This window comes from Nonomuraea montanisoli, from assembly GCF_013363975.1.
Classification (GTDB): Bacteria; Actinomycetota; Actinomycetes; order Streptosporangiales; family Streptosporangiaceae; genus Nonomuraea; species Nonomuraea montanisoli.
This window is the reverse complement of the sequence record NZ_JABWGN010000016.1, coordinates 170,879-226,363: the sequence shown is the minus strand read 5'-3', so window position 1 is coordinate 226,363 and position 55,485 is coordinate 170,879. Positions and strand designations below refer to the sequence as shown.

Genomic DNA, 55,485 nt, shown 5'->3' with positions numbered 1-55,485 from the left:
AGCACGGCGAGCGGCGCAGCCCCTGGAAGTCGTTGTCGACCAGGCTCGCCAGGTCCTCGTGCTCGGCCAGGCTCGGCACCGCGACGAACACCGGCACCCCGGCCTGCCGCAGGTAGCGGCCCATGAGCACGTCGTCCGGCCAGGTGTCGCCCCGGCCGCGGGCCCACTCCACGTACCCGGCGGCCACGTCGCGGGGCAGCAGCAGCGCCGCCACCGGCGTGTACTCGCCCGCACCAGGAACCCAGCGCGCGCCGGCCAGCGCGCCGAGCCGCACCGCCGCGCCGTTGCGCGAGTTCCAGAACGCGAACAGCGCGAGCGCGGCGCGCGGCATGGCGCGGGCGGCGCGCCCGGCCCGCTCGAAGAACGTGCCCGACAGGACCATGTCGTCGTGCAGCACCACGTGATGGGTCGAGTCGCGCGGGACGCTCGACCAGGCGAGCAGCGACGTGCGGAACGCCGACGGCCGCCCGCCCGGATCCGGGTCGGTGACCACGTCCAGCCGGTCGCCGGCCAGCTTCTCGGCGGCCTCCCGGCGGCGCGGGTGCGCCATCACCGCCCCGCTCAGCCGCACGCCGGGGGAGGTCACGTGCCCAGGCGGGTGCCGACCGGCAGCTCGCCCGCCTCCAGCAGCGCCAGCGCGTCCCGCCGCTCGCCTCCCTCCCACTGCGCCTCGCGCACCACGAGCAGCCGCGACCCGCAGGCCACGAGCACGCCCGCCGTCCCGGTGGACCAGACCGGCGCGAGCACCGTGCCCGGCGGCTCGTCCGCCCCGCCCCACTCGACCAGGTCGGCGCTGTGCACGTACAGCCTGCGCCCGTCCACGGACGTGAACGCGCCCGGGTACGGCGCGGCCAGGGCCCGCACGAAGTCGTAGACGTCACCGGCGGGCCTCGCCCAGTCGATCACCCCGTCCTCGGGCCGCCGCCGCTCCCACCAGGACCCGCCGGGCGGCTGCGGCCTGGCCACGACCTGCCCCGCCAGCAGCAGCGGCACGTACGTGGCGAGCAGCTCGATGTTGATCTCGGTGACCTTGCGGTAGACCTCGGTGACGTCGTCGCGGCGGCTCACCTCGAAGTCGCGCTGGGCGATCAGCTCGCCCTCGTCGGCGCCCTCGTTCAGGAAGAACAGGCTGACCGCGCTCGACGTCAGGCCCTTGATGATCGTCCACGGCAGCGGCGCCCGCCCCCGGCCCTCCGGCAGCCGCGTCGGGTGCAGCCCGATCGCGCCCAGCGGGCAGGCCGACAGCAGCGGGTCGCGGACGAGCTGCGACCACCCGGCCACCACGAGCAGGTCGATGCCCTTGCCCGTGACCAGCTCGTGGGCCCGGCCGTCGTTGATGTCGTCGGTCTCGAGCAGCGGGATGCCGTACTTCTCCGCCGCCTCCTGGAGCGGCGCGTACCCGGACCGGTGGCTCAGCTTCGGCGGGTAGCCGATGAGCAGCGACGGGGCCGTGCCCTGCGCCGCCAGCACGTCCACGGCCGGAGCGGCGAACTCCATCCCCGTACAGAACGCGAACGTCTTCACAGGACCTCCCTCACCCGCCTGCGCGTTCATGGTCACAGGACCGTCCTCAGCACGCCGAACGCCTCCGCGCGCTCCACGCCGATCTCCGCGCCGCGCAGCGTGGCCAGCGCCGTCACCGACTCCTCGCTCCTGATGTGCGGGGCGGGCCGGTGCTGGCTCCTGTAGCCGCGCAACGCCTCCAGCTTGCGCTCCATGACCGCGCCGATGTCGCAGTACGCGGTGGACCGGGGCATCGGCTCCGACGCCCACTGGATCTTCGACATCTCGTACAGGAAGACGTGGGGCACCAGCCACTTGCCGAACTGCTGCGCGATGGGCCGCGCCGCGGCGAACCCGGCGGCGAACACCGCGAGGTGGTCCTGGTCGTAGTCGGCGAAGCTGGGCAGGAGCAGCAGGTCCGGCCGCCGCTCGTTCAGCGTCCGCTCGAACAGGTCGACCAGCTCCCTGCGGGGCAGCGTGTCGAGCCGTTCGGTCAGGTCGCGGTCGCCGTAGGCGATCTCGTAGCTGAAGCCGAGCGTGGCCCGCACGTCCTCGATCTCGTCCAGGCGCTGCCGGTACGTGGTGGCCCCGTCGAGGCCGTAGTGCCGCATCCCGTCCACCGCGAGGAACAGGACGTGCACCTCGGCCCCGGCGTCGGCCTGGGCGGCCATCAGCCCGCCGCACCCGAGCACCTCGTCGTCGGCGTGCGGCGAGATCACCAGCACGCGCTCGAAGCGTCGCACGCCGCGGTCACCGCCGTCCGAACAGATGGCTAGAGCGGTGCATTCACTGCCCTTCGGTCCTCTCGTGCGCGGTAATAGTCGGCCGTGCTCAGGATCAGCTCGTCGAGCGGCACCCGCGGCCGCCAGCCGAGGCCGGTGGCCGCCCGCAGCGCCGGGATCTTGTGGAACGACTCCGCCTCCGCGTAGTGCGGGCCGTGCACGCTCCTCCCGTCCACCCGGACGATCGGCGACGGGCTGTCCAGCAGCGCCTTGACGCGTTCGGCCAGCTCCATGATGGTGACGGCGTTGGCCGGGTTGCCGACGTTGATGACGACGTCGTCCCCCTCCAGCGCCGCGTCCATGTAGCCGAGCAGGAAGCCGGTCAGGTCGCCGGCCGCGATGAACGCGCGCACCTGGTCGCCGCCCGCGAAGACGGTGATCGGCCGCCCGGCCAGCGCCTGCTGCACGAACGTCGGCATGACGAACCCGCCGGCCCGCGACTGGCGCGCCCCGGCGACGTTGAACGGCCTGATGACGATGCCGCGCAGCCCGTGCCGCCGGCTGTTGGCCACCATCGCCTCGGCCAGGGTCTTGGCGATGGCGTACTCGATGCGGGTGTTGTAGTGGGTCGGGACGACGATGTCGTCCTTCTCGTCGAGCACGCCGCTGCGGCCGTACACCTCGGCCGAGCTGAACACGCACAGCGGCACGCCCGCACTCGCGCACGCCTCGATGACCGGGGCCGTGCTGCCGATGATGTCGTGGCCGAGCCGGCCCGACCTGGACAGGATGCTGGCGGGGCCGACGTAGGAGGCGGCGTGGATGACGCGGTCCACGCCCCGGAAATCGCCGCCGCCGGCCAGGTAGTCCTCCACGCGCCGCCGGACGACCGTGCAGCGGGGGTTCGCGTCGTAGTCCTCGCCGTCGATGACCGCGCCGGCGTCGGAGTCGATGATCCGTACGGGGTGGCCCGCCTCCAGGTAGGCGTCCACCAGATGTGAGCCGATGAAACCGAGACCGCCCGTGACGACTACTTCGCCACTTGGAGCTCCCACGGGCCTGCCTTTCCCACGAAGCCGTGACTCGAGGAAACGGTCACTCCGGGTCATGGCGCCCCGGGGCCACCTAGCGTCGGATTAAAACAGTTTTCGCCCTACTTGTCACCAGTGGCAGAAGTTTTCATCTTTTATCGTCCTGTTAGGGCACATTACGGACGTGCTCTCCGGTCGTGCGTAGGGCAGCGCTCGCGCGGAGATATCCCAGGGCATGGCGACGTCACGCGAACACACCCTCACCGGCACCCACGGCACGCTCGTGGCCCGCGAGTGGCCGCACCAGAGCCCCCGCTACCTGGCGATCCTCGTCCACGGGTACGGCGAGCACATCGGACGCTACACGTGGGTGGCCGGCACGCTCACCGGCGACGGCGCGGCGGTGTACGGGGTGGACCAGCTGGGGCACGGCAGGTCGGAGGGCGACCGGGTGCTGGTGGCGGACTTCGAGGACGTGGTGACCAACGTCCACGCCCTGCGGGAGCACGCCGTACGGGAGCATCCGGGGGTGCCGGTCGTGGTGATCGGCCACTCGATGGGCGGCATGATCGCCGCCCGCTACGCCCAGCGGCACGGCGAGGGGCTGACGGCGCTGGTGCTGTCGGGGCCGGTGCTGGGGGAGTGGGGGCCGATCGCCGAGCTGCTCGCGTACGAGGAGCCGCCGGACGTGCCCATCGACCCCTCGACGCTCAGCCGCGACCCGGCCGTGGGGGCCGCCTACGCGGCCGACCCCCTGGTCTGGCACGGGCCGTTCAGGCGGCCCACGCTGGAGGCGTTCGCCGCCACCCTGGCCACGATCACCAAGGCCGGTTCGCTCGGCGCGCTGCCCACGCTGTGGATCCACGGCGAGGACGACCGGCTGGTGCCCCTGACCGGCACGCGCATCGGGATCGAGGCGATCAGGGGAGCGGACTTCACGGAGCGGATCTATCCGGGCGCCCGGCACGAGGTCTTCAACGAGACGAACCGGGAGGAGGTCCTGGCGGACGTGACCACGTTCGTCGACCGTGTCCTGCCGGGGTGACACGTCCTGCCGGGGTGGCACGTCCCGCAGGGTGGCACGTCCCGCCGGGGTGGCACGTCCCCGCCACGCCGCCCGCCGGGTCGCACTCGGACAGGACCGGCAGCCACACGGGCCGACTGCCGGTCCTACCGGACCGGCAGTCGCACGCGCCGCCTGTGAGTCCTACCGGACCGGCAGCCAAACGCGCCCGGAACCGTGCGTCCTGGCGAGGTCGAATCTCCAGCATCCCGGCTTCGGGAACACGAATCCCGTCCCCCACTCCTCGCCCGGCCGCTTCCACGTGGACCCGCCGTGCGCCTCGGGCCCGAACGTCCGGCGGGCCCGCGTGCCGTCGGGCAACGTGGCCGTGACGGTCAGCGGCCCCTCGCCGGTCATGCGCCACACGATCTTCACCTCGCGGCCGCGCTCGAACGGCGCGGGCGCGAACAACAGCCCCCACACCTCCGCGCCCCGCCCTTCCCCGCGCACCTCCGGCAGCCCGCCGTCCGCGCGGAGCCCCGACGCCTTCGGGCATCCCCTCGCCACGGCCGGACCGGCGCTCGTCGGCACCGCCGTGCCGGCCGTGCCCGTCCTGCCCGCCGTACTCGCCGTCCCCGCCGTTCCCGTACATCCGGCGACCAGCACGAGCACCACAACCACAACCATCGATCTCATGACGCCTCCTCGCTCTCTCACGTCCCGTACACCGGAACGCGGCAGGAGGTTCCGACCGCCATTTATGATCGTAAAAGGAAATACAGGATCACACCGAGGGCAATGAGCCAGATAATTGCCCCTATCACCCCGACGACCAGGCAACCGGCCACCACGGTGCGCTTTCTTCCTCGGTCGCCCCATTCCTGGCGGCCGTCGTCCGGATCCATGGCAAGAGGCTACGTCACAAGTATTTGCCGCCGTGGCGCCGATGCCGGTGATTTTCTTTCCGGAATTCCCGGTGGCGGGACACCGAATGTCTTTCGGGAGAAAGGGGATGGGGTGGGCCGGTCCGAGGGGCGACTCGGACCGGCGTCACGAGCGTGCGCTCGCACGACCACGAGGATGCGCGGCGCGGAGCGCACCCTCACCGATCACAGGTCACTGCTCGTAGGACCCCAGGTCGTCGGTCTCGGTGACGATGTTCTCCCACCAGTACGGGCGCCAGCCGATCGCGGGATCCTTGCACACCTCGGAGGTGTAGGACCCCGACACCACCTCGTCGTTGACCGCGTACACCCAGGTGGACGACGTGCGTGAGGACGAGCTGCACTCGTTCCCGATGCCGTCGTCCCCTTGCGCGGCGGCGGCCGGGCCCGCCGCCGTCCCGACCAGCACGGCGGCGAGGATCAGCGGGCTGCCGGCGGCGATGAGGCTTCTCATGGTTCCCCCTGTTACCACGAAGCGACAGTTCATGATCACTGTACGTAGCGGGCGGGAGGGGCGCCGAGAGCGCCACGCCGATTGTCCGGCTAATGTGGCAGTGAAGCTGACCGCCCGGTTTCGGGGTCAGCGCGGTGGCGACGACCGTTCTTCGTGGGGCCGTCGCCACCGCCCCGCGCCGAAGCGCCGGCCGGCAGGGGCGTCCGGACGCCGGCGGTCATGCCCGCCGGTCGTCGGCGGCTCCTTCGGGGTGGCTCCCGCGCAACAGGGAGCGCAGTTCGGCGGTGTCGATGACGTGGGCCATCCTCGGGAAGACGCCGGTCATCAGGGTGTGGTGGGTTCCCGCGTCCGGGTCGGTGACGCAGTCGGACAGGACGTAGAGCCGGTAGTCGCGGTCGGCGGCGTCGATGACGGTGGACAGGACGACGCCGCTGGTGGTGATGCCGGCGATGACCAGCGTGGTGATTCCGCGCTCCCGCAGCCGGCGGTCGAGGTCCGTGGTGGACAGCGCGCCGTAGCGGGTCTTGCGGACGGTGATGTCGCCGGGCTCGGGGGTGAGCCGGTCGTGGAAGGCGGTGTCGGGCTCCTCGTGGTGCATCAGGTGCTGCCGGCCGATGAAGGAGAACGTCTTGTTCGCCGGCGGGATCGCCGCCCAGTCGGCTTCGGTGAAGCCGACCCGTACGTGGGCGATGGCGGCACCGTGCGCTCGCATGTCGGCGATGGCGCCGGCGACCCGGGACACCAGCGCTTCAGCCCCGGCCGGCCCGGGGATCGCGGCGAGGATCGCCCGCTGGTAGTCCATGACGAGCAGCGCGGTCGTCCGAGGGCCCAGCGTCGGGATGGTGACGGTCATGTCTCTCCTTGGGGTGATGAGGTGTCCGGCGGGGGCGACGGACGTCCGCAACGACAGCTCCTCGATCAGCGGTGCGAGGGCGGCCGCCCTCGGCGCCGCGGCCGGGCGGAAGGCGATGTCCGGGGCAGGGGGTGCGGGAACGCGATGCCGTCGAGGGCGGACGGGTCCGCCGCGAGGAGGTGACGAGCATCAGCCCCGCCAGATCACCGGCACCTGGCGCCGGCCGTGGCCGCCCGCCAACGACACCCGTACTCCTAGTGGTTGTTGTGGAGGCTCTTGCGCCGCTCATCAAACCGGTGCCCGCGTGGAGCGTCCAACAGCCGACACGCCGACAGAACACAACCAGAAGTTGTACGTTGAGCTGGAGTGGGCGCCGTCAGGACCTGCCTTGCCGTCGTCGACGACGGGAATCTCCAGAGACGGTCGCGTCCACGCCGTCGGGCGTGCATGCGACGGCGACCCGGACGTGGCGCGCGCGGAAATCTCCGTCGTCGCCGACGGGAATTTCGCCGAGGTGGCCGACCGCGCCGTCATGACCCACCAGGCCGGGTCCAAGCCGACCGCCGGGCTGGAGTCCGCCCTTGGCGCCGCCTTGCTGGTCCGGTCCCGCGCCGGAGTCGGGCTGACCCGAGACGGCGCGGTGCCGAGGACCGCTTGCCGAGAGGCCGGCTTCCCGTGGGCGTCTTCACGACGTACCGGTGGGCGTCTTCACGACGTACAGGGCGATATTGGGTGTCGCACCGGTACGGCGATGTGGGACCCTCTCAGGCGCACGTACGAAGGAGAGACTCATGGTGGTGCTGCCCGAGCCGCGAGACGCCGTCGAGGCCGTGGACGCCGAGCGGACGCGGGAGATCCTGGACGGCCCCGGCGGCCCCTGGGGGCGCGACCTTCCGTTGCACCTGACCGCGACGGCGCTCATCGTGCATCCGCCGACCCGGCGGGTGCTGCTGCGCTGGCACCCCCGTCAGCACGCCTGGATCCTCGTGGGCGGGCACGCCGACCCCGGCGAGACCGACCCGCTGGCGATCGCGCTGCGTGAGGGCACAGAGGAGACCGGGCTGGCCGACCTGGCGCCCTGGCCGGACGGGAGTCCCCTTCATCTGGTGATCGTCCCGGTGCCCGCCGCGCCGCACGAGCCGGCCCACGAGCATGCCGACCTGCGCTTCATGCTGGCCACCGACTCGCCCGACGCCGTACGGCCCGAGCGGGCGGACGCGCCGCTGCGATGGCTCACCGTCGCCGAGGCCCTGGAGCTGACGGCCGAGGCGAACGTCCGTGCGACCCTCGACCGCGCCGCCGCCCAGTTCGACGCCCAGCTCGGTACGAGGCCGCACGTGTAGCGCCGCCAAGCCTCGTGAGGTCCGGCCAAGCCCTCAAGGTTGCGCCCTCAAGGTTGCGCCCTCAAGGTTGCGCCCTCAAGGTTGCGCCCCCAAGGACGCGCTCCTGAGGACGCGGCTCCGAGCAAGCGCCGCCAAGCCTCGTGAGGCTCGGCCAAGCGCGCGCCCCCTCTCTACGACCGCCCGCCGAGGTCACGCGCCGAGGGGCCGCGGAGGCCGTGTCACGAGGCCAGGGTTTCCAGGACCTGTTCGCCGTACTTGGCCAGCTTGTTCTCCCCGACCCCGCTGACCTTGCCCAGCTCCGCCAGGGACGAGGGCGCGAGCGTGGCGATCTCGCGCAGCGTGGCGTCGTGGAAGATGACGTAGGCCGGGACGCCCTGCTCCTTGGCCGTGGCGGCGCGCCAGGCGCGCAGCCGCTCGAACAGGGGCGCCGCCTCCGCCGGCAGCTCCACCGCCTGCCGTGAGGAGCTGCCACCGCCGGACGGCCGGGAGCGCGCGGGACGCGGGGCGTCGCGGCGCAGACGGACCTCGCGCTCCCCGCGCAGCACGTCGGCGCTCGCGTCGGTGAGCACGAGCGCGCCGTGGGCCGGCTCGACCGCCAGCAGCCCCTGCGCCAGGAGCTGGCGCACCACCCCGTGCCACTCGGTGTTGCCCAGCTCGGTGCCCACGCCGAACACCGTCAGCGAGTCGTGCCCGTGCTGCAGCACCTTGGCCGTCGTCTTGCCGAGCAGGATGTCGACGATCTGCCCCACCCCGAACTTCTGCCGCCGCTCCCGGAACAGCCGCAGGACCGTGGACAGCACCTTCTGGGCCGGGACCGTGGCGTCCCAGGACTCGGGCGGCGTCTGGCAGGTGTCGCAGTTGCCGCAGGGCTTGTCGAGCTCCTGGCCGAAGTAGTCGAGCAGCAGGACGCGGCGGCAGCCGGCGGTCTCGCACAGGGCGAGCATCGCGTCGAGGTGGAGGACCTGGCGCCGCCGGTGCGCCTCGTCGCCCTCCAGGGCCAGCCGCCGGTGCTGCACGACGTCCTGCAGGCCGTAGGCCATCCAGGCGGTGGCGGGCAGGCCGTCGCGCCCGGCGCGGCCGGTCTCCTGGTAGTAGCCCTCGACCGACTTGGGCAGGTCGAGGTGGGCGACGAAGCGCACGTCGGGCTTGTCGATGCCCATGCCGAACGCGATCGTCGCCACCACGATCAGCCCGTCCTCGCGCAGGAAGCGGGACTGGTGGGCGGCGCGGGTGGCCGCGTCGAGGCCCGCGTGGTAGGGCACGGCGGGGATGCCGTTGTCGGCCAGGAACTCGGCGATCTTCTCCACCGAGGAGCGCGACAGGCAGTAGACGATGCCCGCGTCGCCGGGATGCTCGGTGCGCAGGAACTCCAGCAGCTGCCGCTTCGGCTCGCTCTTGGCCGTGATGCGGTAGTGGATGTTGGGCCGGTCGAACCCGGCCACGAAGTGCCTGGCCTGGTCGAGGCCCAGCCGGGAGGAGATCTCGGCGTGCGTGGCCGGGGTGGCGGTCGCGGTCAGCGCGATGCGCGGCACCTCCGGCCAGCGCTCGTGCAGCCCGGACAGCGCGAGATAGTCGGGCCGGAAGTCGTGGCCCCACTGCGACACGCAGTGCGCCTCGTCGATGGCGAACAGCGAGATGTCGCCCCTGGCGAGCAGGCGCAGGGTGGAGTCGACCCGCAGCCGCTCGGGCGCGAGATAGAGCAGGTCGAGCTCGCCGCCCAGGAAGGCCGCCTCGACCGCCTGCCGTTCGTCGATGCCCTGCGTCGAGTTGAGGAACCCCGCGCGCACGCCGAGCGCCCTCAGCGCGTCGACCTGGTCCTGCATGAGCGCGATCAGCGGCGAGATCACCACGCCGACGCCGGGCCGCACGAGCGCCGGGATCTGGTAGCACAGCGACTTGCCGCCACCGGTCGGCATGAGGACGAGCGCGTCGCCGCCCTTCACGACGTGCTCGATGATCTCCTGCTGGCCTTCCCGGAACGAGTCGTAGCCGAACACCCGGTGCAGGACCTCGATGGGGGTATCCATGCGGCTACCTTACGTGGTCGGGGGTGATCGCCGGCACGGATTCGCCCAGGGCGATGCGGAATTCACGGCTCTCCTGGGGGTCCAGTGTCCGCTCTGCCGGGATTGTGGTGTGTCATCCAGACGGCGAGCTGGGTGCGGTCACGCAGGCCGAGCTTGCGCAGGCAGCTGGAGATGTGGTTCTTGGCGGTGCCCTCGGTGATGTGCAGGCGGCGGGCGATCTCGCGGTTGGACGCTCCCGACGCGACGAGCGTGGCGATCTCGTACTCCCTGTCGGACAGCCCGCCGGGGATCGGCGGCTCCGGCGACGACAGGCCGCCGGGGATCGGCGGCTTCGCGGACGCCGGCTCCTCACCGGCCGCCCGCTCGCGGAGCGCGGCCACCACCCGTTCGGCCGCGACCCCCGCCAGCACGGTCTCGCCCCGGGCCGCCCGCCGGATCGTGGCCACCAGCTCGTCCGGCGGCGTGTCCTTCAGCAGATAGCCCCGGGCGCCCGCCCGCAGCCCGCCGAAGATGTAGTCGTCGTCGTCGAAGGTCGTCAGCATCACGCACGCGATCCGCGGGAACTCCGCGCGCAGCCGCGCGACGAGCTGGACGCCGTCCATACGGGGCATGCGGGCGTCCACCAGGGCGACGTGCGGCCGGTCGGCCGGCGGCATGCCGGCCAGCAGGTCGAGCGCGTCGGCGCCGTCGGCCGCCGAGCCGGCGATCTCGATGCCGGGCTCGATCTCCAGGAGCTTGCGCAGCCCCTCCCGCATGAGGATCTGGTCGTCCACCAGCAGGACCCGGACCGGCCCGGCCGTCTCCGGCCCGCGGCCGGGGACGCGCTCGTCTCTCATCGGTGCACCACTCACCCAAGATCTCATGCGGGCACCACCGCGCGCAGGGTGAAGCCCTCGCCCGGGTCGGCGGCCAGCTCCAGCGCCCCGTCGACGGCGTGCAGCCGTTCCCGCAGCCCGTTCAGCCCGAACCCGGCGACGACCGCCTCAGGATCGGCGCCCGTGCCGTCGTCGGAGACGGTCACGTCCACGCCGTCCGGCGTGCACGCCACGGCGACGCGGACGTGGCGCGCGCGGGAATGGCGCAGCGCGTTGGTCAGTCCCTCCTGGACGATCCGGTAGCAGACGAGCTCCCTGCTCTCGTCGATGTCCGGCCAGCCGCCCGTCACGGTGAAGGTCACGTCGGTGTCCGCCGAGCGGAACGACTCGGCCAGGGCGCGCAGCGCGGCGATCCCGGTCCGTCCCTCCATCCGCAGCGGTCGCAGGGCGCGCACCCATCGGCGGGTGTCGGCCAGCGCCTCCAGCGTGAGCTCCTGGGCCTGCCGCACCTCGTCCCACGCGGCGTCCGGTCGCAGCGTGCGGTAGCGCTGCGCGTTGGCCAGGCCGACGTTGACGACGGTCAGGTAGTGCCCCACCGAGTCGTGCATGTCCCGGGCCATCCGGGCACGCTCCTCCGCGACGGCCAGGTCGCGGGCGCGGTCCGCGTGGCGGCGCAGCTCGGCGTGGGCCTCGCCCAGCTCGGCCAGCAGCCGTGCGGTCTCCTCCGTCCTGCGGTTCACCTCGATCATGGCGTCGACCACCACGAGGATCACCAGGCAGACCAGGGTGACCGTCGCGCCGTTGAGCACCGCGGCCACGAACGGCTGAGCCGGGTTGAGCAGGCTCATGGCGAACTGGAAGAGGCCGGCCAGGACCGCGTACCCGACGCCTCCGCGCAGCTTGAGGACGACCAGCGCGTTGCCGACGGCGAGGCCCGCCATGAGCAGGGCCGCGGCCCCGCCGGCCAGCATGACGAGGAGGCTGACGCCGAGGAACAGCACGCTCGCGCCCTTGCGCGCCGCGGACGCGTCAGGGCTCCACGGCAGCAGCGGCCACAGGACGCAGGCCAGGGGCAGCGCGGCGGCGCCGCCGACGAAGAACGCCTCGTACAGCGGGCCCGCGTCGGCCCCGATCCGGCGGATCGCCGACAGGCCCACGGCGAACACGACCGCGGCGATGACGGCCGAGCCCCAGAAGAAGACGTGGAACGCCAGCGGAGGCCGGCCGCCGGCGAACGTCACCCAGCCGGTCATGTCCCGTAACGACCTGGCGCGCCGCATGATCGGAGCATAACCCTCGCCTCCTCGCGCCACAGCCCGCCGAAGGTCATGTCCCGGGCCCATGACTTCCGTCATGCGCGGGTTCCCGGAAGGCGTGACCCGAGGGTGTCCGGCGCCGGATGTGCCGTGCCGGAGATCCGCCTTACGGTCTGAGCCGCGGGCCCTGGCCCGGAGAGACGGACCGTACATGTCACGGGGAGGGGGGCGGGATGGACCACGGCAGCGACGACCGCCGGGAGAGCGCCGGCGCGGGGGTGCCCTGGGCGGGCGTCGTCGTCACGGTCATGAGCGTGATCGCCATGGCCGCCATCGGCTGGGCGGCGTGGGACTCACTGCCGGAGGTGGTGACGACCCGACCCGCGACCCCGGCGCGGCACGGCGTCACGGTGCCGCGGCTCGTCTTCGTGACGGCGCTGCCGATGGCGCTGGCCTTCGTCGGCGTGGTCGTGGCGGGCGGCACGGCCCTCGCGGACCGGGTGTTCCCGAGGACGCCGCTCTCCCCGAGGGGGCCGGTACCGGCGAGGGTGATGGTCTGGCCGAGGGGGGCCTTGTGGCTGATGACACCGCCGAGCGTGCGGGCCGGGACGCTGAACGTCCTGTTCGTCGCGCTGCCGCTCTTCCTCGTCGTGCTCCAGGCGGGTGTCCTGCTCAGGGCGGCCGGTCACGACCTCCCGCTGGACACGGTCGTCGCGGTCGCCTTCGGGCTCCTGCTCGTCGCATTGGGCGGCCGACTGGCCCGGATCGGCCCGTGGTACGGGAGCGCGGGCGAGCGGCGGTCCCGGCGCGTGGCCGCGGCCCTCATGACGGCCGTGGGCGTCGCCTGCGCCGCCGGGGCGCCGCTCTTCCCGCCGCTCGTCGTCGCGGCGGCGTCGGCCGTCCTCTTCCCGGCGATCCACGCGGCCTTCGTCCTGCGCGGTGTGACGAAGGCGCGCTGATCCCGGAGCCGGACGTAGCGTGGGGATCATGGGCGTGTCGTACGTGGTGGCCGTCTAGCGCGACGCCTCCGTCCACACCTCTCCACCGCCGAGATCCGCGCTTCCTGGCCGCCGGCACGTCCGGCGCGATCGTGAACGTCACCTCGCACCAGGCCCGCCGGGCGGTACCGGGCAGCCTGCCGTACTCTCGGCCGGTCGGTGCTCGGACCGGATTCCGAAGCGCGGGAATGAAAACCGTTGTCGTCAGGTTGAGGGGGGCATGAAGAAGAACCTGCACCCGTCCTACCGTCCCGTCGTCTTCCGTGACCCGAGCGCGGGCTTCGCCTTCCTCACCCGGTCCACCGTGACCAGCGCGAAGACCGTCGAGTGGGAGGACGGCCGCACGTACCCCGTCGTGGACGTGGACGTCTCCTCCGCGAGCCACCCCTTCTACACCGGCCGCGGGCGGATCGTGGACAGCGCCGGCCGCGTCGAGCGTTTCAGGCAGCGGTACGGCACGAACTGACCGAACAAACTTACCGCGCCACTTCCGGCACGAGCGGTCGCATGCCCCCATTACTTGTGGGTACAAAGCCTTCACCGGCGTGGGAGCATGGTGATCGCGATGGGTCTCTCTGGAAAGGAACGCCGCATCCTCGCGGAGATCGAGCACGCCCTGGCCTTGGAGGACCCGGACCTGGCCAGGCGCGTCGCGGCGATCAACAGCATCGAAGCAGGCGGCGAAGGCTACATGCGGCCGTACGGGGAACGGGCGCGCGGCTGGGTGAGACGGCACGTGTGGCTGATCGTGCTCTCGGTGTTGCTGGTGGTGGCCCTCCTCACCCTGGCCGTGCTCGTCGCCTGAGAAGCAGGTCCTGACGCCGGCGGGTCGGGCGGGCTCAGCGCCCTGACTGGCCGCGGCGCCGCCGCACCACCGCGAGGTCGATCGCCGCGATGATCGCCACCACGGCGCCGATCGCCGCCTCCCACGCCCATACCTCGGCGCCCGTGCTCATCGCGCTGAACGCGAAGAACACGGCCGCCGTCACCCCGGCCACCAGTGCCACCGTCGACAGCGCCCGCCGGGCGCGCAGCGGGCTGCGCGCGGACGCCGGCTCGGTTCCCGAGCGGTCACGCAGCCACATGTCTCCTCCCACACTCGCCGGGCTGCGCTGGCCGCGGAAACGCCTCCACGGCCCGCGAAGCCCGTCCCCGCCGTCAGGCCAGGCAGCGCAGCCTCTCCGCCAGCCGCGGGTCGAGCCCGTGACCGGCCGGGAGCCGTCCCACCGTGACCTCGGCGAACTCCGGGTACGACAGCGTCGCGCTCACCCCGTCGGCGTACACCCAGATCGAGTCCGCCGTCTGCTCGACCTGGACGTCCGCCCCCTGCTCGGCCAGGGCGAACCGCCCCACCTCGACCCGCCACAGCGTCCGCCCCTCGATCTCCTCGTCGGTGACCGGGGCGCCGACGTCGTCGGCGTGGGTCGCGTACTCCGAGTCGTAGTGGAACGCCTGCGACCCCACCGGGTACGGCCCGGCCATGGTGTCGATCAGGTGGTCGGCGCCCAGCTCGCGCATGCGGCGGCGGGTGTCGCCGTTCTGCTCGCGCCACTCCTCCAGCACGGCCTCCACCGGCATGGGCCGGCGCTGCCGTACGGACCACTCGTTGAAGTCGTGGAACCCGTTCACCCCCTCGCGGGCGAGGCGGGCCAGCAAGTCCTGGACGTTGCCGTCGAGGCAGGCGTGGTTGTAGAGCTCCTCGCCCGCCAGATGCGCGAGGACGTCACGGACCGACCACCCGGCGCACCGCGACGGCCGTCGCCAGCCTTCGTCGTCCAGACCGGAGAAGTACCGGTCGAGTCTGGCCGCCTCGGCGTCGAAGATGTCGAACGGGTCGAACTCTTTCAGCAGGTCGTCAGCCATATTTCGACGCTACCCCCAGGACGCCGCCTTTCACGGCCGCACGGGAGGAGCCGAATTCTTCGCCGGCGAGGACTTCCCGTACGACCGCTGGGAGAACGGGAGAAAAGGCGTGAGCCCGGCCCCGCGAGGGGACCGGGCTCACGCTCGGACGTGCTCACCGGTCATGACGACCGGTCGAGCTCAGTGACCCCAGGAGACCACGCGGACGTAGTCCGTGCGGCTCTCGGTGCCCTGGAGCTCGTCGTTGCCGTCGTAGACGGCCTTGTACGTGCCGCTCCTCCACGCGCGGGTGGTGGCGGTGAACTTGCCGCCCCACTTGGTGGTGGCGGAGCTGACCCACTTCCAGCCGCTGGAGCCGTTGGCGCGGTAGTAGACGTTCACCTTCTCGCCGCGAACGCCCTCCCAGCCCTCGTCATCCACCTGGAGACGGCCGGAGACCCAGACCGTCTTGCCCTTGCGGACCTTGTAGGGGTCGGCGCTGAAGCGGGCGATCCGCGTCTCGGCCTTCTCGTCCTGGATCTCGACGCTGAAGACGGCCTCGTCGGTCGCGACGACCTGGCCGTTCTTGAACGCCTGGGCGGTGGCGCGCCACTTGCCCTCGGCGTCGTCGGAGTTGAACGGGACGCTGAAGCGCCAGGACTCGAGCTGCTTGGCCTCCTGGGCGCGCAAGGTGCGCACGCCGAGGGGGGTGACGCTCAGCTTGACGTTGTCCACGTCGCTGCTGGCGTCGACCTTGAAGAACGCCTCCGTCTCGCCGTCGCCCTTGACGACGACCGGGTTGGGCGAAATGTCCCTGATGTCGACGGTGGACGCCTTGGTCTTGGCCATGGCGGCGCCGCCACCCGACACGAGCATGGCCCCACCCACGAGGGCAGAGACGATACCTACAGCGATCTTTCTCATGAGGGTGCTGATTCCTCTCCCCGTATCGCTGGAGCCGGCCCGGGAAGCCGGCTCGCTTTTACTACTTAGAGCCACCATATGGGGAAAAGGTTGAGCAAAGTTACTACAAAATTTTGATCACACCCACTACCTGGGCAATCAGCAAGAAAATCCTGTGGAGACACACAGACCGGCTACAGTCTCGCCCATGACGGACGTCTACACCCTTGGCGAGGCGCTGGGAGTCGTCTCCAGCGGCCGGGTCCGCCACGAGTCCGAGGCCCGGCTCGACGTCTGCGGGCCCGAGCTCACGCTGGCCGTGGGCCTGGCCCGGCTCGGCCACCGGGCCTGCTTCCTCGGCAAGGTCGGGGGTGACGAGCTGGGGGCGAGAGTCCTCACGGTGCTGAGGGGCGAGGGCGTCGACGTCGCCGACGTACGGGTCAGCGAGGGCGCCCGTACCGGGATGCTCCTCAGGGAGTCGCGCGTGGGCCGCGAACCGCAGGTGACGCACTACCGCGACGGGTCCGCCGGCTCGTCCCTCTCACCGGGCAACGTGCCCATCGACCGCATCGCGGCCTCGAAGATGCTGCACGTCACCGGCCTGACGGCGGGACTCGGGCGGGGCGCGCTCGAAGCGGTCCGCGCCGCCGTGAGCGCCGCCCGCACCGCCGAGGTGGTCATCTCGTTCGCCGTGAACTACGTGCCGGCGCTGTGGCCGTCGGTACGCGAGGCGGAGGAGGTCCTGAGCGAGCTGGCCTGCGAGTCCCACCTGCTGTTCCTCGGCCAGGACGAGCTGGACCTGGTCAAGCCCGCGCTCACGCCGGAGCGGGAGGTCGTGGTGCAGCGGGGCATGAAGGGCGCCAGCGTGCGCGCCAACCGGATGCGCTACGACGCGCCGGGACTCCAGGTGCCGATCGTGGACACGGCGGGCTCCGCCGACGCGTTCGTGGCCGGCTACATCAGCGCGGCGCTGGACGGGCTGACGCCGCAGGAGCGGCTGCACCGCGGCACGCTGCTGGGCGCGGCGGCCGTGAGCAGCGCCAGCGACTGGCAGGGCCTCCCCGACCGCTCCGACCTGTAGGGCCGGCCGGCGGGGCCGGCGGGTCCACGAGGATCAGCCGCGGCCGGTGGCGCGCCGGGGGCGGCGGGTCAGCAGACCGCCGATCCCCGCCGCCATGATCAGCGCCGACCCGCCCAGCACGAGCGCCCGTCCGTCCGGGCCCGCCTCGCCGCCGCCACCCGTCTCCGCTCCCGCCTTGGGGACGGCGGACGACCGCTCGCGGGTGGTCTCCCTCTCGGAGGTGTCCTCCGAGGAGTCGGACGAGTCCTCGTCGTCGGAGGCGCCGGAAGAGGTGGGCGTGCCGGAGGTCGAGGTGTCCGGGTCGGGGTCGGTGCCCCCGGCGGCGACCGTCAGCGGGTACGCCGAGAGCCGCCCGGCACTGGCCGGCTCGCACTCGATCAGGGGGTCGTTCTCGGTCGTCCCGAGGTTGACCGCGCCGGGCCGGACGGAGCCGGTGCCCGGGTTCCTCGCCGTGGCCTTCATCTCCACGGTGGGCAGGGTGATGGCCTGTCCGGGCGTGATGGCGCCGAGGGCGCCCACGCCGGTGGCGGAGGTGAGCCCCGTCAACCCCGAGATCCCGGCGTGCGCGTAGAGGTTCACCCCTGCGGACAGCCCCACCGAGGGCGCCTTCAGCTCCGAGCCCGTCTCGAACGTGCCGCTCCACGTGATGGAGAACTGCTCTCCCACCACGGCCGAGGTCGGCATCGTCAGAGTCACCCGGACGCGTACGGTCTGGGCCGGCACCAAGTCCCCGCTGCAGGTGTACTCGACCACGTCCGAGCTCGCCCGCGCCGCGGACGACGCTCCGAGCGGCGCGAAGGCCGCAAGCGCCAGCGCCACGGCCGAGGCGGCGAGCCGGACCCGAGCCCTGGACGTAAGCACCGGCATGACGCTCCCCACGGCCGCTGTTCCACTGGAGCTCCAGCATTCCAGCCGTTGATCACAGGCGGATTGAGATCGTGCGGGGAGCGGGGTGGGCATGAAGACGCCGAGGGGGGGAGCTGCGTGCAGGACGTCATGGAGATCATCGGCGGGGTCATGGACTTCGCCGGCGTGCTCGTCATCGCCGCCGGCGTCCTGGCCGCGCTCGTGGACTTCGGGGTGAGGTACGTCCGCACGCGCGAGGCGGCCGGCCTCTACACGCTGTGCCGGCAGAGCGTGGGCCGGGCGATCCTGCTCGGCCTGGAGCTGCTGGTGGCGGCCGACATCATCAGGACCGTGGCCGTCTCGCCCACGTTCCAGAGCGTGGGCGTGCTGGCCGTGATCGTGGCGGTGCGCACGTTCCTCAGCTTCTCGCTCCAGGTGGAGCTGGAGGGCCGGCTGCCGTGGCGGGCCGAGCCGCCGCGCGAGCCGTCCCGCTGAGGTCAGGCCGACTCGCGCACCACCAGCTCCGTCGGCAGGATCACCGGCTCGGCCGGGCCGCCCTCGAACAGCCCGAGCAGGAGCCGCACCATCGCCGTCGCCTGCTCCACCACCGGGTGGCGGACCGTCGTCAGCGGCGGCTCGGTGTACTGGGCGGCCTCGATGTCGTCGAAGCCCACCACCGCCACGTCGTCCGGCACCCGGCGGCCCGCCTGCCGCAGCGACTGGAGCGCGCCCACCGCCATCAGGTCGTTGGCCACGAACACCGCGTCGAGGCCCGGGTCGTCGCCGAGGAGCTGGCGCATCGCCACCGCGCCCGACTCGCGCGTGAAGTCGCCGACCGCGACGATCGAGCGGCGGTCGGAGTCGCGCAGCACGTTGCGGTAGCCGGTCAGCCGGTCCTGGCCGCCGATCATGTCCTGCGGGCCGGCGATCGTGGCGATCCGCCGCCGGCCCGCCGCCACCAGGTGGCGCACCGCCAGCTCGGCCCCGCCCACGTTGTCGTTGTCCACGTACGGGATGTCCACGGGGACGGCGGGCCGGCCGTACGAGACGACCGGCACGCGCAGCCGGGACAGCGCGGCCGGGAGCGGGTCGGCCCCGTGCATGGAGATGAGCATGACCCCGTCGACGTGGCCGCCGGCGATGTAGTGCTCCACCCGCGCGTGACTGCTGGCCGAGGAGGCCAGCATGAGCACCACCTGCTTGTTGACGGTCTCCAGCTCCACGCTCGCCGAGCGGATCACCGTGGAGAACAGGGGATCCTCGGAGAACACCCGGGTCGGCGGCTCCGACACGACGAGCGCGACCGAGTCGGTGCGCTGCGTGACCAGGCTGCGCGCGGCCGGGTTGGGCACGTAGCCCAGCTCGTCGATCGCGCGCAGCACGGCGTCGCGGATGTGCGGCGCCACGGTCGTCTGCCCGTTGACGACCCGCGAGGCCGTGGCACGGGAGACCCCGGCGCGGGCGGCGACCGCCTCCAGGGTCGGCCGCCTCATGTCTGCGCCAGGGAGAGGGTGAACACGGAAGGAATCTACAGCCCGTTCCTGGCGATCACGTTCCTGAACCACAGCGCGCTGTCCTTCGGTGTCCGGGCCTGGGTGGCGTAGTCGACGTGGACGATGCCGAACCGGCGCCGGTAGCCCTCGGCCCACTCGAAGTTGTCCAGCAGCGACCACACGAGGTAGCCGCGCAGGTCGGCGCCCGCCTCGATGGCGCGGTGCGCCTCGCGCAGGTGTCCCTCCAGGAAGGAGACGCGCTCGGCGTCGTGGACCCGGCCGTCCACCACCACGTCCTCGAAGGCCGCGCCGTTCTCGGTGACCATGAGCGGGATGCCCGGGTAGTCGCGGGTCAGCCGGACCAGCAGCCGCGACAGCCCGTCGGGCACGATCGGCCAGCCCATGGCCGTGGACGGGGCCTCGGCGGCGCGGAAGCCGATGTCCTCCGAGCCCGGCCAGGCGGCGTCGGCCGGCTCGCCGGGGGCCGCCTCGACCACGCATGGGTTGTAGTAGTTCACGCCGATCTGGTCGATCGGCACGGCGATCAGCTCCAGGTCGCCGTCCTGGATGTGGCCGGTGCCGCCGTTGCGTCCGGCCGCCTCCAGCACCGCCTCCGGGTAGCGGCCGTGGACCGCGGGGTCGAGGAACTGCCCGGTCAGCAGGGCGTGGACGCGCTCCACGGCCGCCGCGTCCGCCTCGCCCGGCACCGCGGACGGGTCGCCGACCTGGGCGGGGGTGAGCGCGGGGGCCGAGTTGACGACGAGCATGAGGTGCTGCGCGCCCCGCTCGCGCAGCCGGGCCGCCGCGAGGCCGTGGCCGAGCAGCAGGTGGTGCGCGGCGCGCATGGCCGCCGCCGGGTCGCGGCGGCCGGGCGCGTGGACGCCGTTGCCGTAGCCGAGGTACGCCGCGACCCACGGTTCGTTCAACGTGGTCCAGTGGCGCACCCGGTCGCCCAGCCGGGCGTGCACGGCCTCGGCGTAGTCGGCCAGCCGGTGGGCGGTGTCGCGGGCGGTCCACCCGCCGCGGTCCTCCAGCGCCTGGGGCAGGTCCCAGTGGTAGAGCGTCGCGTACGGGGTGATGCCGGCGGCCAGCAGCTCGTCCACGAGCCGGTCGTAGAAGGCCAGGCCGCGGGGGTTGGCGGGGCCCGTGCCGTCGGGCTGGACCCGCGGCCAGGCCACGGAGAACCGGTAGGCGGCCAGCCCGAGCTCGCGCATGAGCGCGACGTCGCCGGTGTGGCGGTGGTAGTGGTCGCAGGCGACGTCGCCGGTGTCGCCGCCCGCCACGTTCCCGGGGGTGTGGGAGAAGACGTCCCAGATCGACTGGCCGCGCCCGTCCTCCTTGACCGCCCCCTCGATCTGGTACGAGGCCGTGGCGGCACCCCAGACGAAGTTTTCCGGGAAAATCATCCTTTTACTGCTCCTTGCATGATTCCGCCGATGATCTGTCTGCCGAACAGGGCGAAGACGAGGACGAGGGGGAGGGTGCCGACCGCCGTGCCGGCCAGGCCCAGCACGTAGTCGTTGACGTAGCCGCTGGCCAGGGTGGACAGGGCCACCTGCACGGTCGGGTTGTCGGGGGTGAGGACGACCAGCGGCCAGAAGTAGTCGTTCCAGGCCGACATGAAGGTCAGCATGCCGAGCACCGCCGCCGCGGGCCGCGCGACCGGCAGCACGACGTGCCAGAACAGCCCCCACGTCGTGCACCCGTCCACCCGGCCCGCCTCCAGCAGCTCGCCCGGCAGGGCGCGCGAGAGGAACTGGGTCATGAAGAACACCCCGAACGCGTTGACCAGGGCGGGCACGACCAGGGCGTACATGGTGCCGGTCCACTCCAGCTTCACCATGAGCAGGTAGAGCGGGATGATGCCGAGCTGCGCCGGCACGGTCATGGTGGCGACCGTCACCAGCAGCAGGGCGTTGCGGCCCCGGAAGCGGAGCTTGGCGAACGCGAACCCGGCCAGCGTGGACAGGAACATCACCGCGACCGAGATCGAGCCCGCGACCAGCACCGAGTTGAGCAGCGCCAGCCCGAACGGCACGGTGTCGAAGACGCGGGAGACGTTGGCGAAGAAGTTGCCGCCGGGCAGCAGCGGCGGCGGCACCTGGGCCAGCGCCGAGTTGTGCCGGGAGGCCACGACCACGCTGTAGTAGAGCGGGAAGGCGGAGAAGAAGACCACCGCGACGAGGGTGAGGTAGCGCAGCCTCATGCCAGCCCGCCCCTCATCCGGCGGGTGAGCAGGTAGTTGACGCCCGCGACCAGCACCACGGCGGCGAACATCAGCCACGAGGCCGCCGCGGCGTAACCGAAGTCGAACTTGGTGAAGCCCTGCTCGTAGACGAACAGCGCGAGCGTCTGGTACTGCCGGTCGGGCCCGCCGCTCGCGCCGACGCCCCCGGCGCCGCTGCTCGCGCTGAACAGCAGGGGCTCGGCGATGATCTGCATGGCGCCGATCGTGGACACCACGACCACGAAGACGATCGTCGGCCGGATCATCGGCAGCGTGATCCTGCGGAGCTGGGTGAACCCGCTCGCGCCGTCGAGGGTGGCCGCCTCGTACAGCTCGCGCGGGACGGCCTGCATGGCCGCCAGGAAGATCAGCGCGTTGTACCCCGTCCAGCGCCACATGATCATCGTGGACAGGGCGACGTGGGAGGTGGCCGTGCCCGCCGCCCAGTCCACCGCGCCGGCCCCGAACCAGGACAGCACCCAGTTGATCAGCCCGAAGTCGCGGCCGAAGAGCTGGCTGAAGATGACCACGACGGCGACCACGCTGGTGACGTTGGGCAGCAGCAGCGACACCCGGAACAGCGTCTGGAAGCGCAGCGGCCGGTTGAGCAGGTGCGCCAGCCAGATCGCGAGCACGAGCTGCGGCGCGGTGGACAGCACGCCGATGGACAGCGTGTTGAACACGGCGTTCCAGAAGTAGCCGTCGGCCAGCAGCGTGGCGTAGTTGGCGGCGCCGACGAAGGCGTGCTCGTCCGACAGCAGCGTCCAGTCGTGCAGGCTCACCCAGGCGGTGTAGGCCAGCGGGAACAGCCCGAAGGCGCAGAAGAGCAGCAGGAACGGCGCGACGTAGGCGTACGGCGACACCCTCACGTCGAGGGTGTGCCGCACGCCCCGCCGGTGCCGCCGGGCCACGGCGAGGGGCAGTGAGCTCATCGAAACTCCATGAGGCCGGAGACCCCGGGCTTCAACCTCGGGGAGGAAAAGCTGGACACCACCCGCACGTGCTTCATGCGAAGTGGGTGATTCTCGAGTGGGTGATTGGTCAAAATGGATCTGTGAGGACGGCGTTCAAGTGCCGGGCGTACCCGACGCCTGAGCAGGTAGGCGTGTTGAATCGCACGTTCGGTTGTGTGCGCGTCGTCTGGAATCGCACCCTGGCCTGGCGGCGCGACCGGTACCGCGCTGAGCGGGTGAAGATCGGCTTCGTTCAGGCGAACGCCTACCTCACCGCGATGAAGGCCACCGATGAGCTGACGTGGCTGAACGAGGTGTCCTCGGTGCCGCTGCAGCAGGCGATCCGGCACCAGCAGGCGGCGTTCACGAACTTCTTCGCCGGACGCGCCAGATACCCGCGTTACAAGTCCCGTGCGGGACGGCAGTCGGCCGAGTACACCCGATCGGGATTTCGTTACCGTGACGGGCGGCTGTTCCTGGCGAAGATGGACGCGCCGCTGGCGTTCGTCTGGTCCTGGCCCGGTGTGGACCCGGCGTCGATCGCCCCGACCACGGTGACCGTCTCCCGTGACCCGTGCGGGCGGTGGTACGTCTCCTTCGCCGTCGATGCCGCCGAACCCGACCGGCTCGCGCCCGCAGGAGCAGTGGTCGCGGTCGATCTCGGGGTGACGGACTTCGCCGTCACCTCCGACGGCGAGAAGATCCCGAACCCGCGACATCTGGCCAAGCGGGACCGCAACCTGGCCCGCTACCAGCGCCGCCACGCGCGCAAGGTTCAGGGGTCGAACAATCGGGAGAAGGCCAAGGCCAAGGTCGCCCGCGCCCACCGGAAGGTCCGCGCGGCCCGGACGGACTTCCTGCACAAGACCAGCACGCGTCTGGTCCGCGACCACGACGTGATCGTGATCGAGGACCTGGCCGTGACGAACATGGTCCGCAACCGTACGCTGGCCAAGGCCATCTCCGACTGCGGGTGGGGCACCTTCCGCCGCATGCTCGAATACAAGACGGCCAGGCACGGCCGTCAGCTGATCGTGGTCGACCGCTGGCTGCCCAGCTCCAAGACCTGCTCGGCCTGCGGGCACCTGCTCACGCGACTCTCGCTCGGCATCCGGGCGTGGCAGTGCCCGTCCTCCGGCACCCGGCACGACCGGGACGTCAACGCCGCGAAGAACATCCTGGCGGCAGGTCTTGCCGTGTCCGCCTGTGGAGGTGACGTCAGACATTCCGGGTCCTCTCGGGTGCAGTCGCCTGTGAAGCAGGAACCCCGACCTGTGAAGGTCGGACTCCCTCGCCTCTAGGCGTGGGGAGAAAGTCAATTGATCTTCTTGACGTCCTCGAGGACCTGCGCCCAGGCCTGGTCGGGGGTCTGCTTGCCCTGCTCGACCCGCCCGAGGCCGTCGCCGATGACGACGCGGACCTCCGCCTCCTTGGGCCCGAGGTGCTGCGGCTTGAGCGCCTTGGCGGCCTCCGAGTAGATCTTGCCGATGGGCGCGTCGCCGAAGAACGGCTTGGTGAAGCTCTGGATCGACGGGTCGTCGTACAGGGCCGGGATCGACGGGAACGTGCCCTCCTCCTTGAAGACCTTGGCCTGGTTGTCCTTGGAGGTGAGGAAGTCGATCAGCTCGGCCGCCTCCTTGGGGTGCTTGCTCTGCTTGGGGATCATCAGGTGGGAGCCGCCGCTGTTGCCCGAGCCGCCGGGCACGGTCGCGATGTCCCATTTGCCGGTCGCGTCCTTGGCCTGCTCCTGGATGAAGCCGGTCATCCAGGCCGGGCAGATGATCGTGGCGAACGAGCCCTTGGCGAAGCCGGTGTTCCACGGCGGGGAGAAGGCGGCCAGCTTGGCGGTCAGCTTGTCGGAGGTGAGCTGGTTGGACAGGTCCCACGCCTGCTTCACGGCCGGGTTGGAGCCCACGATGATCTGGTCCTGGTCGTCGTACAGGCCGGTCGGGGCCTGGTTGACCATGGCCCGGAAGATCTCGCCGGGGCTGTCGACGAACTTGGAACCCGCCACGCCGGCCGCCGCGAACTTCCGGCCGGTCTCGATGTACTTGTCCCAGGTCGGCCAGAGCGCGGCCACCTCGGCGCGGTCCGTGGGCAGGCCGGCCTTGGCGAACAGGTCCTTGCGGTAGCACATGGCCAGGCCGCCCACGTCGGTGCCGAGGCCGAGAAGCTGGCCGCCCTGCTTGCTCAGGCCCTGCTGCCACTTCCAGTCGAGGTACTCGCCCTGCCGCTTGTCCAGGCCGTACTGCTTGAGGTCGTGGAACTTGGCGGGCTGGGCGGTGAAGGTGCTGATGTAGCCCACCTCGACGGCCTCGATGTCGTCGGCGCCGGCGTTGGTGGCCAGGCGCTTGACCAGGTTGTTGTGGTGGTCGTTGAACTGGGTGACGTTCTCGGTGATCTCGATGTTCGGGTGGGACTTCTTGTACTCCTCGTAGAGCGGCTTGAAGCCGAAGTCGCCGAACAGGCCGACGCTGAGCTTGATCTTCTCTCCCGGCTTGGCGGCGGTCCCGGCGGTGTCACCGCCTCCGCCGCCGCAGGCCGTGGCGAGGGCGAGGAGGGAGGCGGTGAGCAGGGGGACGGTCACGCGCTGGAGGCGAGGAGGCATGGGGACCCTCCGGGGTCGGGGCGGGGGGAGTTGTCCGGCTGAGAGAGCGCTCTCTCGACAGGGTCGCCAAGCTCACCCATGGCTGTCAATTGCTGTGAGATAACGATCGGAGAGCGCGAGAGAGCGCGTTCACAGGCGGGATGTCGGCCGCCGACCCGGGAAAGCGCTTGCGCGCTCGGTGGCGGGGCTCAGGCGCGGCGGGTCGAGTCGCGGACGATGAGCTCTATGGGGTGGACGCGCTCGGCGCCCGGCCGCGCGCGCCCGGCGAGCAGGTCGAACAGCAGCTCCGCGCACCGCACCCCGGCCTCGCGGGGCCGCAGGTCGATGGAGGTGATGGGCGGGTCGGCGAGCTGCATCGCCTGGCTGTCGACGCACGAGGCCAGGAGCAGGTCGCGGCCGGGCGTCCGGCCCTCCTCGCGCAGCAGCGGCCCGATCCCGGCGGCCGCCCCGGCGGGGCCGCAGACGAGCGCGTCGATCTCCGGCCGCAGCGCCAGCAGCTCCCGGGCCGCGCGCCGGACCTCGTCGGCCGGCGCGTCGAACGGCACGGTGCGCACCTGCGGCTCCATGCCGTGCCGCGCGCACCAGTCGCGGAACCCGCCGTGGACGGCGGCGGCCCAGTCGCTCGCGTCGCCGGCCACGATGAGCGCGGGCCGGCTCGCGCCCGAGGCGCTCAGGTGGTCCATGAGCGCGCCGACCGTCTCGGCGTGCTGGGACAGGACGACGCCGTCGGCCTGTCCCGCGCCGGGGAAGCGCTCGCAGGTGACCGTGGGCAGCCCGGCGCTCATGAGCCTGGCGACGAGGGGGTCGTCGGCCATCGGGTCGCCGAGCACCAGGCCGTCGACGCGCGGCGTGCGGCGGCCCGAGGTGATCAGCGTGACGTCGTAGTCGTTGTCGGCCGCGCCCTGCACGACGCCGAACACGAACGCCATGTAGTAGACCGACCGGGTGAGCACCTCCGGCACGTGCAGGCCGATGGTGCCCGTGCTCGCGCGGCGCAGGTGCCGGGCCGAGCCGTTGGGCACGTAGCCGAGGGCGGCGGCGGCCGCCAGCACGCGGGCCTTGGTCTCGGCGGAGACCCGGCCCGAGCCCCTGAGCGCGTCGGATGCGGTCGTCTTGGACACCCCGGCCGTCCTGGCGACGGTGAGGAGGGTGGCCGGCTCGTCTGGGCCCACGCCCCCGATGCTAGCGCTCTCCCGAACGTCCTTCGGCCGGGTCGGTCGCGCCCCGGCTGGACGGGTTTCGGGCTGGTTTCCAACCACGTTGGGGTCTTGTCCTCCTCTGGTCGCGGAAGTATGTTGACCGACATGCCGGAACGTTCCGGCACCACAGTGCGACACTGTCGGCACGGCAGCGAAGGGGCGACAGCCGGATGTCATCTGGACGGCGAGTTCTCGGCGTCGGCGAGCGGCCGCACCCGCTCGACCCGCTCAGCGCACGGGAGATCGAGCACGCCACGCGCATCATGACCGAGGACGGCGTGCTGGCCGCCGGCTCCGGCCGGGTCTCCTACCTCGGGGTCGAGGAGCCGCCCAAGGAGGAGGTGCTCGGCGCGGGCCCGGCCCCCCGGCGGGCCCGCGCCCTGCTCATCGACCTGGCCACCGAGCAGGCTCGCGACGTCGTGGTCTCGCTCACCGACGGTCGGGTCGAGTCGAGCCGGGCGATCGACCCGGTGACCGCCGGCCAGGTCCCCATGCTGGACGAGGAGCACGAGCTGGTCCGGCGGGTGCTCAGGGCCGACGAGGGCTGGGCCGCCGCCCTGGCCCGGCGCGGCCTGGACGCCGGCGCCGAGATCTGGCTCGCCGCCCTGTCGGCCGGCCACTACGGGCTGCCCGGCGAGGAGGGCCGGCGGGTCGCGCGCGTCCTCGCCCACCTGCGGCCCACCCCCGACAGCCTGCCGTGGGCGCACCCGATCGACGGCCTGGTCGCGTACGTGGACCTGCTCAAGGGCACCGTGATCGAGATCGTCGACACGGGCGCCCAGCCGATCCCCGCCGAGCACGGCGACTACCACCTGCCCGGCGCCTTCGGCGAGCCGCGCACGACCCAGCGCCCCATCCACATCACGCAGCCCGAGGGGCCGAGCTTCGCGATCGACGGCAACCTCGTCACCTGGGAGAAGTGGAGCGTCCGGCTCGGCTACGACATGCGCGAGGGCCTGGTGCTGCACCAGATCGCCTTCGACGGCCGGCCGGTCGTCTACCGGGCGTCGGTGGCCGAGATGCTGGTGCCCTACGGCGACCCCAGCCGGATCCGGTTCTGGCAGAACTACTTCGACACCGGCGAGTACCAGCTCGGCAAGCTGGCCAACTCCCTGGAACTGGGCTGCGACTGCCTGGGCGAGATCACCTACTTCGACGTCACCGTGACCGGCGGCGACGGCTCGCCCAAGGCGCTGACCAACGCGATCTGCATGCACGAGGAGGACTTCGGCGTGCTGTGGAAGCACACCGACCCGGCCAACGGCTCCCGCGAGACCAGGCGGCAGCGCAGGCTGGTGATCTCCTTCTTCGTCACGGTCGGCAACTACGACTACGGCTTCTACTGGTACCTCTACCTCGACGGCACCGTCGAGCTGGAGGTCAAGGCCACCGGCATCGTGTTCACCGGCGCCTACGACGAGCGCGCCGCCCCCTACTCCTCGCAGGTGGCGCCGGGCCTGGCCGCGCCCTACCACCAGCACCTGTTCTCGGCCCGGCTGGACATGATGGTCGACGGCCTGGCCAACGCCGTGGACGAGGTCGAGGTGGTCCGCCTGCCCATGGACGAGGCCAACCCGTACGGCAACGCCTTCGGCCGGCGCGCCACCCGGCTGCGCACCGAGTCGCAGGGCCGGCGCGAGGCCGACCTGGCCACCGGCCGCACCTGGCACGTGGTCAACCCGGAGGTCGCCAACCGGCTGGGCGAGCCCGTCGGCTACGCCCTGCACCCCGAGGGCCTGCCCACCCTGCTCGCCCACGAGGACTCCTCGATCCGCTCCCGCGCCGAGTTCGCCACCAGCCACCTGTGGGTGACGCGCTACCACCCGGCGGAGCGGTATCCGGCCGGTGACCTGGTCAACCAGCACCCCGGCGGGGCCGGACTGCCCGCGTACACCGCGGCCGACCGCGACATCGACGGCCAGGACATCGTGCTGTGGCACACGTTCGGGCTGACCCACTTCCCCCGCACCGAGGATTGGCCGATCATGCCGGTCGACACGTGCGGCTTCACCCTCAAGCCCGTCGGATTCTTCGACCGCAACCCCACGCTCGACGTCCCGCCGAGCGCCACCTCCCCGAGCTCCTGCCACACCACCAGCGCCACGCCGAGCGGCACGGCCGGGAGCTCCTGCCACACCCCCGCGAACGGCGCCCCGCCCGGCGCCCCCGCCGAGGGCTCCTGCCACCAGAGATGAGGCGTCATGCGAAACAGACTGGCCTGCGGGGTCGCCGCCGTGCTCACCGCCACCTCGGCCTGCGGCGGCGGAACCGCCGCCGCCCCCGGCACGCCCGGAGGGGCGAGCGCGGACGCGAAGGCCCCGCCCGGCTACCTCGCGCTCGCCGACGACAAGCTGCCCGCGGGTGGCGCGCTCAGCTTCGCCGTGCACATCGACAGCGGGGCCGCGACCGGGCTGGACCCCCAGCTCGCCGACGTGGCCACCTCCTGGCAGCTCATGTCGCTGGTGTACGAGACGCTCGTCACCGTCGGCCCCGACTTCGCCCCGAAGCCCGCGCTCGCCGAGAGCTGGGAGACCCCCGACCCGAAGACCTACGTCTTCCACCTGCGCAAGGGGGTGGCCTTCTCCAACGGCCGGGCGATGACCGCCGACGACGTGGTCGGCAGCCTGAAGCGGCTGCTCGCCGCCAAGTCGGTGTGGCGCGGCCAGCTCGGGCCGGTCGAGAAGGTCGCCAAGGTGGACGCCGGCACCGTCAGGGTCACGCTGGCCGAGCCGTACACGCCGTTCCTCGCCGCGCTGGCCAACGTGCCGGCCGCGGTCCTGCCGATGAAGGAGATCGAGGCGGGCTCGCTCGACCCGGCCAAGGCGATGCTCGGCACCGGCCCGTTCAAGGTGCAGGACCACCGCCAGGACGTCTCGTGGTCCTTCGTCCGCAACGAGCACTACTGGGACAAGGGCAAGCCGGCCGCCGACAGCCTGTCCGTCACCATCGCCCCGGAGGAGGCGGCGCGCGTGGCGGCCGTGCAGAACGGCAGCGCCGCCCTCGCCTCGCTCGGCAACGTCGACTCCGCCGCGATGCTGGCCGGCGCGGCCGACGTCAAGGTCGCCACCCAGGCGACCACCGACTTCTACTACCTGATGCTCAACTCCAAGAACCCCAAGTTCGCCGACCCCCGGGTCCGGCAGGCGGTGAACATGGCGCTCGACCGCAAGCAGATCGCCGAGGTGGCGCTCGGCGGCCAGGGCAGGCCCACCGGCGTCACCCCCGCGGGCCTGCCCGGCGCCTGCGACCCGGCCACGCTCCCGTCGGCCACCGGCGGCGGCGCGGCCAAGGCCAAGGAACTGCTCGCCCAGGCCGGCGCCGCCGGCCTGTCCTTCACGCTCAGCATCTACGCCACCGAGCCGGCCCCGGCCGTCGCCCAGGTGATCCAGCAGAACCTCCAGCAGGCCGGCGTCACCGTCAGGATCGAGCAGATGGACGAGGCGAGCTGGGCGGGCAAGGTGTACGGCAAGGTGCCGGCCCCGTTCGACTCCGCCCTGTCGTGGTTCGCCGGCTACGCCGACCCCGGCATGGTCACCACCTGGTGGAACCCGGACGTGGCGGGCTTCAACCAGGGCTTCATGCAGGCCGACAAGGACCTCAACGCGCTCATCGCCAGGGCCGGCGCGACCCCGGCGGGCCCGGAGCGGGACAAGGCGCTGGCCGAGGTGTGCGCCAAGGTGGACACCGACTCCCAGATGGTGCCCCTGGTGACCCGCCCGGCCACGATCGCCTACCGGGCCGACGCGGTCAGCCCCAGCCTGTACGCCACCGAGGGCTACGGCAACCTGCTGCGGCTGGTCGCCGACGCCCGCGTCAAGCGGGGCTGAGCGCGATGCGGCTGCTGCTGTGGTGGGGCGGCCGGGCGCTCAGCTCGGCCGTCACGCTCCTCGGCATTTCGGTGCTCATCTTCGCGGCCCTGCGCCTGATGCCCGGCGGGTTCGCCGAGACCATCCTCGGCCCGTTCGCCACGCCGGAGCAGAAGGCCGAACTGGCCGCCCGCTACGGGCTCGACCAGTCGGTGCTCGCCCAGTACGGGCACTGGCTGGCGGCGTTCGGCACCGGCGACTTCGGCACCTCGATGATCAGCCGGCAGCCGGTCGCGGCCGAGCTGGCGGCGCGGCTGCCGGTGACCGCCCAGCTCACGCTCCTCGCCGTGGCCGCCGCGGTCCTGGCCGGGGTGCCGCTGGGCGTCGTCACCGCCGTACGCGCCCGGCCCGGCGGTGGCGGCGGCGCGGGCCGGCTGCTGAGCGGCCTCGGCGTGAGCGTCCCGGAGTTCGCGCTGGGCAGCCTCGTGGTCTTCGTGGTCTCCCGGTACGGCCTGCAGACCACCGGGTACCTGCTGCCCGCCGCGGTCCTGTCGATCTTCGCCATCTCGGCCACGGCCCGGACGACCCGAGACGCGGTGCTCGGCGTGCTGGTGGAGCAGCACATCACCGCCGCCGTCGCCCGGGGCGAGACGCCGTGGTTCATCATCAGGCACCACATCCTGCGCAACGCCGCCGGCCCGGTGCTCACGCTCACGGCGACGATCACCGCGTACCTGCTGGGCGGCGCGCTGATCGTCGAGTACCTGTTCAACCTGCCCGGCATCGGCTCCTACGTCGTGCAGGCGGTCGGCCGCAGGGACTACGCGGTCGTGCAGGCCGGCGTGCTGCTGGCGGCGGCCGTGTTCATCGTCATGAACGTCCTGGTCGACCTGCTCGTCGGCCTGGTGGACCCGCGGCTCGGGAGGCGCGCGTGAAGAAGCTCCGGCTCGACCCGCTCTCGCTCGCCGGCCTGGCCTGCCTGCTGCTGCTCGTGCTGCCGGCCCTCGGCTCGCTCGTGGACGCGGCCGGCGACCCCGACGCCATCGTCGGGCCGCGGCTCCAGCCGCCCGGCCCCGGCTGGTGGCTGGGCACCGACAACCTGGGCCGCTCCGTGCTGCCGCGCGTCATGGAGGGCGTGGGCACCACGCTGCTGCTGTCGTCGGCGGCCGTGCTCGTGACCGCCGCGCTGAGCGCCGGCTTCGGCGTCCTCGCGGGCTACCGGGGCGGCTACCTGAACGAGCTGATCATGCGGGTGGTGGAGGTGCTCTACTCGTTCCCGGCGATCGTGCTGGCCGTCCTCGTGGCCGCCGTCGCCGGGCCGGGGCAGCTCGCCGCGCTGGCCAGCATCGTGCTCGTGACCATCCCGCTCATGACCCGGCTCGTGCGGGCCGCCGCCGTGGCCGTGGCCGGACGCGACTACGTGACGGCCGCCGTCATCAGCGGCGCGCGGCTGCCGCGCGTGCTCGGCCGGCACGTCCTGCCGAACGTGGCCGGGACGATCGCCGTGCAGGGCACGTACGCGCTGTCGGTCGGCATCTCCGTCGAGGGCGGCCTGAGCTTCCTGGGCTTCGGCGTGCAGCCGCCGCAGGCGTCGCTCGGCGTGCTCATCCGGCAGGGCGGGACGTACATGATGGCCGCCCCCTGGCTGATCATCGGACCGGGAGCCGTGCTGGTGCTGGCCATCCTGTCCATCAACGTGTTCGGCGACGGCCTGCGCGACCGCTTCGAACCGAGGGAGACGAGGTCGCTGGTATGAAGGCCCGGATGGACAAGGCCCCGATGGACAAGGCCCGGATGGACAAGGCGCTGCTGGAGGTGGACGGCCTGGTCGTGGACTACGGCCGGGCCCGCGCCCTCGACGGCGCCGACCTGCGGGTGGCGGCCGGGCAGACGGTCGGCGTGGTGGGGGAGAGCGGCTCGGGCAAGTCCACGCTCGGCGCGGCGATCGGCCGCCTGCTGCCCCGCCAGGCCCGGGTCGAGGCGGGCGAGGTACGCGTGGCCGGGGAGCCCGTGCTGGACCTGCGCCCGGCCGAGCTGCGGCGGCTGCGCCGCAACCGGCTGGGCTTCGTCTTCCAGGACCCGATCGCCTCGCTCGACCCGACCATGCGGGTGGGGCGGCAGCTACGCCTCGTGCTGGGCCGGGAGGGCCGGGGCGACGTGGCCGGCCAGCTGGCCCGGGTCGGGCTCGACGCGGCCCGGGTCGCCTCCGCGTACCCGCACCAGCTCTCCGGCGGCATGGCGCAGCGGGTGGCGATCGCGCTGGCCATGGCCGCCTCGCCCGAGCTGCTGGTCGCCGACGAGCCGACGGCCTCGCTGGACGCCCAGGTGCGGGAGAAGGTGCTGGACGTGGTGTTCACGCTCGCGGCCGGGGCCGGGACGAGCATCGTCTGGCTCAGCCACGACCTGCCGGCCGTGGCCCGCAGGTGCGACCGGGTGGCCGTCATGTACGGTGGCCGGGTCGTGGAGTCCGGCCCGGCGGCGGCGGTGCTCGGCGCTCCTGCCCACCCCTACACCGCGGCCCTGGCCGGGTCGGCGCCCGCGGCGGCGGCCCCTGGCGTGCGGCTGCGGCCCGTGCCCGGCCGGCCGCCGGTGCTGACCGGGCCGTCACCGGGGTGCGCGTTCGAGCCGCGCTGCCCGTTCGCCGAGGAGCGCTGCGCCGTGGAGCGGCCCGCGCCGGTCCGGGTGGGCGAGCAGGACGCGCTCTGCCACCGGGCCGCCGACCTGGTCGGAGAGCTGGAGGTGGTCGCGTGATCCTGGAACTGGACGACGTCACGGTGTCCTTCACCACCGGCCCGCCGTTGCGGCGCCGCCGTCTCGACGCCGTGCGCGGCATCTCGCTGGCCGTGGCCGAGGGCGAGACGCTGGGCGTGGTGGGGGAGTCCGGCTCGGGCAAGACCACCACCAGCCGGGTGGCGCTCGGCCTGCAACGGCCCACCTCCGGCACGGTCCTGTTCGACGGCAGACCGTTCCCGCGCAGGCGCCGCGACCTGGCCGGGCGCATCCAGGCGGTGCTCCAGCACCCGCACTGGTCGCTCAACCCCCGCATGCGCGTCGGGCAGAGCGTCGCCGAGCCGCTGGCCGTGCTCGGCCGGCCCGCCGGCTCGCTGGTGGCCGAGGCGCTGGAGCAGGTCGGCCTGGGCGCCGGCTTCGCCGAGCGCTATCCCCACGAGCTGTCCGGCGGCCAGCGGCAGCGGGTGTCGATCGCCCGCGCGCTGATCACCCGGCCGAGCTTCGTCGTCCTCGACGAGGCGGTCAGCGCCCTCGACGTCTCCGTGCAGGCCCAGATCCTCAACCTGCTGAAGGACCTCCAGGCGGAGTTCGGCTTCAGCGCCCTGTTCATCTCCCACGACCTCGGTGCCGTCCGGTACGTGGCCGACCGGATCGCCGTCATGCGCGACGGCGAGATCGTCGAGACCGCGGACGCCGCCGCCTTCTACACCGCTCCCGAACACCCGTACTCGCGCCAGCTCCTGGAGTCCCTGTGACCCTCGCCCCCGTCTCGTCCTTCAGCACCGGTGTGCCGAGCAACCCCGACCTCCCGCTCACCCCCCAGCCCAGCCCCGGCCGCGGCAGCGTGCCGTTCGACCTGCCCGGGGTGTACGTCGGCACCGCCGAGTACGCCGAGGGCCCCACCGGCTGCACCGTCGTGCACGTCCCGGCGGGCGCGCGCACCGCCGTCGACGCCCGCGGCGGCGCGGTCGGCATGAGCGGCGGCTACGACTTCAACCACGCGATCTGCTTCGCGGGCGGCTCGGTGTACGGCCTGGCCGCCGCCGCGGGCGTGAGCGAGGAACTCCTCGCCCGGCGCGGCAACCAGGTCAGGTGGGACGAGCTGCAGCTCGTCTCCGGCGCGGTGATCTACGACTTCTCCGCGCGGGACAACGCCGTCCACCCCGACGCTGAGCTCGGCCGCGCCGCGCTGCGCGCCGCCCGCGAGGGCGAGTTCCCCGTGGGCCGGTGCGGGGCCGGCATCGGCGCCACCGCCGGGAAGATCGACTTCGGCCGGGCGGAGTACACCGGGCAGGGCGCCGCGTTCGGCGTCTTCGGCAGCGTCAAGGTGCTGGTGGCGACCGTGATCAACTCCGTGGGCGTGGTCGTGGGCCGCGACGGCGAGATCCTGCGCGGCAACTACCACTCCGGCGAAGGGGCGAGGCGGCACCCGAGCGTGGACTACGCGGAGCTCGCGGACGCGCCGGCCGTGATGGGCAACACCACGCTGACCGTGATGGTGACGAACGTGAGCCTGACCGACCGCGACTTCGCGCAGGTGGCGCGCCAGGTGCACAGCTCGATGCACCGCGGCATCCAGCCCTTCCACACCTCGACGGACGGCGACGTGCTGTTCGCCCTCACCACCGACGAGGTGGAGCTGGAGGGGCTCAAGCCGGCGGGCTTCGGCGCGCTGGCCTCGGAGGTGGCCTGGGACGCCATCCTGAGCGGCGTGGAGTAGGCCGATGCACGTCTTCCCCCGTTACGCGCCGGCCGACCCGGCGCACGCGGCGCGCCTGGTGCGGGAGAACCCGTTCGCGCTCGTGGTCACCGTCGCGGGCGGCGTGCCCGTGGCCACCCACGCCCCGGTGCTCGTGGAGGACCCGGGTGGCTCCGGGTTCGAGGGCGCCACGCTCGTCGGCCACCTGGCCCGGGTCAACCCGCAGTGGCGTACCTGGGAGTCCTCGCCGGACGTGCTGGTCGTCTTCTCGGGGCCGCACGGGTACGTCTCGCCGACCAGCTACGAGGCGGACCCGGCGGTGCCGACCTGGAACTACGCGGCCGTCCACCTGACGGGCCGGATCGAGGTCCATCCCGATCCGCTGGAGGTCGTGGAGCGGACCGTGGAGGCGATGGAGTCGTCCCGGACGCCGCGGTGGCGGCCCAGCGCGGTCTCGCGCGAGGTGTTCGCCGAGATCGTGTCCGGTGTGGTCGCCTTCCGGGTACGGGTGACGGGGGAGCGCGGCATGTTCAAGCTGAGCCAGGACGCCGACGACGGGCGGCGCGCGAGGGTCCGTCGCGACGCGGGCCCGGCGCTCGCCGCGCTCATGGACCAGGTGGACCCCCGCCCGACCTCGGCCGGGCAGGAAACAGGTCCGGCCTCGGCCGGGCAAGCAACAGGTCCGGCCTCGGCCGGGCAAGCAACAGGTCCGGCCGAGGCCGGGCAAGCAGCAGGCCCGGAGGTGGCTTCTTGAGCAGGTTCCCCGCGTTCACCTCCTCGCGCCTGGACCCGGGCGGCCGCGGCCGGGAGTTCGGGGCCCACTGGGGCGCGGCCGTGCGCGCCAACCACGACGGCTACCTGCGGCTGTTCGAGGCGTGCGGGGCCGGGCCCGGGAAGGTCCGCGAGCTGGCCGAGCGCGCGCTGGCCGCCACGGCCGCCTGGGCGCCGGCGCTGGCGGAGGAGATCGGCGGCATCGCGGCCGGTTGCGGCCTGGAGCCCTGGCGGGTGGCCGCCGTCAACGCCCGCACCGAGATCCTCGCGGCGATGCGGGCCGGCGGCGAGGGCGAGTGCTCGACCGCCGTCGTGCTGGACGCGGGCCGGCCGCCCCGCACCGTCCAGACCTGGGACTGGCACGACCACCTGCGCGACGCGCCGCTGCTGTGGGCCTTCGAGACGGGCGACGGGCGCCGGGTGCGCACGTTCACCGAGGCCGGGGTGCTGGCCAAGATCGGCGTCAACGACGCGGGCCTCGGGATCCACTTCAACATCCTGCGCCACCGCTCCGACCACGCGGACGTCGGCGTGCCCGTCCACCTGGTCGCGCGCCGGATCCTCGACGAGGCGGCCACGCTGGACGAGGCCACGCGGATCGCCCGCTCGGCGCGGACGTCGGCGTCCACGGTGGTCACGGTGGTGACCCGGGAGGGGGTCAGGGCGCTGGAGATCTGCCCGGCGGGCGTCGGCGTGGTCGAGGCCGGGGTGAACGGGATCGGCGGCGTGCTCCTGCACACCAACCACTTCCTGGACCCGGAGCTGGCGCGGGGCGAGGACCTCGGCACCGAGCGGCCCGGCACGTACGCGCGGCTGCGCCACCTGGAGGAACGGGTGGGCGGCCTGGCCGACCCCGACCTCACGGCGCGGGCCGGGGCGATGACCTGCCACGCCCCGGTGGCGCCGGTGTGCGCCCACCCGGACCCGGAGCTGCCCTTCGACCAGCGCTGGGAGACGCTCGCGGTGATCAGCCTGGACGTGGCCGCGGGCGCCATGCGCGTCCACCGGGGACGGCTCTGCCAGGTCGCCGGGACGACCTGGCAGACGTTCTGAGCGCAGCCGTCCTAGTGGAAGGCGGGCAGGCCGGTGAGCGCCTTGCCGACGACCAGCGCGTGGATCTCCGAGGTGCCCTCGTAGGTCAGCACGGACTCCAGGTTCACCGCGTGGCGGATCACCGGGTACTCCAGCGTGACGCCGCTCGCGCCGAGCAGCGTGCGGCACGTCCGCGCGATGTCGAGGGCCTCGCGCACGTTGTTGAGCTTGCCGACGCTCACCTGCTCGGGGGTGATCTCGCCCCGCTCCTTCAGCCGCCCGAGGTGCACCGCCAGCAGCAGGCCCTTGCCCAGCTCCAGCGTCATGTCGGCGAGCTTGGCCTGGGTGAGCTGGTAGGAGGCGAGCGGCCGGGCGAACACCTCGCGGGAGGCGACGTAGTCCAGCGTCGTCTCCAGGCAGTCGAGCGCGGCGCCCATCGCGCCGAAGACGATGCCGAACCGGGCCTCGTTCAGGCAGCCCAGCGGGCCGGACAGCCCCCGGGCGCCGGGCAGCATCGCCTCGGCCGGCAGGCGCACGCCGTCCAGCACCAGCTCGCTGGTCACGCTGGCGCGCAGCGACACCTTGTGCTTGACGTCGTGCGCGGCGAAGCCGGGCGTGCCCGCCGGGACGAGGAAGCCGCGGACGCCGTCCTCGGTGCGCGCCCAGACGACCGCGACGTCGGCGATCGAGCCGTTGGTGATCCACATCTTGGTGCCGTCGAGCACCCAGTCGGAGCCGTCGCGCTTGGCCGTCGCGCGCATGCCGCCCGGGTCGGAGCCGAAGTCGGGCTCGGTGAGGCCGAAGCAGCCGATGCGCTCCCCGGCCGCCATGGCGGGCAGCCACTCCTGCTTCTGCTCCTCGCTGCCGTACCTCCAGATCGCGTACATGGCCAGCGAGCCCTGCACCGAGACCAGGCTGCGCAGCCCGGAGTCGGCGGCCTCCAGCTCCAGGCAGGCCAGGCCGTACGCGACGGCGCCGAGGCCGACGCAGCCGTACCCGTCGAGGTGCATGCCGAGCACGCCGACCGAGCCGAGCGTGCGGGCCAGCTCGCGCGCGGGCAGCTCGCCCGTCTCGAACCAGCCGGCGACGTGCGGCCGGATCTCGCGGTCGCAGACCTGGCGGACGGCCTGGCGGATGTCGCGCTCCTCGTCGGTGAGGAGGCTGTCGAGGGCGAAGAGAGCAGAGGGGTGCATGCGGGCGCTCCTGTCCACGGAATGGATATTGGATCCAATATTGATTATCCAATATGACACAGATAGGGTGATTTGACCATGGAGCTGCTGAACCTCGTGAACGGCCGCTGGATCGAGGGATCCGGCGCCGAGTTCGCCGACGCCAACCCCGCGAACCCCGGCGAGATCGTCGCGCGCGGGCGCGCCGCCTCACCCGAGGAGGTGGAGCTGGCCGTCCGCGCCGCCCGCGACGCCGCGCCCGCCTGGCGCGCCACCCCCCACCACGAGCGCGCCGCCGTCCTGTCCCGGGCCGCCGTCCTCCTCGACGCGGCCGCCGAGGAGTGGGGCCGCGAGCTGAGCCGCGAGGAGGGCAAGACGCTGCCCGAGGCCGTGGCCGAGGTGCGCGGCGCCGCCCGCATCCTGCGCTACTACGCCGCCGAGGCCGACCGCGAGAGCGGCGAGATCTACGCCTCCCCGCGCCCCGGCGAGAACCTCCTCGTCATGCGCCGTCCCGTGGGCGTCGCCGGCCTCATCACGCCGTTCAACTTCCCGATCGCCATCCCCGCCTGGAAGATCGGCCCCGCGCTGACCTACGGCAACACGGTCGTGTGGAAGCCCTCCTCGCTCGTGCCGCTCCTCGCCATGCGCCTCGCGGGCGCCCTGACCGAGGCGGGCCTGCCCGACGGCGTCCTCAACCTCGTGTACGGCGAGGCCGACGCCGGAGCGGCGATCATCGACCACCCCGGCGTGAACGTCGTCTCCTTCACCGGCTCCACCGAGGTCGGCCGGGCCGTCATCGCCCGCTGCGGCGAGCTGGCCAAGCCGGTGCAGACCGAGATGGGCGGCAAGAACGCCGCCGTCGTGCTCGCCGACGCCGATCTCGACCACGCCGCCGAGCAGGTGTGTCTCGGCGCGTTCCGCTCCACCGGGCAGAAGTGCACGGCCACCTCCCGCCTGGTGGTCGAGGAGGCCGTCGCCGCCGACCTGCTGCGCAAGGTGGCCGCCAAGGCCGAGGAGCTCGTCGTCGGCGACCCGCTCAAGGACGGCGTGGAGATGGGGCCGCTCATCAGCGCCGCCGCCCGGGAGCGCGTGGCCGCCGGCGTGCGGCGGGCCGTCGAGGACGGCGCCGAGCCGCTGGCGGGCGCCCGGCCGTACCGGGAAGGACAGCTCGCCGAGGGCTGGTTCACCCCGCCCACCGTGCTCGCCCTGCCCGGCACGCACCTGGACGTGTGGAGCACCGAGCTGTTCGGCCCGGTCGTCGGCGCGGTGCGCGCCTCGGGCCCGGAGGAGGCGCTGCGGCTGGCCAACCGGAGCGAGCACGGGCTGTCGGCGGCGATCTTCACCCGCGACCTCGGCGCCGCGCTGCGGGCCGTGGACGACCTCGACGTCGGAGTGCTCCACGTCAACTCCGAGTCCGCCGGCACCTTCCCCTGGGTGCCGTTCGGCGGCAGCAAGCTCAGCGGCTTCGGGCCGAGGGAGCAGGGACGGGCCGCCCGCGAGTTCTTCACCCAGGCCGTCACCGTCTACCTCGGGACGCCGGCGTGAGCGGGGCCCTGTCCGGCCTGCTCGTGGCCGACTTCAGCCGGGTGCTGGCCGGCCCGTACGCGACCATGCTCCTCGCCGACCTCGGCGCCGACGTCGTCAAGGTCGAACGGCCGGGCGGCGGCGACGACACCCGCTCGTGGGGCCCGCCGCACGCCGGGGGAGAGGCCACCTACTTCCTGGCCGTCAACCGCAACAAGCGCTCCATCGCCCTCGACCTGCGCGACCCGGCGGACGCCGAGGTGGCCCGCGCCCTCGCCACCCGCGCCGACGTGCTCGTCGAGAACTTCCGGCCCGGCACCATGGACCGCCTCGGACTCGGCTACGACAAGCTGCGCGCGGCCAACCCGGGGCTCGTCTACTGCTCCATCACCGGGTTCGGCGAGGGCGAGGGAGCGGAGCTGCCCGGCTACGACCTCATCGCGCAGGCCGTCGGCGGGCTGATGAGCGTCACCGGCGAGCCGGACGGGCCCGGCACCAAGGCGGGCGTCGCCCTCGTGGACGTGATCACCGGGCTGCACGCCTCGCTCGGCATGCTGGCCGCCCTCCGCCACCGCGACGCCACCGGCCAGGGACAGCGGGTGACGGTCTCGCTGCTGTCGTCGCTGCTGTCGGCCATGACCAACCTGGCCTCCGGGTACGCCGCCGCCGGCGTGGTGCCCTCCGCCATGGGCAACCGGCACCCCAGCATCGTCCCGTACGAGGTCTTCCGGGCCGCCGACCGGCCGATCGTCATCGCGGCCGGCAACGACCGCCAGTTCCGCGCCCTGTGCGAAGCCCTCGGGCGCGGCGACCTCGCGGCCGACCCGAGGTACGCCGCCAACTCCGGCCGGGTCGCCCACCGGGACGAGCTGTGCGCCGAGCTCGACCGTGCCCTCTCCGCCCGCTCGGCCGACGCGTGGTTCGCCGCCCTGACCGCGGCCGGGGTGCCCTGCGGGCCGATCAACACCATGGCCGACGCCTTCGCCCTGGCCACCGAGCTGGGCCTGAACCCGCTGGTCGGCGAGGGACCGGCCGCGCAGGTGGCCAACCCCGTCGGCCTCGGCCGCACGCCTGCGGAGTACCGCCTCGCGCCCCCGTCGCTCGGGCAGGACGATCAGTGGGTCCGGGAGCTCCTGGGCGATTGACGTCGGACGCGGGCCGGGCCGGACGGCCCGGCGCAGGGGACACGGCGGGCCCGCTGCTCGGCAGGCACGGGTACGCTCCTCCAGGGCCTTGTTGTGAGGCGGGAGCTTGCACGCTCAAGGAGAAGTGATGACCACGCCAGAAGGGCCGGCCAGGGGCGTCGCGGCCGAGGCCGGTGAGCGGCGCAGGCCGCCCACGGCGCAGCAGTTCGTCCTGGGGGAGCTGCGGCGCGCGATCACCACCGGCAGGCTGCGGCCCGGCGACCCCATCCGGCAGGAGGCGCTGGCCGAGGAGCTCGACGTGAGCCGCGTCCCGCTGCGCGAGGCGCTCAAGACGCTCCAGGGTGAGGGCCTGGTCACCTACCAGGCCCACCGGGGCTACTTCGTCGAGCGGCTCTCGCTCGCCGACCTGCGCGAGGTCTACCTGATCCGGGAGCTCCTGGAGGCCGAGGCGGTGCGCCGGGCGGCCGGGCGGATCGGCGACGAGGCGCTGCGGGCGGCCGAGCGGGCGCAGGCGGAGGTCGAGGAGGCCGCCGCGGCGGGCGACGTGCTGGCGATGGCCGCGGCCAACCGGCGCTTCCACATGACGATCTTCGAGGCGTCCGGGCTGCCGCGCATGGTCCGGATGATCAGGACGCTGTGGGACTCCACCGACGCCTACCGCTCCGTCTACTACGGGGAGCCGGCCAACAGGGAGCGGGTCATCGAGGAGCACCGAGCCGCGCTCGACCTGTTGCGCCGCCGCGACGCCGAGGGGGCCGCGCGGGTCCTGGCCGCCCACCGGGCCCACGCCGTGACCGCCATCGAGGCCGTCCTCCCCGACGCCCCCTGACCGCTGAAGCGTTTCGGCGCTCGGTCAACCGGTGAGAACGCGGCCGACCATCCGCGCGTACATGCGGCCCGGGCTCGGCGCCTTGGCCAGGAAGCCGGGCAGCATGGGCAGGCCCACCGCGTACGGCTCCAGCCGCTCGTACAGCTCCTCGGCCCCGGAGGGCCGGTCGTCGGGCTGCTTCTCCAGCAGCTCGGACAGCAGCGCGTCGAGCCCGGCCGGCAAACCCGGGATGTCCGGGGGCCGCTCCTTGACCTGCTTCTCGAACACCACGTAGTCCGTCGGCCCGGTGAAGAGCTGCCGGCCGGTCAGCATCTCGTGCAGCACGCAGCCCAGCGCGTACAGGTCGCTGCGCGGCTCGGCGACGCCCCGCTGGATCTGCTCGGGCGCCATGTAGGCGGGCGTGCCGAGAATCTGGCCGATCCGGGTGAACGTCGTGACGTCGGCCTCGCGCAGCATGGCCAGGCCGAAGTCGAGCACCTTCACGCTGCCGTCGGGGCACAGCATGAGGTTGGTGGGCTTGAGGTCGCGATGGCAGATCGCCAGGGCGTGCGAGGCCGACAGCACCGCGCACGCCTGCGCGGCGATGGCGGCGGCCCACGGGACCGGCAGCGGCCCGTGCTCGCTGAGCACGTCGGCCACGGTGACGCCCTCGATGAACTGCATCACCTGGTACAGCCGCTGCTCGTGGGTGCCGAAGTCGTAGAGCACCGGCGCGCCCGGGTGCTCCAGCCGGGCCAGGATGCGGGCCTCGCGGATGAAGCGGCGCTCCATCTCGCCGTCCGGCCCGCCGCTCGGCAGGCGTAGCAGCTTGACCGCGACGCGGCGGTCGAGGTGACGGTCGTGGCCCGCGTAGACGGCTCCCATGCCGCCCTGCCCGAGGGGGAAGTGCTCAAGCACATAGCGGTCGCCGATGACCATTCGCCCCTCCAAGCCGCCTTTCGGGAAAAACTACACCGTCAGGCACCCCGGCGGCCGAGCTCGCCTCACTGATCGAAGCCATGCGCAGGCGGGTGCAGGTGGCCGTCGGCCAGCCCGTCGAGGCCCAGACGGATCAGTGTCTGCCCCAGGACGGAGGTCTCACGCAGCGCGTCCTCCAGCACCGCGAGTTGCCGGAACGCCTCGCCGTACGCGCTCTGCTCCTTCAGCGTCAGGCGCGGCAGGCGGGTGCGGCGCACGTCGAAGCGGCTGGAGCCGGTCGTCGCCCGGCCCCCGGCGGCCCGCAGGAAGCCGGCCAGGAAGTCGGGGTCGAGCCGGCGCTGGTCCACCCGGTAGAGCGTCAGGTGGGGCCCCAGCACGCAGCCGCCCTCGGCCATGACCCGGACGCTGGAGTAGGAGGCCACCACGTCGCCGGGGCGCACCTGCACGAGCCCCTGCTGGGCGCTCGCCCGGCCGGAGGGCGGCGTGCCGCCGGCCACGTCGTCGGCGGTCAGCACCGGCAGGTCGCCGCCTTCGGCGGCCATCTTGGGCGGCGCCTGGAGCACGGTGACCAGGCCCTCCTTGATGAGGTCGCCGACGGTGGTGGCGGGCTGGTCGAGCGGCTGGTCCAGCACCTTCAGGTCGGGCGGCGTCGCGGCGGCCGCGAGGAAGCGGTCGCGCGCCTCGGTGAAGGCCCGGCCGACGTCGTCGCGGCGCTGGTGCCGGGCGGGCGTCATGTCCACCTCGTCGGCCAGCAGGTCGATGATGCGCACCGTACGGTCGGAGCGGTCGTCGAGGTAGGCGCGCCAGGCCGGCTCGACGGCGGACAGGTCGGCCGTCGCGTCGAGGATGAGCACGTCGGACGGCGGGCGCTCGCCCGCGCGCGGCCGGCGCAGCAGCCACAGGTCGGAGCCGGGCAGCGCCACGACGCCGCGCAGGGCGCCGGCCCGCAGCAGGTTGGCCCGGATGCGGCGGCCCGCCTTGCGGCTCGCGGCGGCGGGCGGCATGAGGATGGCGACCAGGCCGCCCGGCCGGACGTGGGTCAGGCAGTGCTGCACCCAGGCCAGCTCGGGCTCGCCGCGCGGCGGCAGGCCGTACTCCCAGCGCGGGTCGCCGGTCAGCTCCTCGTAGCCCCAGGCGCGCTCGTTGAACGGCGGGTCGCACAGGACGGCGTCGGCCTTCTCCCCGGCGAAGGCGTCGTGGCGGATGGCGTCGCCGGGAACGATCCGCGCGTCGGCGCCGCGCAGCCTCAGCCGGGCCGCGGTGATGCGGGCGGAGGCGCCGCTGAGGTCCTGCCCGAGCAGGCGGGCGGCCTTCGGGGCGAGCAGCAGCGTGCCGACGCCGCACGCGGGGTCCAGGATCGTGGCCGGCCGCTCGATACCGGGAACCCAGGGTTCCCCGCCCCCGGCCGGGCCACCGCCCGCCGAGCCGCCCCCGACCGGACCGCCGCCTGCCGGGCCACCGCCCGCCGAGCCGCTCCCGGCCGCGCTTCCGCCCGCCGGTCCACTCCCGGCCGGGCCCCCGCCCGCCCGGCCGCTGTCCGCGGCGCGGTGGCCGGTCGGTGCCGCGCGCTGGGCCTGGGGAGTCTTCACGCGATGGCCGTCCGAGGCCGCGGTGAGAACCACGGCGGGACGGCCGACCGTGGGGTGGCCGAGCGTGGGCCGGCCGTCGGCGGCCGGGGCGGCGCCGACCAGGCGGACCATCAGCTCGGCGACGTCCTCGCGGGTCACCGAGAGCTGGCGCGAGTGGGCCTCCAGATAGCGCTCGCACAGGAACTCGTACGCCGCGAGCGGCCCGTGCCGCTCGGCCAGTTCGGACACCAGCCCGGCCAGCTCGGGCTCCAGCTCGGTGCTCCCGGTGGAAAGAAACTCACCCGCCTCGGCCACAAGGTCACCCAGGCGTAGATCTCCGGCGGCTTTCAGGCGCTGCCACACACGATCTCCCAGGGATACCTGGTAGGACTTCCCATAGCGCCGCAGCCACGCCTCGACCTGCCGCAGCGAGAACAGCGGCTGGTTGGCGGTTCCGCCCACGGGGCGGGGGAAGTCGTCGTGGCGGCGTCGCCAGTTGCTCACCGCGGCGCGCCCGACCCCCGCGAGCCGGGCGATGTCCCCGGCGTTCACGGTCGGATCGTGGCTCATGCGACCACAGTAGTTCACAAGAGTCTTCAGCGCATCTGCTTGTGAAGTCTTTCAACCAATGATTTACTGCTAGGTATGAAGCACAACATCCGCTATGCCGCCGGATCAGATGTGGGGCGCCGCAGGGAGCAGAACGAGGATTCCGGCTACGCGAGCGGCCGGCTGCTCGTGGTGGCTGACGGGATGGGCGGCCACGCGGCCGGCGAGCTCGCGAGCTCGGCGGCGATCGCCGTCATGCGCGAGCTGGATGCCACGCTTCCCGAGACGGGCGCCGACCTGGAGGCGGCCCTTGAGGGCGCCGTGCACGAGGCGGCGCGCCGGCTGGTCGAACTGGCGGAGATCGACCCGGCACGCAGGGGCATGGGGACCACGGTGACCGCCATGCTCTGGGACGGCTACCGGTTCGCCCTGGCTCATCTCGGTGACTCCCGCGGATACCTGCTTCGCGATGGTGCTCTTTACCAGATGACCAAGGATCACACACTTGTGCAGTCGATGGTGGACGAAGGGCGGATAACGGAGGATCAGGCCGCCGTTCATCCCCGGCGTTCCATGGTGCTGCGGGTGCTCGGCAGCGAGGGCCGGGCCGAGCCCGACATGGCGCTGCGCGAGGCCGAGCCCGACGACCGCTACCTGCTGTGCTCCGACGGCCTCACGGCCGTGCTCGGTCCCGAGATGCTGCACGAGGTGCTCACCACGCATCCCGACCCGGCGATGGCCGTGCAGCGCCTCATCGACCTGGCCAACGAGGGCGGCTCGCCGGACAACGTGACCGTGATCGTCGCCGACGTGGTGGCGCCGGGCACGGGCGACGAGCAGGTGTGGCGCGTGGGCGCGGGCGCGTAGCCGCGTCACTTCCGTCACAGGAGTCCCTTTTCTCCCCAGAGCTCGCCACTTTCGCGGTGCGCGGCCCGCGCTCGCCGCGCGGCGATTACCGTACATCGTGATCGTCCGGATTTTCTGGGAGGAGTCGCGCTGGACCCCATCGCGGAAGCTCTGCTGAAACAGGTCCGCAAGGAGATCGGCTACCGGGAGAAGGGCGGCCAGCAGACCAAGTTCGGCCACTGGTACGCCGAGCGCGTCCAGGACGCCCAGTACCGGGACGCGCCCTGGTGCGACATGTTCATCGCCTGGGCGGCGGACCGGGCCGGCATCACGGACTACGTCGGCAGCTTCGCCTGGACGCCGTCCCACGCCGCGTGGTTCATCAAGCAGGGCGCCTGGTCGTCCAGGCCCGAGCCGGGAGCGCTGGTCTTCTACGACTGGAAGGGCGGCAAGAGCTACCAGGGCGTCGACCACGTCGGCATTGTGGAGAGCGTCTCCGGTGGCAAGATCCACACCATCGAGGCGAACGTCGACGGCGTCTGGCTCAAGCGCAAGGTCCGCGAGACCGACAAGGTCGTCGGGTACGGCCTGCCGCGCCTGGTCAAGGCCAACGCCACGCTGAACGAGATCCGCTCCACCGAGCACCCGCTCGCACCGGTGCTCCGGGAGCGGGAGCCCCAGGGGTCGGTGTTCGACGTGCTGGGGACGCCCCACGCGCTGCTCGCCGTCATGGTGCTGACGACGATCGTGCTCTCCTTACGCTTCGCCGGACGCCGCCGCGGCACCCATCGCCGCCTCGCCTGGCCCTGGAGCGCCCCGTCACGCCGCGACCACGGCCTGTCCTGGATCGACGCCGACCCCGCCTGGACCGAGGACGACCCCGCCTGGACCGACGCGGACCACGAGCAAGCCTGGGCGGACCACGAGCGCGCCTGGTCCGGCCCCGAGCGCGGGAGCGACGGCGAGCGGGTCCCCGTGGTCATCGGCCGCCGCCCGTACGAGCCGGAACCCTGACGCGAGCCGGAACCCTGACGCGAGCCGGAACCCCGACGCGAGCGAGGACGCCGGTCAGCCGGTGAGGTCGATGACCAGCTTGACGTCGTCGCCCGGCCCGCCGAACGCCTCCAGCGCCCGCTCCAGCGGCAGCCGCCTGGTGATCAGCCGTTCCAGCCAGGCGCAGTCGGCCGCCGCCAGCGCGTCACCCGCGGCCCGGAAGTGGCGCAGGTTGGCGTTGACCGAGCCGAACACCACGTCGTTCTCCAGCACCATGTCCCGGTTGATGCGCCCCACGTCCGCGTCCAGCACCTTGCCGGGGGCCGAGACGCCGGTCAGGCACACGATGCCGGCCGAGCCGCTCATCACCATCGAGTCGAGGACCATCGTGCCCGCCCCCGTGGCCTCGACGATGATGTCCGGGCGCAGGTCGCGCACCGGCTCCAGGGAGCTGCCGGAGTGGAAGGCCGCGCCGAGCGCGCGCACCAGGTCCGGCTTGAGCCCTCCGGAGGCGCGGTCGACGACGTGGACCTCCAGCCCGCGCTGCGTGGCGAGCAGGGCGGCCAGCAGGCCGATCGGCCCGGCGCCGACGACGAGCGCCGTGCGCGGCTCGAACCAGGAGCGCGCCCCGATCCGCTCGATGTGCTCCCATGCCTTGGCCACGACCGAGGTCGGCTCCATCAGCATCCCGACCCGCTCCAGCCGCGGGTCGATGCGCACGGCGTAGTCCTCCTCCACGGTCCACAGCTCGCTGCCGTAGCCGTCGAGCGCCTTGATGCCGCGCTCGGTGTAGCGGCCGTTGCGGCACATGTCGAACTCGCCTCGGGCGCAGGCCGGGCACGGCACCGGGTCGGGGCGGCGCACCACGCCCACGACGAGGTCGCCGGGGGAGAAGGAGGACCCCTCCGGCGCCCGGAGCACGCGGCCCAGCGACTCGTGGCCGAGGATCATGCTGTCCTTCTCGCCCCGCCAGAACCCGTACTCGCCGGAGGCCAGCTCCCGGTCCGTGCCGCAGATGCCCAGGGCCAGGCCCTGGACGAGCAGCTCACCGGGGGCGGGCTCGGGATCGGGCACGTCCTCGACGCGGAGCGACCCGCGGGTGTCCGGCCGCAAGGTGAGTGCGCGCATGACCGACCTCTACCCGGCAGGCGACAGGAAATAGTAGGACGTCCTAGTATCTTGAGGGTAGGCCGCTCAAAGAGGAGTGATCAGGCGTGCACGTACCGGTCCATCCCGTCCGCTTCGTGACGGCAGCCGCGCTGTTCGACGGCCATGACGCCGCGATCAACATCATGCGCCGCATCCTCCAGTCGCAGGGGGCGGAGGTCGTCCACCTGGGGCACAACAGGTCGGTGGACGAGATCGTCACCGCCGCCATCCAGGAGGACGCCCAGGGCGTCGCGGTCAGCTCCTACCAGGGCGGCCACGTCGAGTTCTTCACCTACCTGGTCGACCTGCTGCGCGAGCGCGGCGCGGGTCACGTCAAGGTGTACGGCGGTGGCGGCGGCGTCATCGTCCCGGAGGAGATCGAGCTGCTGCACTCCCGGGGCGTCACCCGGATCTTCTCGCCCGAGGACGGCCAGCGCCTCGGCCTGCCCGGGATGATCAACAAGCTCGTCGAGGAGTGCGACGTCGAGCTGGGCGACCCGCCGCCGGCGGAGGCCGTGGTCTCGGGCGACCAGGCCGCGCTGGCCCGCGCGATCACCCTGATCGAGTCCGGCCGCGCCCCGGCCGAGCTGCTCGACCGGCTGCGCGCCGTCGGCGGGTCCCGCGCGGAAGGCGAGCCCGGTGACGCCGAGATGCTCGGCGGCCTGCGCGCGCCCGTGCTCGGCATCACGGGCACCGGCGGCTCCGGCAAGTCCTCGCTCACCGACGAGCTGGTCCGGCGCCTGCGCGTGGACAACGACGACAAGCTGCGCATCGCCGTCATCGCCATCGACCCCACCCGCCGGCGCGGTGGCGGCGCCCTGCTCGGCGACCGCATCCGCATGAACAGCCTCGGCCCCCAGACCTACTTCCGCTCGCTGGCCACCCGGGGCGCGCCCAACGAGGTGCCCGCCTGCCTCGACGACGTGGTCGCCGCCTGCCGCGCCGCCGGCTACGACCTGGTGATCGTCGAGACGCCCGGCATCGGCCAGGGCGACGCCGGGATCGTGCCGCACGTGGACGTGCCGATCTACGTCATGACCCCCGAGTTCGGCGCGGCCTCCCAGCTCGAGAAGATCGACATGCTCGACTTCGCCGAGGCCGTGGTGATCAACAAGTACGAGCGGCGCGGGGCCGAGGACGCCCTGCGCGACGTGCGCCGCCAGCTCGTGCGCAACCGGGAGGCGTTCGGCGTCTCGCCCGACGACATGCCGGTGTTCGGCACGATCGCGGCCCGCTACAACGACGCCGGGGTGACGGCCCTCTACCAGCACCTCAAGGGCATGCTCGTGGACAAGGGCCTGCCCGCCGGGCCCGGGCTGCTGGCGCCGGTGCGCGGCCGCACCTCCGAGACCTCCGAGGCCATCGTCCCGCCCGCGCGGGTGCGCTACCTGGCGGAGATCGCCGAGACCGTCCGCGCCTACCACGCCGAGACGCTCGCCCAGGCGGAGGCGGCCCGCCGCCGCCAGCAGATCGCCGCCGTGCGCGCGCTCCTCAGGGGCGACGGCGGGGGGAGCGCCGACGGCGGGAGCGCAGGGGCCGGGAGCGCCGGGGGCGAGGAGCGGCTGGCCGGCCTGGAGGAGCGGGCCGAGCGGGAGCTGACCGAGGAGAGCCGGGCGCTGCTCGACTCCTGGCCCGCCACGCGCGAGCAGTACACCGCCGACGAGCTGGTGGTCCGCGTGCGCGACCGGGAGATCCACACGCCGCTGTGGCGCGAGACGCTGTCCGGCAACCGCATCCCCCGGGTGGCGCTGCCCCGCTACAGCGACCATGGCGACCTGCTGCGGTTCCTGCGCTCGGAGAACCTGCCGGGCCGCTTCCCCTTCACCGCCGGCGTGTTCGCGTTCAAGCGCGACGACGAGGACCCCACCCGGATGTTCGCGGGGGAGGGCGACCCGTTCCGCACCAACCGCCGCTTCAAGCTGCTCTCGGAGGGCCAGCCCGCGACGCGGCTGTCCACGGCGTTCGACTCGGTCACCCTGTACGGCCACGACCCCGACCTCCGCCCCGACATCTACGGAAAAGTCGGCACCTCGGGGGTGTCGATCGCGACGCTCGACGACATGAAGGCCCTCTACGACGGCTTCGACCTGGCGGCGCCCAACACGTCCGTGTCGATGACCATCAACGGCCCCGCGCCCACCATCCTGGCCTTCTACCTCAACGCGGCCGTCGAGCAGGCCCTCGACCGGTTCCGGGCCGAGCGGGGACGCGAGCCGTCCGAGGCGGAGGTGCGCGACCTGCGCGCCCGCACGCTGGCCACGGTCAGGGGCACGGTCCAGGCCGACATCCTCAAGGAGGACCAGGGGCAGAACACCTGCATCTTCTCCACCGAGTTCTCGCTGCGGATGATGGCCGACATCCAGGAGTGGTTCATCGCCAACGGCGTGCGCAACTTCTACTCGGTGTCGATCTCCGGCTACCACATCGCCGAGGCCGGGGCCAACCCGATCAGCCAGCTCGCCTTCACGCTGGCCAACGGCTTCACCTACGTCGAGGCGTACCTCGCGCGCGGCATGGACATCGACGACTTCGCGCCCAACCTGTCGTTCTTCTTCTCCAACGGCATGGACCCCGAGTACAGCGTGCTCGGGCGGGTGGCCCGGCGCGTGTGGGCGGTCGCGATGCGCGAGCGGTACGGCGCCGCCGAGCGCTCGCAGAAGCTCAAGTACCACATCCAGACCTCGGGCCGGTCGCTGCACGCCCAGGAGATGGACTTCAACGACATCCGCACCACGCTGCAGGCGCTGATCGCAATCTACGACAACTGCAACAGCCTGCACACCAACGCCTTCGACGAGGCGGTCACCACCCCGTCGGCCGACTCGGTGCGCCGGGCCATGGCCATCCAGCTCATCATCAACCGCGAGTGGGGCCTGGCCCGCAACGAGAACCCGCTGCAGGGCTCGTTCATCATCGACGAGCTGACGGACCTGGTCGAGGAGGCCGTGCTCGGCGAGTTCGAGCGGCTGTCGGACCGGGGCGGCGTGCTGGGCGCCATGGAGACGGGCTACCAGCGCGGGCGCATCCAGGACGAGTCGATGCTGTACGAGATGCGCAAGCACGACGGCTCGCTGCCGATCATCGGCGTCAACACCTTCCGCAACCCGCGCGGCGACGAGCCGCACGAGCGCAAGCTGGAGCTGGCCCGGGGCACCGAGGAGGAGAAGCGCTCGCAGCTCGACCGGCTCGGCGCCTTCCACGAGCGGCACCGGGCCGAGGCGCCCGCCGCGCTGGCCCGGCTGCGCGAGGCGGCGATGTCCCGCTCGAACGCCTTCGAGGTGCTGATGGACGCGGCGCGCGTGTGCTCGCTCGGCCAGATCACCGAGGCCCTGTTCGAGGCCGGAGGGCAGTACCGGCGCAACGTGTGAGGACACCCCGGGCTGCCCCGGGGTGACCGCTCGGCCCGCCGATAGGATCGCCACCGGGGACCACAGCTAACAGGAGGTTTTCTCATGTCCGAGATCTCGTTCAAGGGCAACCCGGTCACGGTGGGCGGCACGTTCCTGGAGCAGGGCGCCGAGGCTCCCGCGTTCAGCCTCGTGGGCAAGGACCTGAGCGACGTCACGCTCGCGTCGTTCGGCTCCTCGGTCAAGGTGCTCAACATCTTCCCGAGCGTCGACACCGGCGTGTGCGCCGCCTCGGTACGCCGCTTCAACCAGGTCGCCGCCGAGCACCCGCAGGCCGTGGTGCTGTGCGTGTCGGCCGACCTGCCGTTCGCCCAGCAGCGCTTCTGCGGCGCCGAGGGGATCGACAACGTGGTCATGCTGTCGCTCATGCGGGGCCGCGAGTTCCTGACCGACTACGGCGTCGCGCAGGAGTCGGGGCCGCTGGCCGGGCTCGCCGCCCGCGCGGTGGTCGTGCTCGACGGCGACAACAAGGTGATCCACTCCGAGCTGGTCCCGGAGATCGCCCAGGAGCCCGACTACGAGGCCGCCCTCGCGGCCCTGAAGTAACCGGCCGGGTCCGCGCCGGGGCGTCGCGCCGGCGCGGACCCGTCAGGGCGCCCGGCCGTGGCCGGCGCCTCCGGCGGCGGCCCGCTAGTTCTTGCGGCCGACCCCGCACACGATGAGCGACGACTGCGGGTCGTCGGCGAAGTCGATCATGTCGGTCTGGTCCGGCCGCCACTGCGGCAGCCACACCAGGCCCGGCTCGATCAGGTCGAACCCGTCGAACAACTCCCTGACGCGCTCGCGGCTGCGCAGGGTCAGCGGCGAGGTCGCGCTCCGGTAGACCTCGACGCCCTTGTCCACGGCGTCGGGCCGGGCGTCGCTGGTGCCGTGCGACACCACCAGGCAGCTACCGGGGGCCATCACCTCGCGCAGCGTCCCGATGATCTCCTCAGGGCCCTCGTCCTCGGACACGAAGTGCATCACCGCGACGAGCAGCACGGCGACGGGCTTGCTGAAGTCCAGCAACCCCGTCACGTCGGGGTTCTTCAGGATGCCGCCGGGGTCGCGCACGTCACCCTCGACGACGACGGTGTTGGCGTCGTCGGCCAGCAGCGCGCGGGCGTGGACGAGCACGACGGGGTCCCGGTCCACGTAGACCACGCGCGCCCCCGGCGCGGCCTCGCGGGCGACCTCGTGCACGTTGCCCTGGGTGGGTAATCCCGTGCCGATGTCGAGGAACTGCGTCACCCCGCTCTGCGCCAGGAAGCGGACGGCCCTCCCCAGGAACGCCCGGTTGGCCCGCGCGGCGAGACGCACCTCGGGCGCGACGGCGAGGATCTTCTCGGCGGCCTCACGGTCGGCCGGGAAGTGATCCTTGCCCCCGAGGTAGTAGTCGTACAGCCGGGCGACGTTGGGCGTGTTCGGATCGAAGCCCAGCGGTTCTCGCTCCAACCGGAGATCCCCCGATCAAGACGTAACGATCTTTATGGGGGATTCTACGGATTCGTTATGGAGCTTGTGGAGGACCTGCGCACATTCGGCTCAGAATTCACGGTATTTCACTCATTTTCGGTCAGGGCGCAGGCGATCCCGAACAGGGCAGGATGGGATCGTGACATGGAGACGGCGATGACGGAGGCGGGCGTGCGCGACGACACCGGGGCGGCCGTGCGGGTGCCCGGGACCGTGACCAGGATCGTGTCCCTCGTGCCGTCGCTCACCGAGTCGGTGGCGGCCACCGTGCCCGGCGCGCTGGTCGGCGCCACCGACTGGTGCTCGCACCCCGCCGGCCTGGACGTCACGCGCGTGCGCGGCACCAAGAACCCCGACCTCGACGCGATCAGGAGCCTGCGCCCGGACGTGATCCTGGCCAACGCCGAGGAGAACCGCGAGCCCGACATCGCCGCCCTGCGCGAGGCCGGTCTGGCCGTCTGGGTCACCCGGATCGAGACCCTGGACCAGGCGTTCGCCTCCCTGGAGCGGATGTTCGCGGGGGCGTGCCGCACCGAGCCGCCCGCGTGGCTGGAGGAGGCGCGCGAGGTCTGGCGGAAGCCGGAGGAGGGGCCGCGGCGCACGGCGGTCGTCCCCATCTGGCGGCGGCCGTGGATGGTGGTGGGGCGCGACACGTTCACCGGCGACGTGCTGCGCCGGCTCGGCGTGGACAACCTGTACGCGGGGCACGCCGAGCGCTACCCCAAGGTGCCGCTCGCCGAGCTGACCGCCCGGGCGCCCGACCTGGTCGTGCTGCCCGACGAGCCGTACGCCTTCCACGCCGAGGACGGCCCCGAGTGCTTCCCCGGCCTGCGGTGCGCGCTGGTCAGCGGGCGCGACCTGACCTGGTACGGCCCCTCCCTCGTGACCGCCCGCGCCCGCCTCGCCCGCGCCCTGGCGAGCTGAGGTCCTCCCGCGCTCAGGCGCCGGTGCGGGAGCGGCCGGCCGGGGCGGCGAGGACGGCGTCCACGGCCTCGGGGCTGAGCACGTGCTCCATGACGATCACCGCCGTGCCGACGATCCCGGCCCGCTGCCCCAGCGTGCTGGTCACGATCCGCAGGTTGCGCGTCGTGTACGGCAGGCTGCGCCGGTAGACGCTCTCCCGGATGCCGGTCAGGTAGTGCTCCCCGGTCTCGGCCATGTCCCCGGCCAGCACCAGGACGCCCGGGTTGAGCAGGCTGACCGCGGTCGCCAGCAGGACGCCGAGCGTGCGGCCCGCCTCCTGGGCATGGGCGATGGCGGCCGGGTCGCCGGCCTGGACGAGGCGCACCACGTCGCGGCTGGTCTCCACCCCGAGGTCGGTGGCTAACGCGTGGCCGCTGGCCAGCGAGGCGACGCAGCCGCGCGAGCCGCACGTGCAGACCCGGCCGTCGCTCTCGCGCAGCCGTACGTGGCCGAGGTTGCCGGCGGCGTCCTCGGCGCCCCGGTAGACGGCGCCGTCGAGCACCACGCCGGTGCCGATGCCGGTGGAGACCTTGACGAGCAGCAGCGCCCGGGTGCGCCGCCACGACGACCACCACTCGCCGAGCGCCATCGCGTTGGCGTCGTTCTCCACGAGCACCGGCACGCCGAACGCCGAGCTGAGGCTCGCGCCGATCGGATGGTCGTCCCAGCCGGGCATGACGAACGAGCGCAGCAGCCGCCCGGTGTCGTGGTCCACCGAGCCGGGCAGGTCGACGCCGATGCCGCACACCCGCTCGGACGGCACGCCCGTACGGTCGAGCAGCCGCTGGAACGCCTGCCGCACCCAGGTGAGGACGGCGTCGGGCCCGCGGTCGATGCGCATCTCGGTGTGCTCCTCGGCCAGCGACCGGGCGGCGAGGTCGGTCAGCGCGACGCGGGCGTGGCCGGCGCCGAGGTCGGCCACGAGCACCAGCCGCTTGTCCGCGTCGAGCTCGAGCACCGAGGGCGGGCGGCCGCCGCCGGAGCTGGCCACGCCGGACTCGTGGATGTAGCCGGCCTCGATCAGCCGGTCGACCCGGTCGGTGATCGTGGACCGGGACAGTCCGGTGTACTCGATGAGCTCCTTGCGGGTGCGGCAGGACCCATCACGGATGAGCTGGAGGATGTGCCCTGCCGTCAGCATCGTCTACCCCTTCTCCGCTCCCGCCGTGAGGCCCTCGGTGAGCAGGCGCTCGCTGGCGAAGAACACGATCACGATGGGCAGCGTCAGGACCACCGATCCGGCCATGAGCACCGTGGTCGGGATCTCGATGCTGCCCGCGAGCTGGGAGAGCCCCAGGGAGACCGTCCAGCTCTCCCGCCTCTCGACGAGGAAGAGCAGGGCGAACAGGAACTCGTTCCAGGCGATCATGAACACGTAGAGGCCGGTCGCCATGAGCGCGGGCTTCGACAGCGGCAGCACGACCCGCCAGATGGTCGACAGGCGCGTGCAGCCGTCGATGGCGGCCGCCTCCTCCACGCTACGCGGCACCGTCTCGAAGTAGTTGCGGAGCATGTATACCGTGACCGGCACGGTCTGCGCGATGTAAACGAGGATGAGCCCGAGCAGCGACCCGCGCAGCCCCATCATCGTGAAGAGCACGAAGAGCGGGATGGCCAGCACGATGGCCGGGAAGAGGTAGACGGCCAGGAACAGGAAGTGGACCTGCCGGTGCCCGAAGAAGCGCAGCCGGGCCACCGCGTACGCGCCGGGGACGGAGATCAGCAGCGTCACCACCACGGACGCCACGGCCACGATCGCGCTGTTGCGCATGAACGTCAGGAATCCCTGCCGGTTCAGCACGTCGGCGTAGGTGTCGAGGGTGAGCCGGCGCGGCCACAGCGAGCCGGGGTCGAGGATCAGCTCCTGGATGTCGCGCACCGACAGCGTGACCATGTAGAGGAACGGGAACGCGGTGACGGCGACGAACACGGCGATCACCAGCGGCTTGAGCACGCGCAGCGCGGCCCGCTCCACCCGGTCCCTGCTCATCGGCCGCCTGCGCCGCGCGCTCGCGGGCCGCTCGCCTCCGCCGGCGGCCAGCGCCGGCTCAGCGGTTCTGCTCACGTTCGCCTCCCGCGAAGAACCTGAGGTAGAGGGCCAGGAAGACGACCAGCACGACGGCGAGGACGATCGCCTGCGCCGCCGAGGCCCCGATGTCGTCACGCGAGGTCAGGAAGTTGTAGACGCGCACGCTGACCACCTCGGTCCCGGCCCCGCCGCCGGTCAGCAGGTACACGTCGTCGAACTTGGTGAAGGTGAACATGAAGCGCAGCACGGCCAGCAGCGCGACGATCCGCCAGAGCTGCGGCATGATCACGTACCGGAAGCGCTGGGTGGGCGTCGCCCCGTCCACCACGGCCGCCTCCTCCAGGTCGGCGGGCAGCGCCTGGAGCCGGGCCAGGATGAACAGGAACGCGAACGGGAAGTAGCGCCACGCCTCGAACGCGATGACCGTCAGCAGCGCCACCGGCACCTCGACCCCGAGGAAGGTGCCCTTGGCCTGGCTGAGGAAGGCGATCGGCTGACTGAGCCAGGTGTTCACGATGCCGTACTGGGGGTTCAGCATCGTCTCCCACAGGAAGGCGACGGCCACGACCGGCGCCACGTACGGGATGAGGATGGAGGCCCGCACCAGCGTGCGCCCCTTGAAGCGGTCGCGCAGCGCCAGCGCGGCGACGAGCCCGATCGCGATGGACAGCGCCGTGCCGGCCACGGTGTAGACGAGCGTGTTGACCAGGGCCGGCCAGAAGCCCGGCTCGGAGAGCACGTACCGGAAGTTCTCCAGCGTGTAGCCGCCGAACAGGCCCTTGCTCCGGATGTTGATGAG

Annotated in this window: 54 protein-coding genes (2 of these 54 only partly in view); 25 read left to right on the top strand and 29 right to left on the bottom strand. The window is 72.6% G+C overall.

What is annotated here, in order from left to right; genetic code table 11:
* The 4 genes in view from HTZ77_RS35780 to HTZ77_RS35765 are tightly spaced (at most 32 nt apart) and all read right to left on the bottom strand, a layout consistent with a single transcriptional unit that may run on beyond the window.
* Positions 1–586: the 5' portion of an NAD-dependent epimerase/dehydratase family protein gene (locus HTZ77_RS35780; RefSeq protein ID WP_175594172.1), read on the bottom strand. It extends 1,199 nt beyond the left edge of the window; the window shows 586 of its 1,785 coding nt (coding positions 1–586); it begins with the start codon at positions 584–586; the stop codon falls past the left edge of the window.
* Complete coding sequence (locus HTZ77_RS35775) at positions 583–1,524, bottom strand: methionyl-tRNA formyltransferase (protein WP_175594171.1); 942 nt, start codon at positions 1,522–1,524, stop codon at positions 583–585. The genes HTZ77_RS35780 and HTZ77_RS35775 overlap by 4 nt, the downstream gene beginning before the upstream one ends.
* A 32-nt stretch (positions 1,525–1,556) precedes the next feature.
* Positions 1,557–2,246: a PIG-L deacetylase family protein gene (locus HTZ77_RS35770; RefSeq protein ID WP_175594170.1), complete on the bottom strand. Its 690-nt coding sequence runs from the start codon at positions 2,244–2,246 to the stop codon at positions 1,557–1,559.
* Positions 2,247–2,275: 29 nt separating this feature from the next.
* On the bottom strand, positions 2,276–3,280 hold the full coding sequence (locus HTZ77_RS35765) for an NAD-dependent epimerase/dehydratase family protein (protein ID WP_175594169.1): 1,005 nt from the start codon (positions 3,278–3,280) through the stop codon (positions 2,276–2,278).
* 211 nt (positions 3,281–3,491) lie between these two features.
* Between HTZ77_RS35765 and HTZ77_RS35760 the strand changes: the two genes are divergently transcribed.
* A complete protein-coding gene (locus HTZ77_RS35760; RefSeq protein ID WP_175594168.1) occupies positions 3,492–4,301 on the top strand; it encodes an alpha/beta hydrolase in 810 nt (269 codons plus the stop codon).
* 162 nt (positions 4,302–4,463) lie between these two features.
* Here HTZ77_RS35760 and HTZ77_RS35755 read toward each other — a convergent pair whose 3' ends face one another.
* The 4 genes from HTZ77_RS35755 to HTZ77_RS35740 all read right to left on the bottom strand — a co-directional run bounded on the left by HTZ77_RS35755 (position 4,464) and on the right by HTZ77_RS35740 (position 6,510).
* The gene (locus tag HTZ77_RS35755; RefSeq protein WP_175594167.1) at positions 4,464–4,955 is read right to left on the bottom strand and encodes a hypothetical protein; all 492 of its coding nucleotides are present in this window, start codon (positions 4,953–4,955) and stop codon (positions 4,464–4,466) included.
* A 62-nt stretch (positions 4,956–5,017) separates the two neighbouring features.
* Positions 5,018–5,164, bottom strand: a complete 147-nt coding sequence (locus tag HTZ77_RS35750) for a hypothetical protein (RefSeq protein ID WP_175594166.1) — start codon at positions 5,162–5,164, stop codon at positions 5,018–5,020.
* 211 nt (positions 5,165–5,375) lie between these two features.
* Positions 5,376–5,657 (bottom strand): hypothetical protein, encoded by a 282-nt coding sequence (locus tag HTZ77_RS35745; RefSeq protein ID WP_175594165.1) that lies wholly within the window; start codon positions 5,655–5,657, stop codon positions 5,376–5,378.
* Between the two features lie 217 nt (positions 5,658–5,874).
* Positions 5,875–6,510, bottom strand: a complete 636-nt coding sequence (locus tag HTZ77_RS35740; protein ID WP_175594164.1) for a cysteine hydrolase family protein — start codon at positions 6,508–6,510, stop codon at positions 5,875–5,877.
* A 791-nt stretch (positions 6,511–7,301) separates the two neighbouring features.
* Between HTZ77_RS35740 and HTZ77_RS35735 the strand changes: the two genes are divergently transcribed.
* Positions 7,302–7,853 carry an NUDIX hydrolase gene (locus HTZ77_RS35735; protein WP_175594163.1) on the top strand — a complete coding sequence of 184 codons (552 nt, stop codon included), beginning with the start codon at positions 7,302–7,304 and terminating at the stop codon, positions 7,851–7,853.
* Positions 7,854–8,071: 218 nt separating this feature from the next.
* Here HTZ77_RS35735 and recQ read toward each other — a convergent pair whose 3' ends face one another.
* The 3 genes from recQ to HTZ77_RS35720 all read right to left on the bottom strand — a co-directional run bounded on the left by recQ (position 8,072) and on the right by HTZ77_RS35720 (position 11,975).
* Positions 8,072–9,880: a DNA helicase RecQ gene (recQ, locus tag HTZ77_RS35730; RefSeq protein WP_175594162.1), complete on the bottom strand. Its 1,809-nt coding sequence runs from the start codon at positions 9,878–9,880 to the stop codon at positions 8,072–8,074.
* Between the two features lie 62 nt (positions 9,881–9,942).
* Positions 9,943–10,716 (bottom strand): response regulator, encoded by a 774-nt coding sequence (locus HTZ77_RS35725; protein WP_175594161.1) that lies wholly within the window; start codon positions 10,714–10,716, stop codon positions 9,943–9,945.
* Between the two features lie 23 nt (positions 10,717–10,739).
* Positions 10,740–11,975 carry a sensor histidine kinase gene (locus tag HTZ77_RS35720; protein WP_175594160.1) on the bottom strand — a complete coding sequence of 412 codons (1,236 nt, stop codon included), beginning with the start codon at positions 11,973–11,975 and terminating at the stop codon, positions 10,740–10,742.
* Between the two features lie 209 nt (positions 11,976–12,184).
* Between HTZ77_RS35720 and HTZ77_RS35715 the strand changes: the two genes are divergently transcribed.
* From HTZ77_RS35715 to HTZ77_RS35705, 3 genes are all read left to right on the top strand, one after another.
* Positions 12,185–12,910 (top strand): hypothetical protein, encoded by a 726-nt coding sequence (locus tag HTZ77_RS35715; protein ID WP_175594159.1) that lies wholly within the window; start codon positions 12,185–12,187, stop codon positions 12,908–12,910.
* A gap of 259 nt (positions 12,911–13,169) precedes the next feature.
* Positions 13,170–13,415, top strand: coding sequence for a type B 50S ribosomal protein L31 (locus HTZ77_RS35710; protein ID WP_175594158.1), 246 nt, complete (start codon positions 13,170–13,172; stop codon positions 13,413–13,415).
* Positions 13,416–13,514: 99 nt separating this feature from the next.
* Complete coding sequence (locus tag HTZ77_RS35705) at positions 13,515–13,754, top strand: DUF3040 domain-containing protein (RefSeq protein WP_175594157.1); 240 nt, start codon at positions 13,515–13,517, stop codon at positions 13,752–13,754.
* A 34-nt stretch (positions 13,755–13,788) separates the two neighbouring features.
* Here the strand turns inward: HTZ77_RS35705 and HTZ77_RS35700 are convergent, their stop codons facing one another.
* The 3 genes from HTZ77_RS35700 to HTZ77_RS35690 form a co-directional block, all read right to left on the bottom strand.
* The gene (locus tag HTZ77_RS35700; RefSeq protein ID WP_175594156.1) at positions 13,789–14,034 is read right to left on the bottom strand and encodes a DUF6343 family protein; all 246 of its coding nucleotides are present in this window, start codon (positions 14,032–14,034) and stop codon (positions 13,789–13,791) included.
* 73 nt (positions 14,035–14,107) lie between these two features.
* A complete protein-coding gene (locus HTZ77_RS35695; protein WP_175594155.1) occupies positions 14,108–14,812 on the bottom strand; it encodes a maleylpyruvate isomerase family mycothiol-dependent enzyme in 705 nt (234 codons plus the stop codon).
* 180 nt (positions 14,813–14,992) lie between these two features.
* A complete protein-coding gene (locus HTZ77_RS35690; protein WP_175594154.1) occupies positions 14,993–15,667 on the bottom strand; it encodes a hypothetical protein in 675 nt (224 codons plus the stop codon).
* 235 nt (positions 15,668–15,902) lie between these two features.
* Between HTZ77_RS35690 and HTZ77_RS35685 the strand changes: the two genes are divergently transcribed.
* A complete protein-coding gene (locus HTZ77_RS35685) occupies positions 15,903–16,775 on the top strand; it encodes a sugar kinase (protein ID WP_175594153.1) in 873 nt (290 codons plus the stop codon).
* A 33-nt stretch (positions 16,776–16,808) separates the two neighbouring features.
* On the opposite strand, the gene HTZ77_RS35680 is transcribed toward HTZ77_RS35685, so the two are convergent.
* Positions 16,809–17,642 (bottom strand): hypothetical protein, encoded by an 834-nt coding sequence (locus tag HTZ77_RS35680; RefSeq protein ID WP_175594152.1) that lies wholly within the window; start codon positions 17,640–17,642, stop codon positions 16,809–16,811.
* Between the two features lie 117 nt (positions 17,643–17,759).
* On the opposite strand from HTZ77_RS35680, the gene HTZ77_RS35675 reads away from it, so the two are divergent.
* On the top strand, positions 17,760–18,116 hold the full coding sequence (locus HTZ77_RS35675) for a DUF1622 domain-containing protein (protein WP_328808959.1): 357 nt from the start codon (positions 17,760–17,762) through the stop codon (positions 18,114–18,116).
* A 2-nt stretch (positions 18,117–18,118) separates the two neighbouring features.
* On the opposite strand, the gene HTZ77_RS35670 is transcribed toward HTZ77_RS35675, so the two are convergent.
* Genes HTZ77_RS35670 through HTZ77_RS35655 form a run of 4 tightly spaced genes read right to left on the bottom strand, consistent with a single transcriptional unit; the run spans position 18,119 to position 22,273 of the window.
* A complete protein-coding gene (locus HTZ77_RS35670; RefSeq protein WP_175594151.1) occupies positions 18,119–19,114 on the bottom strand; it encodes a LacI family DNA-binding transcriptional regulator in 996 nt (331 codons plus the stop codon).
* A 35-nt stretch (positions 19,115–19,149) separates the two neighbouring features.
* Positions 19,150–20,520 (bottom strand): GH1 family beta-glucosidase, encoded by a 1,371-nt coding sequence (locus HTZ77_RS35665; protein WP_175594150.1) that lies wholly within the window; start codon positions 20,518–20,520, stop codon positions 19,150–19,152.
* Positions 20,517–21,320, bottom strand: a complete 804-nt coding sequence (locus HTZ77_RS35660) for a carbohydrate ABC transporter permease (protein ID WP_175594149.1) — start codon at positions 21,318–21,320, stop codon at positions 20,517–20,519. The genes HTZ77_RS35665 and HTZ77_RS35660 overlap by 4 nt, the downstream gene beginning before the upstream one ends.
* Complete coding sequence (locus HTZ77_RS35655) at positions 21,317–22,273, bottom strand: carbohydrate ABC transporter permease (protein WP_175594148.1); 957 nt, start codon at positions 22,271–22,273, stop codon at positions 21,317–21,319. Before HTZ77_RS35655 ends, HTZ77_RS35660 begins: the two co-directional genes overlap by 4 nt.
* 122 nt (positions 22,274–22,395) lie before the next feature.
* Here HTZ77_RS35655 and HTZ77_RS35650 point away from each other — a divergent pair, with 122 nt between their 5' ends.
* Positions 22,396–23,595: an RNA-guided endonuclease InsQ/TnpB family protein gene (locus tag HTZ77_RS35650; RefSeq protein WP_175594147.1), complete on the top strand. Its 1,200-nt coding sequence runs from the start codon at positions 22,396–22,398 to the stop codon at positions 23,593–23,595.
* Between the two features lie 14 nt (positions 23,596–23,609).
* Here HTZ77_RS35650 and HTZ77_RS35645 read toward each other — a convergent pair whose 3' ends face one another.
* Complete coding sequence (locus HTZ77_RS35645) at positions 23,610–24,881, bottom strand: ABC transporter substrate-binding protein (RefSeq protein ID WP_328808958.1); 1,272 nt, start codon at positions 24,879–24,881, stop codon at positions 23,610–23,612.
* A gap of 209 nt (positions 24,882–25,090) precedes the next feature.
* The gene (locus HTZ77_RS35640; RefSeq protein WP_205304367.1) at positions 25,091–26,074 is read right to left on the bottom strand and encodes a LacI family DNA-binding transcriptional regulator; all 984 of its coding nucleotides are present in this window, start codon (positions 26,072–26,074) and stop codon (positions 25,091–25,093) included.
* Between the two features lie 197 nt (positions 26,075–26,271).
* On the opposite strand from HTZ77_RS35640, the gene HTZ77_RS35635 reads away from it, so the two are divergent.
* Genes HTZ77_RS35635 through HTZ77_RS35595 form a run of 9 tightly spaced genes read left to right on the top strand, consistent with a single transcriptional unit; the run spans position 26,272 to position 36,160 of the window.
* Positions 26,272–28,296 (top strand): primary-amine oxidase, encoded by a 2,025-nt coding sequence (locus HTZ77_RS35635; RefSeq protein WP_175594144.1) that lies wholly within the window; start codon positions 26,272–26,274, stop codon positions 28,294–28,296.
* Between the two features lie 6 nt (positions 28,297–28,302).
* Positions 28,303–29,928, top strand: a complete 1,626-nt coding sequence (locus HTZ77_RS35630) for an ABC transporter substrate-binding protein (protein WP_175594143.1) — start codon at positions 28,303–28,305, stop codon at positions 29,926–29,928.
* A gap of 5 nt (positions 29,929–29,933) precedes the next feature.
* Positions 29,934–30,842, top strand: a complete 909-nt coding sequence (locus HTZ77_RS35625; protein WP_175594142.1) for an ABC transporter permease — start codon at positions 29,934–29,936, stop codon at positions 30,840–30,842.
* A complete protein-coding gene (locus HTZ77_RS46910; RefSeq protein ID WP_175594141.1) occupies positions 30,839–31,663 on the top strand; it encodes an ABC transporter permease in 825 nt (274 codons plus the stop codon). The genes HTZ77_RS35625 and HTZ77_RS46910 overlap by 4 nt, the downstream gene beginning before the upstream one ends.
* A gap of 8 nt (positions 31,664–31,671) precedes the next feature.
* Positions 31,672–32,658, top strand: a complete 987-nt coding sequence (locus HTZ77_RS35615; protein WP_235995627.1) for an ABC transporter ATP-binding protein — start codon at positions 31,672–31,674, stop codon at positions 32,656–32,658.
* On the top strand, positions 32,655–33,392 hold the full coding sequence (locus HTZ77_RS35610; RefSeq protein ID WP_175594140.1) for an ABC transporter ATP-binding protein: 738 nt from the start codon (positions 32,655–32,657) through the stop codon (positions 33,390–33,392). The genes HTZ77_RS35615 and HTZ77_RS35610 overlap by 4 nt, the downstream gene beginning before the upstream one ends.
* Positions 33,389–34,357, top strand: coding sequence for a P1 family peptidase (locus tag HTZ77_RS35605; protein WP_175594139.1), 969 nt, complete (start codon positions 33,389–33,391; stop codon positions 34,355–34,357). Before HTZ77_RS35610 ends, HTZ77_RS35605 begins: the two co-directional genes overlap by 4 nt.
* 4 nt (positions 34,358–34,361) lie before the next feature.
* Positions 34,362–35,090, top strand: coding sequence for an FMN-binding negative transcriptional regulator (locus tag HTZ77_RS35600; RefSeq protein ID WP_175594138.1), 729 nt, complete (start codon positions 34,362–34,364; stop codon positions 35,088–35,090).
* Positions 35,087–36,160, top strand: a complete 1,074-nt coding sequence (locus HTZ77_RS35595) for a C45 family autoproteolytic acyltransferase/hydolase (protein ID WP_175594137.1) — start codon at positions 35,087–35,089, stop codon at positions 36,158–36,160. The genes HTZ77_RS35600 and HTZ77_RS35595 overlap by 4 nt, the downstream gene beginning before the upstream one ends.
* A gap of 11 nt (positions 36,161–36,171) precedes the next feature.
* Here the strand turns inward: HTZ77_RS35595 and HTZ77_RS35590 are convergent, their stop codons facing one another.
* Complete coding sequence (locus HTZ77_RS35590; protein WP_175594136.1) at positions 36,172–37,332, bottom strand: acyl-CoA dehydrogenase family protein; 1,161 nt, start codon at positions 37,330–37,332, stop codon at positions 36,172–36,174.
* Positions 37,333–37,410: 78 nt separating this feature from the next.
* Here HTZ77_RS35590 and HTZ77_RS35585 point away from each other — a divergent pair, with 78 nt between their 5' ends.
* From HTZ77_RS35585 to HTZ77_RS35575, 3 genes are all read left to right on the top strand, one after another.
* Entirely contained in the window at positions 37,411–38,856 is a 1,446-nt protein-coding gene (locus tag HTZ77_RS35585) for an aldehyde dehydrogenase family protein (RefSeq protein WP_175594135.1), read from the top strand.
* Positions 38,853–39,980: a CaiB/BaiF CoA transferase family protein gene (locus tag HTZ77_RS35580; RefSeq protein ID WP_175594134.1), complete on the top strand. Its 1,128-nt coding sequence runs from the start codon at positions 38,853–38,855 to the stop codon at positions 39,978–39,980. The genes HTZ77_RS35585 and HTZ77_RS35580 overlap by 4 nt, the downstream gene beginning before the upstream one ends.
* A 127-nt stretch (positions 39,981–40,107) precedes the next feature.
* On the top strand, positions 40,108–40,809 hold the full coding sequence (locus HTZ77_RS35575; protein WP_175594133.1) for a GntR family transcriptional regulator: 702 nt from the start codon (positions 40,108–40,110) through the stop codon (positions 40,807–40,809).
* A 24-nt stretch (positions 40,810–40,833) separates the two neighbouring features.
* Here HTZ77_RS35575 and HTZ77_RS35570 read toward each other — a convergent pair whose 3' ends face one another.
* Both HTZ77_RS35570 and HTZ77_RS46905 read right to left on the bottom strand, forming a co-directional pair.
* Positions 40,834–41,727, bottom strand: coding sequence for a serine/threonine-protein kinase (locus tag HTZ77_RS35570; protein WP_175594132.1), 894 nt, complete (start codon positions 41,725–41,727; stop codon positions 40,834–40,836).
* A 65-nt stretch (positions 41,728–41,792) separates the two neighbouring features.
* Positions 41,793–43,865, bottom strand: a complete 2,073-nt coding sequence (locus tag HTZ77_RS46905; protein WP_235995626.1) for an HsdM family class I SAM-dependent methyltransferase — start codon at positions 43,863–43,865, stop codon at positions 41,793–41,795.
* A 75-nt stretch (positions 43,866–43,940) separates the two neighbouring features.
* Here HTZ77_RS46905 and HTZ77_RS35555 point away from each other — a divergent pair, with 75 nt between their 5' ends.
* Entirely contained in the window at positions 43,941–44,711 is a 771-nt protein-coding gene (locus HTZ77_RS35555) for a PP2C family protein-serine/threonine phosphatase (protein ID WP_175594131.1), read from the top strand.
* A gap of 84 nt (positions 44,712–44,795) precedes the next feature.
* Positions 44,796–45,704, top strand: coding sequence for a CHAP domain-containing protein (locus HTZ77_RS35550; RefSeq protein ID WP_328808961.1), 909 nt, complete (start codon positions 44,796–44,798; stop codon positions 45,702–45,704).
* 54 nt (positions 45,705–45,758) lie between these two features.
* Here the strand turns inward: HTZ77_RS35550 and HTZ77_RS35545 are convergent, their stop codons facing one another.
* The gene (locus HTZ77_RS35545; RefSeq protein WP_175594129.1) at positions 45,759–46,811 is read right to left on the bottom strand and encodes a glucose 1-dehydrogenase; all 1,053 of its coding nucleotides are present in this window, start codon (positions 46,809–46,811) and stop codon (positions 45,759–45,761) included.
* Between the two features lie 86 nt (positions 46,812–46,897).
* On the opposite strand from HTZ77_RS35545, the gene icmF reads away from it, so the two are divergent.
* Together icmF and tpx are read left to right on the top strand one after the other, a co-directional pair.
* Positions 46,898–50,200: a fused isobutyryl-CoA mutase/GTPase IcmF gene (gene icmF / locus HTZ77_RS35540; protein ID WP_175594128.1), complete on the top strand. Its 3,303-nt coding sequence runs from the start codon at positions 46,898–46,900 to the stop codon at positions 50,198–50,200.
* 84 nt (positions 50,201–50,284) lie between these two features.
* Positions 50,285–50,785: a thiol peroxidase gene (tpx, locus tag HTZ77_RS35535; protein WP_175594127.1), complete on the top strand. Its 501-nt coding sequence runs from the start codon at positions 50,285–50,287 to the stop codon at positions 50,783–50,785.
* Between the two features lie 84 nt (positions 50,786–50,869).
* Here the strand turns inward: tpx and HTZ77_RS35530 are convergent, their stop codons facing one another.
* Entirely contained in the window at positions 50,870–51,673 is an 804-nt protein-coding gene (locus HTZ77_RS35530) for an SAM-dependent methyltransferase (protein ID WP_175594126.1), read from the bottom strand.
* A 165-nt stretch (positions 51,674–51,838) separates the two neighbouring features.
* On the opposite strand from HTZ77_RS35530, the gene HTZ77_RS35525 reads away from it, so the two are divergent.
* Complete coding sequence (locus HTZ77_RS35525; protein ID WP_235995625.1) at positions 51,839–52,618, top strand: helical backbone metal receptor; 780 nt, start codon at positions 51,839–51,841, stop codon at positions 52,616–52,618.
* Between the two features lie 13 nt (positions 52,619–52,631).
* Here the strand turns inward: HTZ77_RS35525 and HTZ77_RS35520 are convergent, their stop codons facing one another.
* The 3 genes in view from HTZ77_RS35520 to HTZ77_RS35510 are tightly spaced (at most 3 nt apart) and all read right to left on the bottom strand, a layout consistent with a single transcriptional unit that may run on beyond the window.
* Positions 52,632–53,798: an ROK family transcriptional regulator gene (locus HTZ77_RS35520; protein WP_175594125.1), complete on the bottom strand. Its 1,167-nt coding sequence runs from the start codon at positions 53,796–53,798 to the stop codon at positions 52,632–52,634.
* Positions 53,799–53,801: 3 nt separating this feature from the next.
* Complete coding sequence (locus HTZ77_RS35515; RefSeq protein WP_328808957.1) at positions 53,802–54,722, bottom strand: carbohydrate ABC transporter permease; 921 nt, start codon at positions 54,720–54,722, stop codon at positions 53,802–53,804.
* Positions 54,706–55,485: the 3' portion of a carbohydrate ABC transporter permease gene (locus HTZ77_RS35510; protein ID WP_175594124.1), read on the bottom strand. Its footprint extends 132 nt past the window's final position; 780 of the gene's 912 nt are visible here — the last part of the coding sequence; its start codon lies beyond the right edge, outside the window; the stop codon is at positions 54,706–54,708. The genes HTZ77_RS35515 and HTZ77_RS35510 overlap by 17 nt, the downstream gene beginning before the upstream one ends.

Excerpts from the sequence above, each read along its gene's own strand:
- HTZ77_RS35760 (WP_175594168.1), top strand. The coding sequence starts at position 3,492 with ATGGCGACGTCACGCGAACACACCCTCACCGGCACCCACGGCACGCTC.
- HTZ77_RS35755 (WP_175594167.1), bottom strand. The coding sequence starts at position 4,955 with ATGAGATCGATGGTTGTGGTTGTGGTGCTCGTGCTGGTCGCCGGATGT.
- HTZ77_RS35750 (WP_175594166.1), bottom strand. The coding sequence starts at position 5,164 with ATGGATCCGGACGACGGCCGCCAGGAATGGGGCGACCGAGGAAGAAAG.
- HTZ77_RS35745 (WP_175594165.1), bottom strand. The coding sequence starts at position 5,657 with ATGAGAAGCCTCATCGCCGCCGGCAGCCCGCTGATCCTCGCCGCCGTG.
- HTZ77_RS35740 (WP_175594164.1), bottom strand. The coding sequence starts at position 6,510 with ATGACCGTCACCATCCCGACGCTGGGCCCTCGGACGACCGCGCTGCTC.
- HTZ77_RS35735 (WP_175594163.1), top strand. The coding sequence starts at position 7,302 with ATGGTGGTGCTGCCCGAGCCGCGAGACGCCGTCGAGGCCGTGGACGCC.
- recQ (WP_175594162.1), bottom strand. The coding sequence starts at position 9,880 with ATGGATACCCCCATCGAGGTCCTGCACCGGGTGTTCGGCTACGACTCG.
- HTZ77_RS35725 (WP_175594161.1), bottom strand. The coding sequence starts at position 10,716 with ATGAGAGACGAGCGCGTCCCCGGCCGCGGGCCGGAGACGGCCGGGCCG.
- HTZ77_RS35720 (WP_175594160.1), bottom strand. The coding sequence starts at position 11,975 with ATGCGGCGCGCCAGGTCGTTACGGGACATGACCGGCTGGGTGACGTTC.
- HTZ77_RS35715 (WP_175594159.1), top strand. The coding sequence starts at position 12,185 with ATGGACCACGGCAGCGACGACCGCCGGGAGAGCGCCGGCGCGGGGGTG.
- HTZ77_RS35710 (WP_175594158.1), top strand. The coding sequence starts at position 13,170 with ATGAAGAAGAACCTGCACCCGTCCTACCGTCCCGTCGTCTTCCGTGAC.
- HTZ77_RS35705 (WP_175594157.1), top strand. The coding sequence starts at position 13,515 with ATGGGTCTCTCTGGAAAGGAACGCCGCATCCTCGCGGAGATCGAGCAC.
- HTZ77_RS35700 (WP_175594156.1), bottom strand. The coding sequence starts at position 14,034 with ATGTGGCTGCGTGACCGCTCGGGAACCGAGCCGGCGTCCGCGCGCAGC.
- HTZ77_RS35695 (WP_175594155.1), bottom strand. The coding sequence starts at position 14,812 with ATGGCTGACGACCTGCTGAAAGAGTTCGACCCGTTCGACATCTTCGAC.
- HTZ77_RS35690 (WP_175594154.1), bottom strand. The coding sequence starts at position 15,667 with ATGCTCGTGTCGGGTGGCGGCGCCGCCATGGCCAAGACCAAGGCGTCC.
- HTZ77_RS35685 (WP_175594153.1), top strand. The coding sequence starts at position 15,903 with ATGACGGACGTCTACACCCTTGGCGAGGCGCTGGGAGTCGTCTCCAGC.
- HTZ77_RS35680 (WP_175594152.1), bottom strand. The coding sequence starts at position 17,642 with ATGCCGGTGCTTACGTCCAGGGCTCGGGTCCGGCTCGCCGCCTCGGCC.
- HTZ77_RS35670 (WP_175594151.1), bottom strand. The coding sequence starts at position 19,114 with ATGAGGCGGCCGACCCTGGAGGCGGTCGCCGCCCGCGCCGGGGTCTCC.
- HTZ77_RS35665 (WP_175594150.1), bottom strand. The coding sequence starts at position 20,520 with ATGATTTTCCCGGAAAACTTCGTCTGGGGTGCCGCCACGGCCTCGTAC.
- HTZ77_RS35660 (WP_175594149.1), bottom strand. The coding sequence starts at position 21,320 with ATGAGGCTGCGCTACCTCACCCTCGTCGCGGTGGTCTTCTTCTCCGCC.
- HTZ77_RS35655 (WP_175594148.1), bottom strand. The coding sequence starts at position 22,273 with ATGAGCTCACTGCCCCTCGCCGTGGCCCGGCGGCACCGGCGGGGCGTG.
- HTZ77_RS35635 (WP_175594144.1), top strand. The coding sequence starts at position 26,272 with ATGTCATCTGGACGGCGAGTTCTCGGCGTCGGCGAGCGGCCGCACCCG.
- HTZ77_RS35630 (WP_175594143.1), top strand. The coding sequence starts at position 28,303 with ATGCGAAACAGACTGGCCTGCGGGGTCGCCGCCGTGCTCACCGCCACC.
- HTZ77_RS35625 (WP_175594142.1), top strand. The coding sequence starts at position 29,934 with ATGCGGCTGCTGCTGTGGTGGGGCGGCCGGGCGCTCAGCTCGGCCGTC.
- HTZ77_RS35615 (WP_235995627.1), top strand. The coding sequence starts at position 31,672 with ATGGACAAGGCCCCGATGGACAAGGCCCGGATGGACAAGGCGCTGCTG.
- HTZ77_RS35600 (WP_175594138.1), top strand. The coding sequence starts at position 34,362 with ATGCACGTCTTCCCCCGTTACGCGCCGGCCGACCCGGCGCACGCGGCG.
- HTZ77_RS35590 (WP_175594136.1), bottom strand. The coding sequence starts at position 37,332 with ATGCACCCCTCTGCTCTCTTCGCCCTCGACAGCCTCCTCACCGACGAG.
- HTZ77_RS35585 (WP_175594135.1), top strand. The coding sequence starts at position 37,411 with ATGGAGCTGCTGAACCTCGTGAACGGCCGCTGGATCGAGGGATCCGGC.
- HTZ77_RS35575 (WP_175594133.1), top strand. The coding sequence starts at position 40,108 with ATGACCACGCCAGAAGGGCCGGCCAGGGGCGTCGCGGCCGAGGCCGGT.
- HTZ77_RS35570 (WP_175594132.1), bottom strand. The coding sequence starts at position 41,727 with ATGGTCATCGGCGACCGCTATGTGCTTGAGCACTTCCCCCTCGGGCAG.
- HTZ77_RS46905 (WP_235995626.1), bottom strand. The coding sequence starts at position 43,865 with ATGAGCCACGATCCGACCGTGAACGCCGGGGACATCGCCCGGCTCGCG.
- HTZ77_RS35555 (WP_175594131.1), top strand. The coding sequence starts at position 43,941 with ATGAAGCACAACATCCGCTATGCCGCCGGATCAGATGTGGGGCGCCGC.
- HTZ77_RS35545 (WP_175594129.1), bottom strand. The coding sequence starts at position 46,811 with ATGCGCGCACTCACCTTGCGGCCGGACACCCGCGGGTCGCTCCGCGTC.
- tpx (WP_175594127.1), top strand. The coding sequence starts at position 50,285 with ATGTCCGAGATCTCGTTCAAGGGCAACCCGGTCACGGTGGGCGGCACG.
- HTZ77_RS35525 (WP_235995625.1), top strand. The coding sequence starts at position 51,839 with ATGGAGACGGCGATGACGGAGGCGGGCGTGCGCGACGACACCGGGGCG.
- HTZ77_RS35520 (WP_175594125.1), bottom strand. The coding sequence starts at position 53,798 with ATGCTGACGGCAGGGCACATCCTCCAGCTCATCCGTGATGGGTCCTGC.